The organism is Paenibacillus sp. 01T47, assembly GCF_056398245.1.
This window is the reverse complement of record NZ_JBFTPA010000006.1, coordinates 346029-403699: the sequence shown is the minus strand read 5'-3', so window position 1 is coordinate 403699 and position 57671 is coordinate 346029. Positions and strand designations below refer to the sequence as shown.

Below are 57671 nucleotides of genomic sequence, written 5' to 3'. Positions count from 1 at the left end.
TCCGGAAACAACGGTTATTGAGAGATAATTTTTCTGAAAGATGACGCTACATGTGGGATCGTCTCTGCGTTTATGGAGTTGAAGATTTTACCATATTATATCACAAAGCCCAATACTTCATTTCTATTTCTCCCTTCTTCCAAGCTGCTGATTATCCCAACCCTTTCTAAAAGCATAAGCTCCGGAAGGATCACGCTGTCAGTTTATTTCCCTACTTCTCTCATTCCGGCTGTTCACTCTTGTATAGAAAGGTAGATGATGATTTCAGGGTTTTCAAATCCAAGCTTAAGGAAACAAAATCGGGGTTACTTCTATGTATTATCATACTTAACACGAAAAAAGGCGCTCCCGGCAGTAGTCCAGGAGCGCCTGCTTTATATTCAATTGTATATGGCCAGAACTTTCTACTGGCCTTTATTTACATCCTCCATAAAGCTCCTATAGTTTTCCACGATTTCTTTGGACCTTGTATGGTGTAGATAATGCGTGCCTTCAAATGTCATCAATTTTCCATGAACTAGATCTTTTATCTGTTCTTCATGCAATTGTTCCCAGCCTTCAACATCCGTATTATTCGCTTCTAAAAAGAAAATAACAGGAAGCTCTTTCGGGAATTTCGAATTCTCAACAGCGGCAAAATTAGGCTTGAAATTTTCCCCTTCACTAATGATATTGGGATTCATCATATTTTTGAGAGAGATTATTCTAATCTGTTCTCTCATTTCATCATTAACTTCTGGTGCAATAAGCTGATCGTCGGTTAGTTTCGATAACAATCGCAAGAAACCAGTCTTTTTGAGTATTTTATACACATCTGATGGAAATGGTTCATCTAAACCGCCTTGTGTTGGAACACTGCTGTCTATCCCAACAAATGCTGTAACTTCATTCTCATATTTGTTCACATAATCTAGACCGTAAATACCAGCTATAGAGTGGCCCATTAACGTGTAGCGGTTAATATTTAGCTGTTGCAGCGCTTCATGAATTTCTTTCACTATATTTTCAGTAGTACGTTCTTTTTCTGTAACATCACTTAAGCCATACCCAAATGGCTCAATCACGACTACTTTGTAAAATGGTGCCAACTCATCAATTAGTGGTTTGAAATCAAGCGCTGGCGCTCCTGTTCCGTAACCAGGCAGCAGCACAACCGTTTCTTTACCATCGCCTTGAATCAAAACATTCATATTTTTCCCGTCTACAGGTACAAGCTGACCATAAGATACGATTTTATCTTTGTCCGTTTTATTGCTGATGATATTAACGATAAAAACGACGGCTAGAAAAACTACAATAGCTATAATAATGACAATTACAGCTTTAAGTAAAAATCTAAGTATTTTTTTCATCATTCATTTTCTCCCCTTATTCTACATTCTTTGTTTTAACCAATTCAGTTGAATTCCGATAAATCACCTGCTTATTTATATAGCTTTGCTTTTGTCTTCCTCATTCTAACAAACCACTCTTAGATCTTGTGTAACTCAGCTTTAACTAGACCTTAACTCTTATTCGTTATTGGAGCCAACAATTAAGCTTCCATTAAGATTACAGCTAAGATTACAGCAGTTAGGCTCGTCCTTCTTCATATTCGGCAAAATGGATACCTGTCTAAACATGGAAAGACCGCCTTTAATCAAGGGCGGTCTCATCAAGAGCTACAACGCTATTTGGTTTATTTTCAACATGAATCATTCTTTTGGAGAAGAGCTGCTTAAATCCTTAAACGCTTCTATAAAAGACGCTGGATCTGTGGATAGCATATACGAGAAAACACCCTGCAGCGTGTGCAAATAGAAAATACCGCCATCCCCGCCAATCGGTTTATACGATAAATCGAATACTTCCGATATCGGAAATTCATGGTACTTAGTAACAATTTTCTCTTTGTATAAATACATAACACGTTCATCCACTACTGTTTTTTGTTCTACACTTGTGATTTCTCTCTTCACTTTATAATAATGCTGGATAGCAATACAATTCATATTTACTCCTCAGTGCTTCGTCATTAACGACAACTATACCAAATAGTCTCTACACTTTACAAAAAAATGACCGGAAAGAGACACTCTCTTCCGATCTTTAATTATGAATTAGGATGATTTTGTCAAACCCATTGTTCTAATCGTTCATATTCATTTAATGAAGCTTGATAAAGTCCCAGCCCAGTTAACTTTTCAATTTCCGATTTCTTCTATCGAGCACATACTGATACAAACCGATCGATACAGCAAGCCATGTCCCACTAGCCAAATATCCACCTACAATATCACTTGGAAAATGGACCCCTAAATAAATCCGGCTAATTCCTATCCCCAGTATCATAACTGAACCAACTAAGATCAAAATGACACGCCAATACGCTTTCGGAATATGCTTCCATAATAGAAAAATGATAATCCCGTAAAAAGTGAAAGCGGCCATGGAATGTCCACTCGGAAAACTATAGCCATTTTCTTCAATAATGCGGTAAATCGTTGGCCTGACACGTTGAAAACTCAATTTTAGCACACTATTTAAAATGGTTGATCCAATTAAGATTCCTGCAAAGAAGTACAGTTCTCTTCTATATTGCAATTTTGCTAATACGACTAACATGATGATGGCTAAAATAGAAACCATAACTCCTGATCCAATAAACGAAAAAAACTTCATTATCGCTGTAAGAGTATCAGATTCCGCTCCTTGAATTTTACTGATGATGCTCTGATCAAAATTTGCAATTCGCTGATCGCCAATCCAAATGGATATCCATATGAACCCGATTGCACCCAATAAACTTAACAAAAATGCACGTGTAAAAATGAAAGTAAAATTCATCCTGCAGCACTCTCCATACTCTGAATAATTAGACTGAAAAAATGTTGTACATACACTACTACGTCTAATTGGACAAACAGGCTCCAATTCACCGATTTTTTGTGGGTATGAAATGGACAGATCTTGCTCACCCTATAATGCTGGAGGTGATGACATTGACAGGAAGAAACAATAAACCTGATAATGATGGACCAGCTTCAAGTCCATCCAGGCTCGATCAATTTGGTGATAAGCAAAGCAGAAACGACGAAGCAATACCGAAGAAAAAGGACAAAAGCTGCTAATCTAATGTTTAGGCAGCTCCGATAAAAAGAGCTGCCTTTACTATCTGAGCGCTAAAATATAAAAGGGAACAAGTGTTCCCTACCAGCAAAATGAGCATATTGGGGATAAAAACCATTAATTTTAGTCAATTCACCCAATTTTTAATTCAATATCTATCAGGTCGGCATTTAAGTCAATTTTGCCCAAGATGATGAAAAATATCATCTAATTAGGCTAAATCATATGAGAACATTTGTTCCGCACCCGTATTTCGGATCATTTTTATACATAAATCGATACAAATACGCTGCATTTTCTCTCATTCCCCACAAAAAACAGCAATTTCATCAAAAAAAAAAGACCACGACAGCAATTTTTATGCTGACGCAGTCTTTTGAGAAATCAAAAGTTAATCCCAAGGATAAGTAACCGTCAAAAATCCAGCAAACTTTTTGCTTTCATCTCTTCTCACCTTGCGCATGTCCGCTCGGTGCTCAGCTGTCTCGAACAATTTTATTTCCTCTTCCGATTCCGGTACAACGATTGGTACAGGAACGGGCTTCCGATTCTCATCCAGTGCAACAAAGGTTAAAAAAGAGGTTGCTGCAATTTTACGTTCGCCGCTTAATAAATCCTCTTTGATTACCTTCACAAAAACCTCTACTGAGGTTCGGCCTGTCCACGTTACGAATGCTTCTAAGCATACCGAATCTGAAGGCCTGATGGGATGCAAAAAATCAACAGAGTCTGTGGAGGCGGTCACGACTGAACGCCGGCAATGCTTGGTTGCTGCAATCGAAGCAATATCGTCGATGTAAGCCATTAGTTTCCCGCCAAACAATGTATTGTGATTGTTGACGTCCGGCGGAAATACTCTTGCCGTTTTGTAACATCTGGACTCGCGTGAATGCCTCTGCTCCATTGATGATTATTCCCCTTTTTTAAATACGGATAATAGCTGGGAGATCGCTCTCTCCTGCTCAACTTCCAAACAGAAATCAACAGGACGGCCTACAACCGAACGTACTCTGCGATCCGTAATGATCATCCCTGCCGTTAAACCTTCACCGCAGTCAATAACCGCATTCATCGTTTCTATTTTCACGAGAGAAGGATTAATAGCTACAATAACAGCTAACGGATCATGCATTGCGCATTCGCCGTCAAAGTGATTGGAAAATGCATAAAATTCAAAATAACGCTCTAAAGCGACATTTAGGAAATCAAGGATTTCATGTTTATCATCAGCAATCTCGCGTGATAATTGCTCCATATGTGTTTTTGTAAGACGAGTCTTCTGTGTTACATCCAAGCCGACAATTGTAATTGGAAGCTCTGATTCGAATACTAGCGCTGCTGCCTCTGGATCACCGTACAGATTTGCTTCGCTCACGGGTGTAATGTTGCCTGGTGCGAATACTGTTCCACCCATAATAACGACCTTTTTGAATTTCGTTACAATGGAAGGATCTAGCTGTAGAGCGAGAGCTAGATTCGTTTGTCTGCCTACAGTTACAAGAATAAGCTCTCCTGGGCTCTCATTCACTTTCTGAACGATGAATTCCGCAGCAGATATACCCTCCAGAGGCTTCTGATGAGTTGGCGGCAATTCTGCATCGCCGATGCCATTATGTCCATGAATATGAGCGACAGCGCCTGGGAACACTCGCTTGAGCGGACCTGATGCACCCTTCGCAACGGGAACCTCATAACCGCAATTTGCAACTTGAATGACACGCAGCGTATTTTCCGTAGCTTGTTCAACGTCGATATTCCCAAATCCCGTCGTAATACCCTCTACCTTAATCTCTGGTGAAAGCAGTGCATATAAGATAGCTAAAGCATCATCAATGCCTGTATCAACGTCAAGCAACATCCTGTTTATCTTCGACATATTATGATACCTCCCTTTTCTATCGTTCATTGTAAACGAATAAAGATTGAAAAACCAATTAAAATATAAAGTTTGTGCTTCCCGTCAAAATTACATCTTGATTTTGGAATGATTAACCAAAGAAATGACTAATATACACCATCACAAGCAGCCCTATGATAAAGGAATAGGTTGCAGAACGTTCATAACCATGTCCATGTGTCTCAGGAATTAGCTCCTTATAGACGATGAACAACATAGCACCAGATGCAAACGCAAGTCCATAGCCAATAAGCCCAGCCACATAGCTTGCCGCAAAATAACCGACTATCGCAGAGACAACCTCCATTAGACCCGTCAAGGTTACGATTAGCATAAGCTTCAGCTTGCTCACCTTGGAATGAATAAGGAAGATGGCAAGGACGAGCCCTTCCGGCATGTTCTGAGCCCCGATTGCAATAGCTACCATTGGTCCAAGTCCGCCATTCGTACTTGCATAACTAAAGCCGGTGCTTAAGCCCTCCGGAATGTTATGGATGATTAATGCAAATATGACGAGCAGAGACTTGCTGTCAAAGGATGAGATCCCTCTTTTTTGCTCAATATCGATATGGGGTAGATTTTTTTCAATGAGGTCAAGCGCAATCACGCCAATTAAAAGTCCTAACGTCAGTGGGATTAGCCCAGATTCCTTGAGAGCTTGCGGCAGCAAGCCAAAGGTAGACGCAGAAACCATGATTCCAGCTGTAAAAGCAATCAATATGTCCTTCCATTTTTCCGAAAGACTTTTGACGAAGAGCAGCGGAACCGCGCCTAGCACGGTAGCCATTGCAGAAATAAAGCTTCCTATGAGTGCTTCTACCATGTTGTCTCTCCTTAGCGGGTCGATCACTACCCAAAAACTGTTTCCTTATTTTATACGAATAAAGCGATTTCCATCCTTTTCTTACGTTGACAGTCCTTGTTTAACAAGGTTCATAAAATACGTCTGGTGATCAGGGTGACATGCAATTAAATAAGGCTCTTCATTTACGCCTTTAAAAGGATTGCCATCGTAATCAATGACAACGCCGCCCGCTTCCTGAACCATTACAATACCTGAATATAGATCCTCGCCCTCCGAGTTGTAAACGATGATTGCATCCAAATCCCCTCTGGCAAGCATCGTCCATTGCAGCGTTGGCGCCCACAGCCGCATCATCCGCTTCGTGTTAACGTCTATGTAATGCCTAAGCGTTACGGCACGCTGTTCATTTTGCACCGCATGACCTTGTATCCAGCCAACTCTCGCTTTTGCAAAAGCCTTTGGTTGTTTCATATGTATTGGCCTAGCATTGCATAAGGTGCCTTCGCCTGAGCTTGCCACGTACAAACGATCTGTCATCGGCTCATAAATGACCGCCAACACCGGTTTAAAGTTATAAGAGAGCGTGATCGAGATGCCGAACAACGGCAATCCAACCGCAAAATTATTAGTTCCATCAAGGGGATCGACCAACCACAGCCATTCGCTAGTCAGATCATTCTCGCCATATTCCTCTGAGCGAATGCGATGATCGGGGAATACGCTTCTAATTTTATTTAGTATGATGCTCTCTGCCAAATAATCGACTTCCGTAACGATATCGCCATGGTCGCCTTTCTCTTCATAATGATCCAATGTTCCAAACTTCTCACGTGTTAGCCGGCCCGCTTCATAAGCAGCAGCAATAGCAACCTCTCTAGCCATATTTAAAATCAATTGATCCAATATTTCAGCCCCTTCACATGTCTCTAATTCAACCGTATCTAACTAATTTCCTCAGACTTAGCAGAATAAAAGTGCAGACGATTTCCAAATGGATCTGTAATGCTCACTTGATTCCATTCTTCATCAAAGCCAGGTCTAGCGAAATTATATTTTTTGGCTAACAAATGCTCTTGAAGCGCCTTGGCATTGTCTACTTCAATGCGGATTGCTGAACCAGGCGTACTATCGCCATAATGCTCCGATAAATGGATGACACAATCGCCATTAGAGATTTGCATATAGAGCGGCAAGTCTGGCTCAAAACGATGCTCCCAATCGCATATAAATTCCAAGAAATTGAAATAAAAGTCTCGTGCTTTCGCCTCATCAAAAATGCGAAGAATCGGTACGGTTGATTTCATATGAAAAGTCATCATTATACAACTCCTTGTCCAGTGTCCTATCTTCCATGATTATACATGGATTTCAAAAGGTACGGAAGGCTTGCCACAGAGAAAAGGACTGTACCCCAATGCACAATTCGCACGGAGGTACAGCCCTTTGTTCAACTCTACTGCTATTATTTCACAATGCTTTCCAATACATCATCAATGACTTGTGAATAAGCAATCGTACCTGCGTACAACCAGCTTGATGTGCTTGGGTACTCATAAATTTTACCGTTTTTCACAGCAGGGATGTTTTTCCAGATTGGATCGCTTAATGCTTGGGAATCCGCATCTGTGCCGCTGTTAATGAGGAACAAATGGTCGGCATCAAGTTCAGCTAGTTTTTCTAGCGAAATGGCGTTCCAGTTGCCCGTTCCTGTTGCAGAAACTTCTTTTACAACCTCTGGAACAGTCAAACCTAATTGATTGTAAAGAAGATCACCACTCGATAGCTTTTCACTTACGATATAAAAGTTGCCTTGTACAAACCAAAGAGCTGCAGCTGATTCTCCTGGGATTGCGCTTTGCAGTTTTTCTTTAGCAGCTTTCGCTTTTGCATCATACTCATCCAAAGCTTTTTGCGCTTCTGCACTCTTTCCAAAAACCTCTCCGACTTTCAGCAAAGTAGCACGCCAGTCAGCAATCAATTTATCGCCAATGGTGAAGGTTGGAGCAATTTTGGAGTATTGCGCAAATTTATCGCCCTCCACATTCGCATCATATGCCATAAGAATAAGGTCTGGTTCAAAGCTTGTTACGGCTTCGAATGGAAGATCATACGGTATAGTTGGAACGTCAGCAAGCGAATCATGCAAGTAATCTTGAATACCGTTAGGAACGGACCACTGAGCAACTGGCTTAATGCCTATAGCTACTAAGTGATCTTCTAAATAAGAAGCGATGACGCGCTGAGGATTAGCTGGAATGGTAACCTCGTTACCTAATGCATCTGTTAGTTTTCTTTCTTTTGGCGCATCTGTTGGAGCCACTGTAGCAGCAGGTGTATTATTTGTTTTATTACCTCCGCAAGCTGCTAGACAAATGGATAGGACAATCAAACTCATAAATACAAGTACAAATCTCTTGTTGCGGTTAATCACGATAGTTCCCCCTGTAAGACGATATATGGCTGTGAGGTAACAATAGTTTCACCTCAAAAGTCACCTAATGATAACAATTATCATTTTCATTGTCAACTGGGTTTTCAAGTTGAACCGCATCCGTACTACTTTTTCTAACGATGCTTGATAAACTGCTCGATTGTTTGATAGAGCTCTACCCTTTCGGTACCGCGAATATTATGAGCAGACTCAAAAAACTCTTTAACCGTTATATTGCTGAACAACTGCTTGTAATGAGTTAGTTCCGCATCGCTAAGCAGAGATCCCTCTAGCATCCCTCTCATAACAAGAACAGGCAGCTTAAGCTTCACATCCAGCTGCAGCTGTGAAGAGTCCCGCTCAATTCCGATAACCGCTTGTTCTCTTATTTTCTCTTCCCGCTTCATCGGCTTCAAATAATTAAAAATATAATCGTGACGCCATTCAGCCGACATTTGTTTATGCTCTGCAGGATAATCTTCTAAAATAAGTGATTCTAAGTGATGCTCGTTCGTTTGAGCATAACCAAGCGCATAAGATACACCCCGAGAGTATCCCATCAGATGAAAGCGATCCACGGCTGCAGCTTCAACAACAGCTGAAAGATCTTCTATGTGATCTTTTAGATCGTAATGATTAAACGGCGTATCGCTTTGCCCTCTCCCGCGGAACGAGAGAACGATTGCTCTTCGAGGCAATAAATATAACAATAAATCCTCATATTCTTCAGCTGTTTCCGATAACCCTGGGCATATGATTAATGGGGTTAATTTTTGGTCTGCATCTGGTTTTGAATCTAAGTAATGAATATGAACATCTTGATTAATAGCTATTTTCGACTCGATCACTGACTTTCCCCCTCTCTACGTTTCTAAATAAACTTAACGTTCTCTTGCTATTACAAAGCCTTTATCCGTAGAGGTAAATCCAATTCTCGGGTAATAGTCGACAGCTGAAGGTGCAGACAACAAGACAAGTGACACTTGCGCACCAAGTGTTTGCCTAAGTCGCTCTACCAGCTCCTTGCCGATACCTAATCTTTGGTAGTCGTGATCAATTGCCAAATCAGACAGATAGCAGCAATAGGAATAGTCTGTAATCGCCCGCGCTATTCCGACCAGTTTATTGCCGTCCCATGCACTAATAATGATATCTGCATGATCGATCATTTTTTGCAAGCGTTCTAAATCTTGATAAGGTCTTTTAATCCCAGAGCTCGCAAATACTTGCGACAAGTCTTGCGCGGACAAGTTTTTATCGTTCTGATAATGTATCATAACTATTCCTCTCTCCTTTGCTTATTGATTCCCATGATTATACATCTTAAGTTGATTATAGGGTAGATTGTTTTTATAATCCCTTTTACCATTCAAATCATTTTTGAAAACTATGAAAATACGTCTATCTATCCTCTTCACTAGCATAATTGGGGTAATCCCTAGTCCCTTTTCTGGCAAAAAGAAATACATATATAGGAGCAATAGCTTTATAGGAGGGATTATATTTTGATAGCTTCTGCAAATTCACCCACAGTGCAGCTTCAGACTGTGAGCAAGAAACGGAAAAAAATAGTGAGTAAAAAGAGAAATGTCGTTATTCATGGCAAGCTGCACTTACATCATAGCAATGGCAGTCTGAGCAATACGGAATGTAAACCTAAAGTTGTGCGGAAACACAAAAAAAGAAAGACCGATCGCTGCCACCTTAAAGTACAGAAAAAGGGAAGTCCAAGTGGGCAAAGAGGTTTGCAAGGCCCTGCCGGTCCAACCGGTCTTACAGGTCCTCAAGGCGCAGCAGGAGCACAAGGAGCGGCTGGAGCTGTTGGTCCTCAAGGCATTCAAGGACCACAAGGCGTCCCCGGTTCATTAGGACCGCAGGGTCTTCAGGGTCTTCAAGGCGTTCAGGGTCCCCCGGGACCGTCAAGCGGGTTTGACTTTACAGAGCTCATTACATTGCTTAACGGCTACCTTATTGTTGGTACTCTCATTAATGTCATGACACCGGGACAGCCGACCGGGTTCACTGGAACAGTAATCAGCGTACAATCAACACTTGTCCAATTAAACACGGTCGCAGGTACTTTGATGTTTATCCCGTTTTCCTTCATCACGAACATTGAAACAATTTCATAACTCCCTATGAGAAGAGGTTTGTGCTCATGTCAACAACGCTTTCGGGCGATTTGATCGCTTTACTCGGCAAAGAAGTGTTTGTCATGACGAATGGCTTTGGTCAGCTTGCTGTAATCGGAAGACTCGATCAGGTAGGTAACGACTTTATACTCGTTTCCTTCGATCAAGATAGTTTTCTTTACGAGCTGCGAATCTTTTATGCAAACATTATTTATGTCCACGAGAATCCAGCAGTTTCATAAACAAGATTCTAAGGAGAGTAGGCTTGCGATGTCTATTATTTCAAATGGAAATCAGATTCTTCCAGGTACTGCTATTTATAGTTTACTCAAGCGCCATATTGGCAGCATTATTTATATAACGACCTCAACAGGAAATGAAGAAGGCCAGTTGATGGCATTTAACGCTAACTTTTTGACCATTACGACAACTGCCTTAGAAACCAAATATGTACTAACAGCAGAGCTGGTCTCTTTCACATTTCGTTCTTAATAAAAAAGCAGGCTGGATCTAAAGGTTTTTGACCATTAGGTACAGCCTGCTTTATATTAAAGAGCCCCATTCTCTAGTTCAACAGCATGTCTAGCAATCGCTCTTAAAATATCATCGAACATTTCTTCTTGTTCCCAAATGACTTTGAAGCCTTGCACTAACAAGTCACCCAATCCCTGCTCCAAAGGTCTATGCAGCCACTCGGTATCTGCAACACCAAAGTCAGCTTCGATTCCACTTGCATACTCTATTTTTAGAGAGGTTAGCAAAGCATATTCCTCTTTCGTCGCTTGCTCTATAGCCTCGTATTGGAACTGATATAAAATGGCATCTACTGTTTTTTGCTTCTTATCGGTAACGAGAAGAAAGCTTAAATTCGAATCCTCTTCACTCTCATCGTCCGCACAAGGCCCAACCAACGCAATTCCAGTAATATGCGAATGTCCGCCTGCCCATTTTACAAATTCGTACATAAGCTTATAATGATCCGGTCTCATATTCTTGAACCTCCAAATACCATCGTGGAACTATGCTGTCAAAATAATGATGATCCTCTAATACTCGCTCCAGCTTCTCTACCATAATAGGCAGCTCAACTTGCCGCACCTTCAATATCCAAACGATTGAGGAGATAATCGTCATCGCAAGATAAAGAGAATATAAGGTCCAGAACTTCTCATCAGGCTCTAGTTCGCCATGATATCCTTTAATCGTACCCATCGTAAATGGAATGCTGATTTCACTGCTGAACATCCCGGCCTTCAGAAATTCATGTACCGGATCTCCCCAGTCCCATCGATTAAAATCAATGACGCCGGCTAATCTGCCTTCTTTTACAATTAAATTGCCCACATGAAAATCATCGTGCTGAAAAACGTTAGGCCGATCCTTCATCAGATGCAGATTTTGTTCAATAAAGGATAGAATCTGCGCATCGTCTTTCATTCGAGCCCCACTAGCCATATATTGCTCGATATAGCTTTTATGCTTTGCAAGCTTACGGTCATGCCATGACAAGACTGAAGCAGGAGCATGCCACTTATGCATCTTAGCAAGCTCTTGTCCCGCTTCCAATCCAATTGTAAATATAACCTTTATTTATTTTTGATATTCGACTGCTGCCACGAAGTATGTCTATACCTTTGATAATGTTGTCGATGAGCTCCTGCTCATTCATAATCTCACCTCGCAAATCCAAATAAAAACGAGCTAATCATCACGTATTTCTTAACCAGACGTTTTTATAATCGATTTTACCCCATGCGTTTAACGAAATTCCTTGCAGCGTTTGATGATGTCCTACAATCTGCAGGCTATGATATAAGAACAATAAGCTGAAATTTCGTTTGAGCTCCTCTTGTATGCTTATCAAATAACCCATTCTAATATCTGAATTCTCATACCGCAAACAATTTGAAATTTGTTGATTGATATTCATCTTGTCAACCGCACCCAGATGGTTCGTAATAAAACTGTTCTTTGACATATACATCTCAATAAGCGAAATATCAGGCTGCTCTCCGAGTACTTCCCCACTAAGGATCATATCCGCTTTCATTATGATTTCGGGATTAGCAAGCTCTTCGAGCGAAAGCTTTACGATTTCCAGTGAAATGCCTAAATACTTGTAAACCCTTTGCAGCCATTTCGAAGTTTGATCATTCGCAGGCATTTCATAAGTATATAACGTAATGGTCTCGCCCTTATATCCTGACTCTTCAAGCAATGTTGCCGCTAGTTGCGTATCATAATCGTTATAGAAAGCCTTATCCGTATCCTCTAAATTAAAGCCGGTTGAAGGCTGGTGCCTAATGCCGCCTAATTCGTGGATCATTTGCTGCCGATCTATTCCGTAGTGCAAAGCCTGGCGGAACTTCATTTGCTGCGTGATGCCTTTTTTCGCTGTATTGATGGTAATAAAAGTGCTGCCTTTCTCCAATTGTGCCAGCGCTGGTCTTAAACTCTCCTTGATTTGCGCTTCAAAATAAACCAGTTGATCTTCACCGTCTGACTGCAGCTGCTCTTGATTTTCCTCATAATTTGGCCACACCCACATTTCAATGCGATCCAGATGAGGACAACCTTCCAAATAAAACTCATTGGCTTCTGCAACGAGCATAGACTCATTGTTTTTGGTAATCTTGAACGGCCCAGTCCCAATAGGCATGATGGCAAACTGCTCATCAGAACCAGTACCATCGAGCATTTCAGGTACAATCGAATAACGTTCCGTACAAAGGAAATGAAGAAACAGCGCATTAGGCTCATTTAGCTCAAAGGTAATGCTGTACTTGCTCGTTTCTCTTATTTCCTTAATCTTGGACGTTAACCACTCCGCAGGCGAGCTTGTGAGCAGTCTTTGAAAAGTAAATGCGACATCTCGCGAGGTCATTATCTTATCATTGTGAAAACGAACGCCCTTGCGCAAAAAAAACGTCCAGCTCGTTTTCATCACGTTGCTTTCCCAGTAATGAGCGAGCTGAGGGTGGAATTTACCATCCTGATTTGAATATCTGACCAATGTATTAAAAACCTGCTCTATCCAGTGCGTCTCCATGCGGCGACAGACGAAAGCAGGATCTAAGCGCAAGAGAGGACGATAAAAGGGAAATCTCAGTACATCCTTCTCCTCCATATCCCTCTTCACGCCAAATAATTCAGACAACCATGTCATAATTTCGGATTTCACAGCTGGATCCTGAAGCATCTCGAGCATGCTCCAAGCCTCGTTGATCTTCCCTCTCTCGACTAGCCCCTTCGCTTTGCCGAGAACGATATCACGGTATGAAACAAGAAATACGATTTGCGAGAGATTGCCGCGGCCACGACCGGGCAACCATTCGATATAGCTCTTTTCCATCATTTTTGTCAAAAGTATTTGTACATTTCTGCGTGTACAAGACAATATGTCGCAGATCCGTTCCATGGATAAAAAAATAGGCTCGCGTTCTGGGTTTGCTGGAAAAGTGTTTCTTAACCTGCAATAATATTCTTCCACATCCATCCTTAACACCACCTAGGAAACGAAGTCTCAGTTAGCCAGCTTCGTTGCTGTTTTCTCTCTAAGCCTTGTTACTGTAGGCAACAACTTCCTCATAGGATAATTGCCCGCCAAAAATATCAAGCGCACTGCCGATTGTAATATCCAGCTTGCCATTTGAAAGCTCATTAAATTGATCCATATCCGCAATCGACCTTGCCCCGCCGGCATAGGTTGTCGGAATCGTTACCCAATCAGCTAATGAACGAACGAGGCTTTGCTGAATGCCGCTCTGCTTGCCTTCCACATCAACAGCATGAACAAGAAACTCATTGCAATATTGCTCAAGGAATGAGATGTTTTGTTGGTTAACAACGAACTCGCTGAATTGCTTCCATTGATTCGTCACAACAAACCATTGCCCGTCCTTCTCCTTGCAGCTTAGATCGATTACTAAACGGTCCTTCCCCACTTCAGCGACGATCTTCGCAAGATGATCCTCATTCAGCTGACCATCTTTAAAAATATATGAGGTCACAATAATATGCGAAGCGCCCTTCTCCAAATAAAAAGCAGCGTTATCCGCAGTAATACCACCGCCAATTTGCAAGCCGCCAGGATATGCCGCAAGAGCCCGAACTGCCGCTTCCTCGTTTCCGCCGCCGAGCATAATCACGTGACCGCCCGTAAGCGCGTCTTTCTTGAACAATTCTGCATAATAAGCTGAATCTTGTTTGGATACAAAGTTTTCTATGATTTCGGCATTCAAAGTTTCACCGACAATTTGTTTCACTTTATCGTCATGCAAATCGATACAAGGTCTAAATTTCAATTTTCATTCCTCAATTCTGTATGTTGTAAGTATGAATATTCTCTATATGAAAAATAACCTAATCCTCTATGTAAATCAACAATGCTGTGAAATCTTGATGGTTTTATTACTTAACGCTTCTCCCCTATACGTGGTGCCTTTAATTCTCTCGTTTCAATAAGATCAGACAAGCTTCTATCTGCCATTGAAGGAATCAGTAAATCATAATCCATAAAAGCAAAATCCTTCGTCAGCTCGTTTGGAACGATCACTGTATGTAGTCCCGCTGCTTTAGCTGCTAAAAACCCGTTTAGAGAATCCTCAAATGAAATCGCTTCACTCGCTTCAACTCCAAGCTTCTGCAGCGCCAGCAAATACAGCTCCGGATCAGGTTTGACCCGTTCGACCTCATCAGCTGTACTGAAGCTGTCAAAATAATGATCCAATTGATGTTTAACCAAATATGGCTTTATCCAAGAAAGCTGAGAGCTGGATGCGAGACCAACTTTGAGATTCATACGCTTCGCCTCATTCAAGTAGTCCATCACGCCTGGGCGAATATCAGCTGACTTAAGAAGCTCTGCATAGACTTCTTTAAATTTTGCTTTAACAGCTGCTAAATCTATCGTTTCAGTTACACAATCGGCAATATAAGTATAAGGGTTAAATTGATCCAGCGACGTCCCTACACATTTGGCATACAGCGTCACAGGCAGCTCTACTCCATACTCCTCATAAACTTGACGAAAAGCATAATAGGATGGCGTTTCCGTATCAATAATAAGACCGTCAAAATCAAAGACCAACGCTTTAATCAATCGACTCATCCTCTCTACTGTACATTCATTAACTATGCGATTCTTGTTTAATCGCGTAACCGCTTAAATATAGCTCTCTACTAGAAGTATCTGATTCGATGCTGGAAGAAATCTCTTTATGTTTAATATCGATTAAATTCTCGTTTTTATAGACGCAATGATGATCGTAACTATGGGCTTCATTCAGCATCATAGGCAGTGTGATTGGAATATTGGACACGATGCCGACATTGTTTTTATCCATAATCCATTCGAATGTTTTCCAGTCCAAAATCCCTTCATCTGTTTTCTTAGGTGTCGCATATCCAAAGGAAGCCGGCACTTCTGCTATATACGCATACATGCCGCCAAAATCAAAATTATCGCCAGACCAGGTAACTAATCCTTTAAAATGCAAATCGTAATGACGAATACCCGTTTCTTCTTCAATCTCTCTAATCATCGCTTCCCTCGGAGACTCCTGCGGTTCAAGCTTGCCGCCAATCCCATTCCAGCAGCCCATCCAGCTGGATTTCTCACGATTTAGCAACAATATTTCATTGGCGCGTTTAATAAAACAAATATTATATTTCAGCATCATCGTTCTCCTATGTTCGTGTTCTTATATAAAATTTGTACTTAAAGCAAAGAGCAGCATGCCAATTACAGCTGCGATAAAAAGGTAGCCTAGCACTCTTATTCCTTTTGGCAATGTACTCCAAATGACTTTCTGCGGGGATTGACCGCCCTCAATCCTTCTTGCATCATCAAATAAGGGATTGAAGGAGCTGTTTTTTGTTTCTACCTTCATTGTTGTCTGAGTTTCATGCAGGTTGTTAGGTTTGCTATCATTTTTCATTTCACAACCTCCTCATTCGTTCCTACCTATCATCATAGCTATACTTTACCACATTGCTGTTTTAGAAGAGAACCTGTCCACAAAATTAAGAAGATTTCCCAAAAAACATGAAATCACTTTTTAGAAAATCTTCATTATCATCATATCTGCTTACTTCGGTTTATAGGAGAAGTTCGGATATTTTACAACAGGCCATTTCTCTTTGCGCAGGGCATCCATCAGCTCCGGACCGACATGCAAATTACTTTCAACCAGTTCACACGGAGTTAGCGCCATCCACTGGTTCAATGACACATCAACAAAGCGATCACTTTTGAACATCTCCAAAAACCAAAGTGATTGGCTGCCCGTATTTTGGATATAATGTCCATAAGCAAATGGTACGTATCCAACGTCACCTGCACGGTAATCAAAGGTTCGAGCGACACCGTTTCCAGCAAACACGGTCATACGGCCCTGTCCAGCAAGATAATATTGCCACTCATCGTTGTTTGGATGCCAGTGAAGCTCACGCATTCCTCCCGGCAGTATCTCTACGAGGGCGGCAGCAATCGTTTTCGAGATAGGAAAGTTCGAGGAATCCACAATCCGCACACTTCCGCCAGGAATTTTAAGTGGTGGCTGCGCCAACAAGCGATGTGTAAATGGAGAGGGAACCTCACCATATGGAGATTGCACCTTTTGGCTTTCAATTGACCCTGGCACCTTATCTTGATAAATATAAACCTGATCGGAAGGAATATGTTGAAAAGCGCTTTCGGGAACGCCAAAATTTGCAGACAACACGTCTTTTGGCGTATGTGCAAACCAATCGGATATGGATAATGTATTCAGATCAGAGAAGGTGCCATCATCAAAAACAAGCAAAAATTCGCAGCCTCCCTCAAGCCCTTGAATGGAATGAGGGATGCCTGCCGGAAAATACCAAAGATCTCCTTCACTGATGTCAGCGATCATATTGCGTCCAGCTTGATCAACTGAAGTAATTCGTGCTTTACCAAGCAGCATATAAGCCCATTCGGCTTGCTGATGCCAGTGCATCTCTCGAACGCCGCCTGCTGTGAGACTCATATTGACTGCCGCGAGAGTTGTTGCGATCGGCAAGTCTCGAACGGTTACCTCGCGTGACCAGCCGCCTTTGTTTAATTGCATATGTGTATCCGAGAATGAAAATTTCAAATTAGGAAGCAAACCCGAATCGGTAACGGGAGGGACGAGCATGTTCGGGTTTTCAATATCACGCATAATATCACGCGGACCTTGGTCTATATTTCCCGTTCCATCACTTGCTCGAATGGGCTGAGGGATAACTGAGCCGCTATTTGGATCTTGGGGATGATCCTCCATCATAGTCCTCCTCGACTTTAAAATATGTGTAGTAGCTTTCATAACCTATACAGCTTATGATGGGAAAATGAGCAATATTCAAATTGTCAGCAGGCATAAGTCGTGCCAATAAAGGTGATCATGCAACGAGGGAGGAATTTATGATGATAAAAAAAGCAGTTACACTACTAACCCTTTTAATCCTTTGTTCAAGTTGCAGTACGGGTAACACTTCAACATCTCCATCACCAACAATAAGTCCAAGTGACCAGCCAACGATTATGCCTAGCCCGAAACCGACTGACAAATCGACTGACAAGCCAGCGGAACAAAATGATCCGCTCAAACAAAAAATCGCCAACATGACTTTAGATGAGAAAATCGGCCAAATGGTCATCGTAGGTCTTGAAGGTACTTCAATGGATAAGCAGGCAAAAGAGCTGATTGAAAAATACCGGGTTGGCGGATTTATTTTGTATAAGGACAATATGAACGATGCAGCACAAATATTAAAACTGCTTAATCAGCTAAAAGAAACCAATCAAAAAAATCAAACACCTCTATGGCTAAGTGTCGATCAAGAGGGCGGGAAAGTGAATCGTATGCCCGAAGAGTACATTAAGCTTCCTCCCCCCGCTGAGGTTGGTAAAGCTGGCAATACCGATTACACATTTCAAATTGGACAAGCGCTTGGTGAAGAAGTTCGCTCCATCGGATTTAACATGGATTTTGCGCCTGTATTAGATATTAACAGCAACCCAAAAAATCCTGTCATCGGCAATCGATCCTACGGGACCAACGCAGAAACAGTCATTACACATGGCCTGGAAACGATGAAAGCCATTCAATCTAAGCAAGTGGCTGCAGTCGTCAAGCATTTTCCAGGACACGGCGATACTTCAGTAGATTCTCATCTCGATCTGCCTGTCGTGAATAAATCCTTGGCAGAGCTTAAGGCATTTGAGCTGCTTCCATTCGTCGAAGCGATCCAGCAGGATACCGATGCGATTATGATTGCCCATTTGTTAATTCCGAAGATCGATAAAGACTACCCTGCTTCCCTTTCCAAAAAGATGATTTCGAAATTATTGCGCGAGGAACTCGGTTATGAAGGAGTCGTTATGACTGATGATATGACGATGGGCGGCATAACGGAGCATTTTGATGTTGGGAAAGCTGCAGTCACATCGATTTTGGCTGGAAGTGATATCATCCTCATCGGACATGATTACAAAACGCAGCTATCCGTCCTCCAATCGCTCAAAAAAAATGCACGCGACGGCGTTATTTCGAGGGATATGCTGGATAAAAGCGTTTATCGCATTTTAAGCTTAAAAGAAAAGTATAAGCTTGAAGATAAAACACTACCTTCTATTGATGTAAAAGCTGTCAATCTTCAAATCAAAGCCGCTATTCAATCAAAATAAAGTGAATTGCAGGAGACAGATCTACCCTATCGTTCGAATCGACTCTACCGCATAGGTTAAAACATCCATAAAAAAAGCTCAGACCTCGTTATGAGATCTGAGCCATTTTTTATTTGAACGAATTACAAAGCAAGAATGTGATAACCGGCATCCACGTGAAGAACTTCCCCTGTGATGCCTCTCGACAACTGGCTAAGCAAGAACATCGTTGCATCTCCAACTTCATCCTGATCTATATTGCGACGAAGCGGCGCTCTTTCTTCGATCGTGGACATAATGTCATTAAAGCCTGAAACGCCTTTTGCAGCAAGCGTCCGAATTGGACCTGCAGATACCGCATTAACACGAATTCCATATTTGCCCAAATCCTCAGCAAGGTACATTACACTGGCTTCAAGCGCAGCTTTCGCAACGCCCATAACATTATAGTTTTTTACCACTCGTTCTGCGCCGATATACGTTTGCGTAACGATGCTTCCGCCTTCGGTCATAAGCTTCTTCGCTTCACGCGCAACGGCAACTAACGAGTAGGAGCTGGAGTTTTGCGCAAGCAAATAACCTTCTCTTGTTGTGTCTACATATTCCCCTTGCAACTCATCCTTCTCAGCAAACGCGACGGAATGAACTACGCCATGAATAACGCCAACCTTCTGCTCCAATTGCTTAAATGCCTCAATAACACTATTGTCATCAAGCACATCGCAGGAAACGGCTTCCAACGCTTCTATTTGATGCTGCTCGAGCAGTTTTTTGAGTTTTTCCAATGATCTTTCCTTACGGTAAGTGAAAACCAGCTTAGCACCTTGATTATGCAGTGATTTAGCTACTCCCCAAGCTATGCTGCGTTCATTGGCTACACCCATAATTACGATTACCTTGTTGTTCATTAAGTTAGACATGATGTTCCTCCCAGTTTCCTAATTTCTTTTTCTTAAAATCGAATGTACTTCACCTGCGTGATCACGCGATCAAACGATCTTTTTAACGAGCTTCTTTGGTCCGGCAGCAATTGAATATTCGAAAGCGAAGCGATATGCTCCACATTATCCATGATGGACGAATGATCCGTTTGCAGATGGTGACCAAACCTTTCATCCGAAAGAGCTGCCACACATCTCTTTATTTGCTGTATCGGCCAAGAGTTTTTCCGCTCGCCTCTGCCCCGAAGTCGTTTCATTAAAGTCTCTTCCGTTGCACACAGAGCATAGTGAATAATTTCCACTCCATCTCCCCGTAAGCGACCAATGATCTCCTCAAAATATTGCGGATTAACGACTGTCATCGGTACGATTATGATGCCATCATAGGTTTCATCGAGATGCTTCAGCATCGCATAATTAAAGTCACGCCACATCGGATTTTGTTGAAAATCACTCGTATGAGTTGAACGCGGTGTATTTTTACGAATAAAATAACCAACATTCTCTGGATCGTATACAAATGAATGTTCCGCTCTTTTATGCAGTTCATACGCAGTTTGTGTCTTCCCAGCGCCAAACGCGCCATTAATCCATATAATCATGACTGTCACCTCGACATCATTGTCATATCATTGTTCTATACTAACGATTCGCTTCGTCATATTCAACTTCTATTTCGAAATTGGCATACTTTTTTCTATTAAAGCTGCCTGTCGCTCATAGATAATATAATCTGTAAGTATCGGTTCTGCTCCAGCTTGCCTAAGCAATAAAGCGATTTGCCCGCGGTGGTAGCTGCCATGCAAAACAACCTGCGTAAGGATATCGCTTATTTTTGTAGTAAACGGATTTCCTTTACTGTCTGAGTAATCACTTTCATTCCCATAGTCCGATTCAACCAGCTTGGAGAACAAAATTTCATAGTCCGCTTTATTTTGCTCAGCGAAACGTTCACATTGCTCTAAGGTGTGCGTCGGCCAAATCGCCATCCCCGCACTATCTTCTCCATTAATACGGGTTAGCCATACCTTCTCGGCAGCAAGGACATGACTAAGCAAGCTTAATGGCTTCTCCATAGGAAGGTCACTCGATTTCAACGCCATAATAACTTGAGCATTCGCCCACGCGATATGTTGGAAACACTTCACAAAATGATTATGTAAATGTCCTTCATTAGATTTGCCAACTGTAACAATATGAAGCGGTATTGATAGAGTCGATGACAATGTAATTTCGAGCTGCTGCCCAGGAACTAACTCATTTAAAATTTCAGGATAGATGACTCTAATTCGTTTCACTTTGCCGTTTTCGTTTAAAACATAAATAATATTTTTATGCTTGCTAACCATTTTGGCATGGATGATTTGGTAGTTTTTGTTGAATACATCCACGACGTATACTATAAAAAAAACAATCATTACAAAACCCATAAAGAAGAAAAAGAAACCTATAGCTTCAGGACCATCATTCATATAAATGTTTATAAATTGAATAACGGCATTCATGCCTAGTACAAAGCTTGTCAGAAGCCCCATATAGAAAGATTTCATCGGTTTAAGATTCATTTGATCAACCTCCTCAATGTTGTTGTCAACGTACAATTTATCCTATCTTTCGGACGACAAAAGTGATGCAATCACTGCTCAGCAAAATATCCCTTTCATTTCTAACGATTGCAAATTCCAGCTGTTTGACGTGGTGGTCAATAACTTCCCAGCTCATATATGCTTTGCTTAACAAATGCTCCATCGCTTGTGTTTCCATATTTACTTCAATAAGAACTTCTAGACTTTCACCGCTTCTTATATCTGTTTCGCGAATATTGGTGTTTATGATGATACAATTGATTCCATTATCTTTTGTACCCGCAGTCATATGATGCAGTGTATGACGCAACATCGCTTCAGTATTCACATGCTCCAGCGAGGATACTGCTACAATATAATCATATTCTTTCTCTGAAATTGTAAAATTGCCTATATCGCTTGCAACAGGCTTTAGTAAATGATGCACTCCAAATTGCTCGCCATAACTCATTAGCTTACTGAGGGCTGACTCCAAGAGATCCACGCATACCACTTGTCCATGAATATGATGTTCTTGCAATACCTTTGCTATCGGTATGCTATTTCTACCTACTCCGCAGCCTAAATCAAGAACAGATAGCGGGCCTGATTTATCAAGTAAGTCAAGATTTTTCATAACCGTCAGCACAGGCTTATGCAGCCACGAGCCTTCCTCAAACAATTTATAATCATCATAGCAGACTTCGTGATATTTTTTCTCTTCCTCTCTAATTCTCGCTACCCTCTCATCCATAAAATAACCCTCTCTCTTTTTATGTGGCGTACTGGGTAATATTGATAGGTCTACTTAAATCCTGACATAACGGTGAGGTCGAAGCAACAAAATTTTACATCGATATCGCATAATTAATGGGTAAATAAAAAAAAGGAATTGCTGACTCGCGCCGAGCAATCCCTTTAGATTTATTATGGCTCAATGGAAACGAGCGTAGGTCTTTCCCATTTTCGGTGTTCATATTTAATATAATAATCATGATCCACTTCAATTAGTTTATAGATGCCTTTAGGAATTTGAATCATGTCTTGATGCCCGCTCAAATCCTGAATTTTGATGGCTGTTTCATGAACCTCAATCACTTTCACCTGTGCTCCTGTTACATTCGAGTAAGAATTCCATATCGCTAATGCAAACAAGAGCAATAGGACCATTCCGATGGCAGCGAGCCTGTTAGTCTTTTTCATATCTACCTCCAAAATTAAGCTTGTTGATCCTCAGCAAGCATTTCTTTTATCATCTCAATATTTATTGCTGCTCTATGATTCAAGGACTTTTTGTCCTTTAGGTTTAACGATTTTAAATCATGACCCGGATCGATGATCAACGCACTCGACATAACGTCATCCAGAAGCTGAGCGGCTGATTTATACGCTTGATGAAGCAGCTCGGTACTCGCTTTACTTCTAACTAGTTTAATTATTTCGATCATATTTTCAGCATACATCAGCTTTACGATACTATCGGACGACTTGACGTGACGATTAGCGAAAGCCATAACATGCTCTACTATTATTGGATCTGGATTGTTTTTGGCGATCGACAGCAGCTCAAGAACAGCGTCCCAGTTTCTAATCGACAGCTCACTGGCATTTTTGGCAATCATAACATCGTACCATGCCGTTTCCGTTTCTTTTGCAATCTCGTAGGACTTGTACTCCTCTAGCTCTCCCGCGCGATGCATTTGAAAATAATTGCCGTAGTAGGCAGTGAATAACTCTTGTGCACGACTATTCGTGTCTACCATTCTATCTCCACCTTCAAATTATACCTATAAACAAATGTCCAACTAGTATAGCAACTATACGATGATTTCGATACCTCATTCTTGCTTCTTATCATTTATTGTTTTCTTCGTTTGTCCAAGCATGCGAAATTGAGACGGCGTAAGACCCGTTACTTCCTTAAATTGATGACTGAAATAATGAATGCTTTTGAATCCGAGCCTTATCGAAAGCGACTCCATCTTCTCCCCTAGAAGAAGAGCCTGCTTCGCTCTCTTAATCCGTTCTCTAATAATAAAATGCTTCGGTGTAAGTCCCGCTTCTTCCTTGAACAATTTAGAGAAATGGATAGGATGATAACCGCATAATGCAGCAAGCTCCGCTACCGACCAGTTGTAATCGGGCTGCAGCTGCATCGCTTGAATAGCAGGTTCTATTTTATGATTGGCATTAGCCGACAAACTGCCTTCCAGCATATGCCGATACATAACCGTGATTGCTTGTATCATTAAGGCACGCAGTGCCATGGTATACCCCGGCTGCTCCCCTTTATACTCCTTAACCATACGCGTCCATATCGCTTCCAGCCCAGGCACTTCAAACAATGTGGGCATAAGAAGCTGGCTTGCCGTCCCGCACACAAGTACCGGATTGTTAGAAACACCCTGTGGCGGCCATGAATTGAAAAACCGAATGCCAAGTCCAGGATGCACAGGCTCTGGAGAATCATGCTGCCAACTGAAATGAATGCTGTAAAAGTCCGTTTTCTCCGTTGCTTTCAAATAGGACTGACAATCAGGACCGTAGTATACGCATTCTCCAGGTCCGATCGTATAGGTCTGATTATTGATATATAGCTCGGCACAGCCCGTAATGACGTTCATGATTTGGCAGTCGGGAATGACTCGAACTCCCCAATTCTCGCCTGCTTCCGCCGTTTGTCTAACGGCGAAGTTGACTGTTGGCGCTATTTTCTCAAGCTCGATAGTAGACATATGCGCTCCTTTTCTCCACATGATAAGAAAAACACAAATGATTCATTGATTTAGGAAAATACAATGCTTCACGCTTTCATTATGATTAGGTTATCAACAATCATAATCAAGCTTGAGGAGAGGTGCAAGAGTATGTTGAATGCTGCACAGTTAGCTGAATTCGAGAAAAATGGTTTTTTGAAAGGCGATGTGGTCTTAAACGATGCTGAGGTTGAACGTTTACGCGAGGAACTAGATTTGGTTATGGAAGGAAAAGCGGTCAAGAAACCCATTCTTAACCACAATATGCGTGAGGAAGAAGCTGACTCCTTATACAAAGGCATGAAGATGAGCGTCAGTGAAAAGGTAGTCCAAATCGTAAATATATGGATGGCTAGTGATGCTTATTTGCAGCATGCCGGACATTCGGTTATTTGCGAAGAAATCGCACAATTATGCAAAACCGATACCCTTCGTGTCTGGCATGATCAGATCCAGTATAAACCACCGGTAACGGGTGGACCGACGCCATGGCATCAGGATCATCCGCTGTGGCCGGTTATTCAGCCAGCTGACCTCGTCAGTGCATGGGTTGCCCTTGACGATGCAGTCATCGAAAACGGCTGCATGTGGATGGTACCCGGCAGTCATAGATGGGGCGATCACCAAAAATATCTAGCAAGTACGCCTGACTTTATGCCTTTTCATCGCAAGCCAGAATTGCTGCCTGAAGGCGCAGTCGTTGAAGCTGTACCGTTCGAGATAAAGAAAGGACAGGTCGGCTACCATCACAGCCTCACTTGGCATGGCAGCCCGCACAACCGCTCCGAGCTTAAACGTAGAGCAATCGCTGTTCATTACATGCCTGGCCACACCATCTATTCGCCAACAAGCAATCATCCCATGGTGCCTTATGTAACGGTTAATGAGGGAGATATTTTATCAGGCGAGCACTTCCCTGTAGTTTACAGCGCAGCTGCTGCAATGAAATAATCTATTCATATTTTAAAAATATATCTAAATTGATAAAGGCGAATTTCCATTCTATTAGGAATGAAAATTCGCCTTTTTTTATGTTTTTCTATATGTCTGCTGTTTCAATCGGATTCATAGTCAAATCACTTTTTTTGCAATTTGGCTGTCTTTGCTGGATTTTTCAGTAAAAAGAGATTTTTCTCCTATCCAAAGTCCTAGAATATCTTCCAAAATCCATGTAAAAATGATAATAATACCTTTCACCATTCATCGAAAAAGCCTTTATCCATGCGGCATAAGCGTCATTTTATAATCGTTTTAATCCTTTATTTGTGATATTCAATCAAAAGTTTGATTAAATGCTCCAAAATACACTCATAATTGTCGCGAAAATATAGTACACTGAGTTCAGCGACAAACACATTATACATTTGTCCCCCCTAAACACCCGTAATGACCTCCTAAAATGATTTAGCCATTCATCAATCTAGAGCCAATTGCCCTTTTGAACAGCGCAGAATACACAAACTAAACTGGATATGAACTCTTTGGAGTTTATATATACAATCTCTATGAACAGGAGGTTTGTTCCTGCACGTTTGCTCAAATGCAACACGAAACGAATAAGCGTTGGTCATTCCAGCTCTTAGACGTGACGGCAATTCCATCTTCCCCAAATTTGAAGGAGGCTACTGCATTGTCAACTATTCGTTCATCACATTTTAAGGTAAAACATCTTCGTACTTACATTGGCATTCTGCTTATTACTGCTCTAGGATTGACGCTATTCTCCCAACAGCTTTTTGCACATGGTTATGTTGAAGGGCCTGCCAGCCGTGCTGCACTTTGTAAATCTGGTCAAAATACCGATTGTGGTCCAATCGTTTATGAGCCTCAAAGCCTTGAAGCACCAAAGGGTTTCCCCGCAGCAGGTCCTGCTGACGGTAAAATAGCTAGCGCTAATGGCGCTTTCCCTAAACTTGATGAGCAATCCGCTACTCGCTGGTCGAAAGTGAATATGTCTTCCGGTCCAAATACATTTACTTGGAAGCTGACTGCTAATCATGCAACAGCTAGCTGGAAATACTATATAACAAAACCAAATTGGAATCCAAATGCTGCGCTAACTCGGGACTCCTTTGATTTAACGCCATTCTGTTCTGTAAATTATGGCGGCACGCAGCCTCCATTCTCCTATTCGAACAGCTGCAACGTACCTGAACGCAGCGGATATCATATCATTTTGGCGGTTTGGGAAGTCGCTGACACACCGAACGCTTTCTACAATGTCATTGACGCAAACTTCAGCGGCAGCAATCCTGTTGATACGCAAGCACCTACAGCACCCTCCGCTTTAACGACTACAGCGAAAACAACGAACAGCGTGTCCTTGGCATGGAATGCTTCGACGGACAATGTAAGCGTTACCGGATACCGGATATATAACGGCAGCACTTTAACTGGTTCCGTTTCTGGAACAACTCTTGCTTACAATGTAACGGGATTAGCTGCGAATACAGCTTACACATTCAGCGTCAAGGCCATCGACAATGCTGGCAATGAATCCAGTGCAAGCAACTCGCTGTCAGTTACAACGAACGCTCCAGTCGGCAATGATACACAAGCGCCAACTGCACCAGGCGCCCTTCATGTAATGGGTGCGCCAACATCCAGCAGCTTAATGCTTATGTGGAACCCATCAACTGATAATGTAGGAGTATCAGGCTACCGCATTTATAACGGAACAACGTTAGTTACAACAGTAGCCGGCACTGCAACCTTCTACACGGTTACAGGACTTAGCGCAAGCACAGCTTATACATTTAATGTTCAAGCGATCGATGCTGCCGGTAATGTTTCCGCTGCAAGCACGGTTACTGGAACAACGGCTGCCGCTTCAACGGCTGCACCTTGGGCTGCCAATACAGCATACACAACAGGTACACTTGTTTCGTACAATGGCTCCACATACGAGTGTCGTCAATCTCATACCTCGCTTGTAGGCTGGGAACCTTCTAATGTTCCTTCGCTATGGCTTTTGAAATAATTCAGGCACTCTGAGCCAATTGGGTTTCAAACCTCGAATGAGTACAAAAATGCCTCGTAACAAAAAAGGCTGTCCCTCAAGGTCAATGTAGATCTAGACCTTGAAAGGCAGCCTCTTCTATTGTTCTTTATTGCGCCAATCCTGTCATCTCTTCAGGCTTCATTGCCTTCAATTGCTGTTCATACAATTTGCGATAAAGTCCGCCTTCTCGAAGCAGCGTGCGATGACTTCCTCTTTGTACAATTTCTCCATCATCGATAACCAATATCTGATTGGCGCGAACAACAGTAGCTAAACGATGCGCAATGACAAATGTTGTCCTTCCAACCATGAGGCGTTCAAGCGCCTCTGTGACCATAGCTTCCGACTCGGAATCAAGAGCAGATGTCGCTTCATCCAAAATTAATATTTTGGGATCCTTCAAAATCGCTCTCGCAATGGCCAGCCTTTGCTTTTGTCCGCCCGACAATCGCATGCCTCGTTCGCCGATGACAGCTTCATAACCGTCCTTAAACGCGATAATGAAATCATGGGCATTTGCTGCTTTTGCAGCTGCGACAACCTCGTCATCCGTAGCATCGGGTCGACCATAAACCAGATTATCCCTAATCGTGCCCGAGAAAAGTATGTTTTCCTGTAAAACCAATGCAATATGCTTTCGCAAATCATCCAGATTGTAATCACGCACATCGACGCCGTCAATAAATACCGTACCCTCTACAGGCTCATAAAATCGCGGAATAAGGTTGATTAAAGTCGATTTGCCTGCGCCGCTTGGCCCCACAAGCGCAATCACTTCGCCGGAGCGCGCTTCAAACGTAATGTCCTTTATGCCCTGTCTTTCTTCAATCGTGACTTCCGGCGGGAATGGATGTACATTCGTTGGTTTCCAATAAAACCGTTTCGTCGCCTTCTCACGTTCGATGATATCCGTGTCTTCAGTTCCGTTAACGGTTTGTGGAGGTATTATATTTCGTGTTTTATAGTTATAGGTAACATTAACGAAAACGACATGCCCATCACACCTTGGCATAGGAAGCGCATCTTCTGACTCCTTAATCGAAGGTTTCTCATCAAGCATCTCAAACACTCGTTCGATATTTGTAATCGAGTTTTGAATGGTGACATTAACATCTGCGAATCGCTGTATCGGTCCATAAAGATTGCCCAGCAGCAATTGAAAAGCGATGATTTCACCTGCTGTCATTTTACCTGCAAGCACTAAGCTGCCTCCGCCGAGCCAAATGATAATGCCGCCGATATGGGCAAACGATTCACTAAGCCTGCCAAGCACATTTGAGAATAAATGAGCGTACACCGTATGATTATAATGCTGCTTTGTCTGCTTGCCAAACCGGGCCCGCTCCTGTCTTTCACCGTTGAATGCTTGCACGATCCGTATCCCCGCCATACGCTCGACAAGAGTGCCTGAGATACGCTCCATCTGCCGATGAACCGAACGCCATGCAAGCCGAATATGCACATTCATGTTCGTAAATGACAAGTAATAGAAAGGCAAAATAATAAGTGAAAGCGATGCTAAGTACACATTCATCCGAAATAACAGAAACCCCGCAAAAAGCACCATAAACAAATCGAGAACAAGGTTAATGATGCCCCCGCCAATCAAGTTTTGTGCTCCTCCGATGTCATGAATGACTCTAGAGGATATTCCTCCTACTTGCCTCTGATCATAGAAGCTGACAGGCATTTTTTGCAGATGATGATACAGCTGCTCGCGAAGATCCTTCATCATCCGATTGCCAAGCATAGCTGAGAAATAATTTCTTAAAAAGCTGACAATAACACCAAAAAATAAAATAATAGCCATGATGCCTACAATTTGATAAAGCCCCCAGTCCCCTTTGCCTGCAAGTACATCGTCGAGCAAAATTTGCGTGTAGATGGGTGTTGATAGAGGTGCAACGAATTGAACCATACCTAACAAAATGATAAGTCCTATCGACCACCAATAAGGTTTTGCCCATAGTAAATATCGTTTAACTGGACTAATGTGAATCCCTCCCGAAACACAATTAATAACTTTTTCCATCTTAGTTCATGATGTAAGGGATTACAAAGCCCAAGGTGCACAGGATATAGCAGAAAATGGTTGCGATTGGGAGTAATGTCTATCTGTCAAAGCTCAGATGAAACATTTTCAAAAAATTCAAGGATTTAGGGGCAAAAACAAAGGCTTCACGTCAAAATCTGACGTGAAGCCTTTTACCTTATATTTTGTTAAACCTTAAATCCTTTTGCTGCCCATTCATTTTCCAGCTTAGCAATCAATAATTGTTTCTCTGCTTCCTCTAAGAAAGCAGCCTTTGCGCCGTTTAGCACGATTTTGGCGATATCATTCATCGTTAAGCCGCAATGCTCAGCCAGCTGCTCATATTCCTTCTGAATCGTCGTATTCGAAACCGTTCGGTTGTCTGTATTTACTGTAACAATGATCCCTTCCTCCAAATAACGGCGGATCGGATACGCGTCCCAGCTTGGAACAGCTTTTGTCTGGATGTTGCTGAGCGGGCACATCTCCAAAGGTATTTGCCGTTCCCTCACGAGAGCAACGACCTCCGGGTCTTCCTGCATTCGAATGCCGTGGCCGATACGTACAGCACCTAAGCCTGTGACAGCGACTCGCACGTTTTCCGCACCTGCCGCTTCTCCCGCGTGGATCGTAATCGGCAGCCCCAGCTGCTGTGCCTCTTCAAAGAGCTGAAGGAACAGCTTGGCGGGAAATCCTGCCTCGTCACCAGCCAAATCGACGGCAACGACTCCTTTATTATAAAATCGCGCTGCTTCTTCAACAACGTCCTTATTGAGCGCATAGGAATGATGCCTCATACAAATAATGATTGCTCTAGCTACCGTGCCAAATGCTTGCTCACCGCGCTTTAAGCCATTTATCACATGCTGGATGACATCCTGAATGGTTAAGCCTTGTGTGCGATGCAGCTGAGGAGCAAAGCGCACTTCAATATAGCTTACCTTATCGTTTGCAGCCTGCTCAACAAGCTCATATGCAACTCTCTCTAACGCTGATCCCGTTTGCAAGTACGGCAAGACAAAACCAAACTTGTCCAAATACTCCTTTAAGCTCTCGCAAGTTTCTCCAACCTGCATATGAGACAGAAGCTCTGTTTCCGAATCTATTTGTAAAGGATTCCCTTGCTCTATAGCGAGCTCCCTAATGGTCTCCGGCTTTACGCTCCCATCTAAATGCACATGCAAATCAACCTTTGGCAGCTGCGACAATAACGTTGTCATAGCTGCAGTTTTTTCATTCATTAACGCCATCGTCAAATCTCCTTTCGGTATATTCATACACTATCCTGATATTTTGTATACATGAACGCAAAATGAGCTAGCTTCCGCGATAGGTGCTGTAGCCGCCAGGAGCAACTAATAATGGAACGTGATAATGCGAGTTTTTATCGCGAATTCGGAACCTAATTGGAATTTCATCAAATATGCTCTCTGCTATTGCTGACAAATGTTCCGATCGCCGAAAAAATTCTCCTGCTGCAAAAACGATCTCATAGGTTCCGCACTCCATACTTTCACCCAGAAGCAATGGCTTATCAACGCGTCCATCTTCATTCGTCTGATAAGAACCAATGAGCCTAGGCTGGTTTGCAGCTTCCGCACTCTCCTCACCCAAATACCATAGCTCTATGGTTATGCCAACAACCGGTTTGCCTCCAGCAAGATCAAGAACATGCGTCGTAACTTTCCCGTTCACACTGCATCACTCTCCCTCAATCAGGTCAGCTCTTGTAAGAGTGAATCCTTGGAAGCCATAAGGCGGACGTGGTTCAGTAAACACGCCTGCTGCTGCGGAATGCTCAGGTTCCATTACCGTTTCCCATGTCCGATTGTTCGACTCGAATCGAACCTCAGACAGCTGCGGGAAGGTTGTAAGAATGCTTTTTCCAATTTGATAGATTAAATACTGAATGGAAGGTGAGTTTGCAAGATGGAACAACGTGTGGGCTAAATCATGGATCTGCTCGGATGGAACATAATTTCCGCGCCGACTGTCCAAAGCATCCTCTGCATGCTCATAAGTCCAAAAGATATGAAGGAAAATAAATAAAGGACGATCATAGCTTTCAGGCAAAGTTGTATATTCATCGCGAACGAATCCATAAAACGAGCTGCCCCTCACCTTAATGAGCTGAATGTGGGACAAAGCACTTTCTTGCTCAGCGAGTTGCAAGCTATTGGCTGTACGTATCCATTTTTGCGAAGCGCTCGCATGCTCGTTGTGCGATCTTCGAAACACAAGCTGGCTATCGTTCCAGCTGCTGCCTTCGGCAATCGTGACGGAGTTAAAAGGCAGCCGATCCGCACGAATCTCAATCGCATCTATATGCGAATAACGCTCCATAAATCGCTCGCTTATGAAAGCTAGCAATCCCTCTGTTGTACTTCCTTCATAATGAGCAGTTTGCCGTAATATAAAATTTTTCATCGAGTCAGTAGCTACGACCTGCGCATTGTCACCCTCCGTAAAGGAGGTAAGCAGCACCTCGCTGCTCACAGAGAAGGTTATGTTATGAGCAAAAATAATATTAGGATCACCCGTATAAGTTGATTGAGGAATCGATTTAACAGAAAGCGGTATTGCGTATGTCCGGTAGCTCAGCACATCGCCTTTGCCATAATATAATGTTCGTCCGCTGCGTAATTTTAGCATAATGATCGTTCCTTTCTCTACTCCATGATGAGATCTCTTAAACGAAATCCGGAAATTTTCTCAATTTCTCGCAATGCTTGCTCTATTTCTTCAGCAGCAGAATGCCATAATCTAGCTTCCATCGCTGCGAGTATATCCTCTTTCTTTTTTCCTCTTACTGCGAAAATAAAGGGAAACCCAAAAGATTTTACATACGTTTGATTTAATCCGAGGAAGAGCTCGTATTCATCTGCCGTCAGTTGATCCAAACCAGCACCTTGCTGCTCTATCGCGGAATACTCGGCAACCGCAAGCCTTGTTCCAAGATCGGGATGGGCGCGGAACAAATCAATAATCGTCTCTACTCTTGATTCCCGCACAACGTTCATCATTGCGTCATGAAGCGCTTCGACCGAAGCAAACGGACGCGCTGCACTTGCCGAAGCAGCCACCCAAGGCGAATGCTCAAATATCGTTCCAAGCCATGTTATGAACTGCTCGCGGGTGCATGCATTGATTTGATCCATATTTATTTTCATTTCCAGTACCCCTCGTGAATCGATCTCATGCCTATCACTCATATCGCTTGACGCCTCCCTTCAATGGCACGTTTCACAGCTCTCCATATTCCGCCATATCCAGTACAGCGACACAAATTACCTGATAAGGCTTCTGCAATTTCATCGTCTGACGGTTCTGGCTGGTGGTCGAGCAGCGCTTTAACGGAAACGATCATTCCCGGTGTGCAATAACCGCATTGAAAGCCGCCTTCCTCTAGAAAGGCTTGCCCAATCGGGTCGATCCCCTCTGACGAAATACCTTCTATCGTAGTAATCCGCTTGCTAGTGCATTGATAAGCCATCGTTAAACAAGAATTGACCGCCTGGCCGTCAATCAATACCATACATGCACCGCACCTGCCGATATCACATGATCGCTTCGTCCCCGTAAGCGCCAAGTCATCACGCAATATGCTCAGCAATCTGGTGGAAGCTGCCGTTTCAATCTTAAGCTCCTGTTCATTAATGAAGCATTGGAGTGCAAACGGTGTTTGGGCTTTTGCAGTATGATCGCTCATCTCCGTTCACCCCTTCATAAGAAATAATGGCTTTTCTTGCAAAAAAGCAGGGTCTACCGGCAGTTTAGTTACCCACTTCCCGCAAGCTTGCCTAATAGCAGCTGCGATAGCTGGTGCTAGAGTAACCGATCCGACCTCGCCAATACCGCGTGGCCCATAATCATCCCCCTCAGGCAAATGCTCAATGGCTTCCACTTCTACTAACCCTTTTTGGTCTATGATCGTCGGAACAAGATACGTATCCAAATTTTGCGTAATATATTGTCCTTTTTCCATAATCGCATCTTCCATAAGTGTAAAACCAAGAGCCATACTGCTGCCTCCTTCGATTTGACCGAGGAAGCCTTGTGGATTTATGACAGGTCCAGCCGCTACCGCATGATACTGCTGCAGCACCTTAACTCGGCCTGTCAGCGTATTAATCTCAACCTTTACAACTACGGCCGAATAGGTATACATAAAATGTGCTCCTACACGTTCTGTAGGTGAGATTGGAAATGAAAAAGAAGTTTCACAGCGAATAGGGGAATCGCAAGCTTCGGCGAGCTCTTGGTAGGTAAGCAGCAGTGCGTTGCTCGACGTCTCTCTTATGCCGCCTTCACCCAATTGCAGCTCTTGAGCAGGCTGTCTTAACGCTGCTTCAGCTCGTTTTAGCAACTGCTCTGTAAATGGCTGCTTTAACTTTTGAAGTGATTTCCACATCATTGCTGTTGCACGTGAAGCCGTAGTTGAACCGCTGTTTGGCACGACATCGGTATCGCCGATAATGATCCGCAAATCATCTGCTCCTAACTTGAACTGCTCGATGAGCATCTGCTCCAGCGATGCAATGAGACCTTGCCCAAACTCCTCATAACCGAATACGGCTTCAATCTTCCCGTCTTCCGCAAGCTCTAAGCGACCGCCTGCAGGGTCAGGAATACCAACCCCAAGTCCTGCGCCATGCATCGTAAAAGCGGCTCCGATGCCCGTTTTCACCCAAGGTTCTGCGCCATCTTTGCTTCGTGACTTGGTTTGCAGCTTCTCCTGCATTAATGGGCTCTTTGCTATAGCGCTCCATACTCGCTCGGCACCTTCGGTCATCACGATCGGTTGATCAAATGGGCCAAGATCGTCCATTTGGCGCATATTTAATTGGCGAAATGCCCAAGGCTCTAAGCCAAGCTGCTCAGCCAGTCGATCCAATTGTCCCTCAAGTGCGAAGATAGCTTGATTGCCGCCAAAACCTCGGAATTCACCCGACATGCCGTTGTTCGTAAATACCGATACGCCTTCAACGTCCAAATGCTCGTATTGATAAGGACCTATAACATGCTCTACAGCAAAATTAAGCACCTCGGCTCCAAGCGTTGAATAGGGACCCGTATCAGAAATAAGTCTGACTTGGTGAGCAATTAATTTCCCTGCTGCGTCAGTGCCCGTTTTCATCGTAATTTTCATCGGATGCCGCTTTAAGCCAGCACGAACCGATTCCTGCCTCGAATTATGCATCTTGACTGGTTTTCCTGTGTAAGTGGCGAGCAGTGCCCCATAAGGCTGCACATTCAACTCGTCCTTTCCGCCAAAAGAACCTCCAATGGGGCTGGATACGATCCGAATATCCTCTTGTGGTACAGCTAAAATACGTGATAATTGCATACGATCCATAAAGCCGTGCTGCGTTGGTGAATATACCGTTAACCGATGATTCGCCTCCGGCACGAACAAGCCGCCTTCCGTTTCCATATAGGTGTGCATTTGGCGCGGCGTGTAATAGGTTTCCTCTATGATACAAGCACATTGCTCGAATCCAGCCTCAGCGTTCCCTCTATGAAAGGATGCCCGGTGCATCGCATTGCCTTTTGGATGAAGCAGAGGTGCATCATCCCGCAGCGCGTGCTCAGGATCATCCACTACCTGCAAAACTTCATATTCAACTTCGATAAGTGCAATAGCTCTTTGTGCAATGGCAAGGGATTCAGCTGCTACTGTCGCTATTGCATCACCCACATATCTCACTCGCTCCTCACATAAAACAGGCTGGTCAGGATGCGCAATGCCAAAAGCATTTAATCCAGGGATATCTTCAAAGGTAAGCACGGCGTGGACACCGGTTAGTTGCTTGGCTTTATCTGTATGAATGGACAGAATACGCGCATGAGGATATTCGCTTCGTAGAACAAGGCCATAAAGCATATGCTCCCTAGTCATATCGGTTAAATAAGCCAGACTGCCTGTTACTTTACCTGGACCATCAGGACGGATTCGCCATCTACCTCCGCTGCTTGTGCGGTTTAAGAGCATACGCTCACTCCTTCCTGTCATTCCTCAATCTCTAGCTGCCTTCCAAAGCTCCGCTGCGATGACGTTAGCTGCTGTAATCTTCCGATACGACGATGATGCGAATAAATCTTCCCTAGGTTCGTATTCTTGCAAAATACAATCATAGGCTTGCTGAAGAAGCTGATGATCCACAGCCGCTCCTACGATTTCTGCTTCTAATCGTTCTAGTCTTTGCGGAAGCGTTTGTCCTCCTCCAAGCGCGATTCTTAGTTCCATGAGCACGCCAGCGGACGAAATCGCGCCTAATATGGCTGCAGTTACAATAGAAGGAGTAAATGCTTCACGACGTCCTACTTTATGGTAGGCGCCAAAATGCTTGATTTTCGAAATGGTATTTTCCTCTTCATCCCCACACGCCGTGCTCTCTTCCTTTAATCGTGTAAAAGGCAGGACGATGCTGAGGAGCAATCTCTCACATCCTTGGGCCCGATCGTTTGCTAGAAGCAAATAGCTGGATAGAGGAGCGCGCTGCTCTATTACACCGTTGTACCAAATCACTTCAGCATCATAGGCAAGGAGAGCGGGAATAGCGTCACCAATTAAGGAGGAAACATTGCCGCCAATCGTTGCTAAATGCCTTATGGACGGCGCTGCTATTGCGCGTACAGCATCGCTGACTAGTGGGAAATTACGCTGCAGGAATGCATTCGTCCGACAAGCCTGCAAAGTCACTTGGCCGCCAATAATGACGCCTGATTCGCCGATTTTAACTTCATTTAATCCACGAATAGCACTCAAATTGATCAAATGTTTCGGGATAGCGGAAACACCAGATTCCCACTGCGTTCGAAGCAAGGTTCCACCTGAAATATATAATCCATCAAACCCATAGCTTTGTTTAAGCAGCCATGCCTCTGCGGCCGTCTGAGGATGCCATACAAGAGGAGATGACATGATCTCCTGAGCATTCATGTTCACATTACTCCCCCGATCCGTTTGCATCTAAATAAGTGCGTACCCTCGCTCCAAACATGGTCATTGCAAGCCTGCGTACCATTTGTTTGGCCCGAAGTGATCTGCTAAAAAAGGTAGCACTAGCACTCTTTAGTCAAACCCAAATATCGTTTTTTAGCTAAAGCAAAATCTGCTGGCGTATCTACGTCAAATAATGTCTCACGATCTAACGCCAGCAGCCCATAGCCTTGAAATTCAGTTGATTCGAACAACTTACGAGCTCCAGCATCGCCCTTTAATTGAAATAAAGGATCGAACATGGAGCGGGATAATATCGCCGGAGGCATTAGAACAATTTCCCCTTCATTCGCTTCATGCACTGCGGTTGCGACAAAATCGAGAGCCGGACGCTCGCTCCAGCAACGGATAAGCCTATTAATCATTCCGGAAGTAATAAAGGGTTGATCAGCGAGTACAACCACAACTGCATCAAGCGCAGCTCCCTCTCTCAGAAGCGTTTCAAGGCCGCAGCGGATCGAATAGGACAATCCCTTCTGCGCTTCCGCACATTCAATCACAGTGACGCCGCTTGACCGAAAATGATGAGCAGCACTTACAGCACTATCCTCTGCTCCTATCCAATCATTTGAATCTTCGGGATTAACAACAACCTTGATTTCATGAAGATCGCTGGATAACAGAGCCAGCAGCCCCATCCGTGCCAGCGGCTTGTTCTTCGACAGCTCGAGCGATTGCTTTCGAACTCCCATACGTCTGCTCTGTCCTGCTGCTAAATAAAGGGCTGATATTCGCATGTTTGCTCCCCTCCTGTCGCAGGCTGCCTTTCCTTGCTGCACGTATGGCAATTAATTCAGCCGCAACACTGACAGCTATTTCATACGGTCCATCTGCATGAATGGAGAGGCCTATCGGAGCGTGTACATTGGATGGAATGAGAAAGGTCTCAAACAGCATCCTTATCCGCTTCTTTGAACCAAGAACGCCGATGTAAACAAGCTTTAGAGGCAGTGCAAGCCTAATCATGTCCTTATCCTGAGACAAATTATGGCTGCATACGATTAAATAATCATCTGGACGGAGTTGCACCTGCTCCATAATTTGTACGGGAGATCCAATCACACATTCGGCGTGTGGAAACCTTTCCTTCGTACATAACGCCAGCCGCCAATCAGCTGCTATAACACGAAAGCCAATTTGTATCGCTAACGAATAGATAGCTTCCGCGTCTTTTCCTAGCCCGAATAACACCAAACGAGGTCTAGGCGTAATTACGATCGTCATTTGATTGGAATTGTTGTTCAGTTCATCTTCATAGTCCACCAGTGAGTGATCACCAAGGTTATCAATAAGAGCGTAGCTGATTTCTTTTTCATCCCAGCTTCGCATTAGCTTAACGGAAATACCGGCATCATTTTTTGTTTTCGCTTCAAGCAAAATCGCCCGCAATCGTCCTTCCACAGGCTCCAGCAACATGCGAATCTCGCCGCCGCAGCCCACACTCTCACCCCATATAGCATCCTCTTCAGGCTTCATATTATAATCGACACAAATGAATTGACCGGAATCCCATACCCCCGCCGCCCTTTCCAACAGATCTTGCTCCAAGCAGCCAGGGCTAACTGATCCAATCTGATCACCGCTGAAGCTGAACAACATCGACGCTCCGGTCTTACGATAGGAATGACCCTCAACACATACAATGGTAGTGAGCACACTCGGCTCGTCGCTTGCCTTCAACGATTCCAATACATCATGCATATCCATCCGCTATCCCTCCATTAGCATTAGCACATTTAGCCCTCGCAGCGTAATCATTAGCTTAGCCTTCAACCTATCAGCTACAATCGAGCGATCAATTTTTTGAGCGAGCGATCCGCTTCCTTTAAGACAACTTTTTTATCAACCGTCCTCACGATCTTGTTTTCCATGACCACTTGCCCATCAATAAGAACGGTATCAACATCGCCTCTTGTCGCCGCATAAACAACTCTTGAATACCAATCAGCATCAAATGATGGATACACATGGAAATCCTCCAAATCAAGCAGCTGCAAATCTGCGAGTTTACCAGTCTCAATACTGCCAATCTCATTTTCTAAGCCAAGCACCTTCGCTCCGCCCATCGTCGCCATCCGCAGCACCGTTTTTGCATTCATAATCGTAGGACCATGCTTCACCTTTTGCATATAAGCGGTTAAGCGCATCTCCTGAAACATATCCAAATTATTGTTGCAAGGCGCGCCATCCGCACCAATGCCAATATCAATCCCTTGCTCAAGAAGATGCGGAATTTCTGCAACGCCTGACGCAAGCTTCATATTAGAGCCCGGACAATGAGTAATCTTGACTCCCCTCTCCCGTATAATTCTTTTTTCCTCCTCATCTAACCAAATGCTATGTGCCAAAATGAGATTCGGCTTCGCAAGTCCAATATGATCGAGATAGACGACATTTCTCATTCCGCGTTCCGCCTCAACCATTGCAATTTCACCCTGGTTTTCTGATGCATGCGTGTGCACCATTACGCCATACTTAGCAGACAAGTCACGTACGCCAATAAGCAATTCCTCGGTGCATGAAACAACAAAACGCGGGCAAAAGGCGTATTGAATTCTCCCATTTTCAGCACCATGCCATTTTTCGAGAAGATCCACACTGTCCTGCAGCGATTTTTGAGTATTTTCCTGCAGAGCAAGCGGCACCTCCGTACCATGATCCATCATCACTTTTCCAGAGAGAGCTCGAATGCCGCTTTCTTTAATAGCTTGGAAAGCCGATTCTGTATAATGAACCGTCTCCATATCCAGAATTGTCGTTGTACCGCTGCGAATCAGTTCGCCAATTCCGAGCATGGCTGAGTAGTAAACAGAATCCTCACTATGAGCAGCCTCAAGCGGCCAGATTTTTTCCTTCAACCATTCAATGAGCGATAAATCATCAGCCCTCCCTCGAAACAGCGTTTGGCATAAATGGATATGCGTTTGTACAAACCCGGGCAGCAGCACTTTTCCGCCTGCTTCAATAACACGTTCAACATTCTGTGTGTCCAACCGTTCGCCCATTTGGGCAATTCGGCTTCCCTCTATTAAGACATCACCTGTGAAAATCTGATTGTCGTGGTTCATAGTCATAACTACTGCGTTCCGAATAAGTATAGTTGTCATTCAAAAATTCCCCCTCATGCCTCAAGTGCTAGTATGTTAAATTCACCAAATATTCTGCCTTTATTAATTACAGCATCACCGTCATCCTACAAACGGAAAGACAATGGAGGCATTTACTTTCTTTGTGTAAGGTTATCTAACATAATAATGCAGATTCGATCGTTAGGCAATACGTTTCTTTAAATATTTATATGCTTTACTACGAATTCGTGGAACTACTTAACATTAATGCGACATTAATGTTCCATCGAAAAAATTCAATTCAGCAAAAAGAACAAAAAACCGCTCCAAGCACGAAAAAATCGCGTTTGGAGCGGCTTTTGATTTATTCACATACCGTTTATTGTTTATTTGTTCCTAAACAAGACGGAATAATATGTTCAAATATAAGGCGTCTTGACCATATTGCCTCATTTCGTTTCGTTATTTGTTTTCGAACGACGATCACAAGCTCATGCTCTGGCGCGATGAGCAAATATTGACCGCCATGGCCAAAAGCAAAATAACAATCGCATTGGCCGTTGTGACTCTCCGGCGAATACCACCAATGATAGCCATAGCCGCCATATATCGGCGGTTCATACTGCATCAATCCGCGATGATGGAGCTGAGTCGATTCTGTTATCCATGAAGCTGACAGCAGCGGCTCGTTGTCAAAATGTCCACTACCTACAAATAAACTGCCAATCTTCGCAAGATCTCTGCCATACAATTGAAGCCCGGTTCCGCCTTCATTAATACCTGCCCGTTCCATCCATCTCGCACTGCGAAAACCAAGCGGACCAAACAAATAATCTTTGGAAAACGAAAGAGCCGGCATCCCAGTCGCTGAAGTCAATATCGCAGACAACAGATGAGATCCTCCCGAATTGTAAGCAAAAGCCGTTCCAGGTTCAGAAATCAGCGGCTGATTAAATACAAATTGTATGGGATCTTTCGCTGCTTTCAAGGCTTTATATGGCTTGTCAAAGTCAGGCCATTCAAACCCAGGCGTCATCGTCAGCAAATGCTTGATAGAGATTTGGCTGAGCGCTTCGCTTATTTCCTGCGGATGCTCCAAATAATTCGTAATGGGCTCGTCCACACTCTTAAGAAAATGTTTATCAATCGCGATTCCAATCAACGAGGATAAGACGCTTTTTGTACAAGAATAGAGCGGACCGATTGAATCCTGTCCGCTCTCATACCATTCGCCAAGCAGCTTTTGTCCTTGAAGCACGATAACAGATTTCATTTTCCATTCGGCTAACAGCTTGTTACTAGCTTCCAAATCAATTGGATTCATCTGTTTAATCGACCTTTCTAAGAAGCATTTCTTTGCTGCTGTTCAGGCTGCTTAATCTTAGGCATGCCAATGGATACAAATACAACAAAAACAGATAATACCGCTACCCATATAAATATCGTATGCAAGCTTCCTGCAAGAACCGTTGCTTCAATTCGATCAGCTTGACCGGTATGAAGCAGCAAACCAAACACAGTAATCCCAATGGTCTGGCCGAGTGTACGAATGAAATTGTTGCTGGCCACAGCAGATCCACGAAGCTCCCAGCCGACAGCTGAAGATACAGCTACCGTTATGGATGTAAGAGAAAGTCCAAACGAAAGCCCTGCCAAAAACGTATAAATGATAAATAATACAATGGATGTAGAAGCTGTCATAAAAGCGAAACCAATGCTGCTGACGAACAAGAAGCAAGAGCCCGCCACACTAATAAAGCGCAATCCTTTTTTGGCTATCCAGTTTCCTGCTAATATTGAGCCCAGCGGCCATGCTACGGATAGTGGAATCATGGCAAGTCCAGAATAGGTAGCCGGTTTGCCGTATACGCCTTGTATCCATAAAGGCAAATAAAATATTATGACGACATTGATCACACACAATAAGAAACTGCTAAGATTCGCCATGCTAATAATCGGATTCCGAAATAGCTGGAATGGAATGATCGGTTCTGGAGAACGTTTTTCGATACGAGCAAAAATGACGAAAAATAGTACAGCTATACCAAATAATACGCTAATCGTTAGTTTTCCGCCGTTGCCACCATCGGCATCGCGAATTAGCGTCATCGCATACAAGAAGCTGAACATAGCGATCGTAAAGGTAATGATGCCAGGATAATCGATATGTCTCTTTTTCTTCTCCAATGTCTCCCGCAGTGAAGTGGAGAGCAAATAAATAGCAACGATTCCAAACGGCAAATTCATATAGAAGATTGCCCGCCAGGATATGTAATCGACCAACAGACCGCCAAACAATGGGCCTGAAATACCCGCTATCCCCCATATGCTTGACATCCAGCCCTGTACCTTCGCACGCTGTTCATAGGGATATAAATCTCCAATGATCGTATAAGGTATCGTCGTGAGCGCACCTGCTCCGAGTCCTTGCAAAGCACGAAACATAATAAGCTGATTCATTGATTGCGCTACACCAGAGAGCATGGAGCCTGCAAGAAAAATCAATGCCCCGATAATAAAAATTTTCTTTCGACCGTAAAGATCGGATAGCTTGCCGTAAACAGGAGTAGTAATAACGGTTGCGAGCAAATAGATCGAAATAATCCAGCTGTACTGCTGGATTCCTTGAAGTTCTCCCGTAATGCTAGGCATGGCTGTACTAACGATCGTCCCCTCGATGGCAGCAAGAAATGTGGCTACGAATAATGCAATGGTTACTTTTTTCCGAGTCTGATTAGCGTTCATTGTTCATCCTTTCTGTGAATAACATGATAAATAAAAAAAATATTCACACGACCTTTCTATTATGGTCGCTGGAAGCATGAAATATCAACGTATTTATTTCAATCAAGACGTTCGCGATAAACGAATCTCCTTCTTTTGCATGCATAATTTAGTACAAACCCGCAATATATATTGTGATCGATCAACTTCAGCTGTACGCCAAAATTCACGATCGCCAAAAAGCTGACATAAAGCCTGTTCAGCTGTTTTATATGAAGCATGTTCTTCTATTAAGATTGTGACGCATACCGTAAAACATAGCGATTCATATCGCCGTAAAGCATCCACCTTTTTTTGGAAATCCAGCATGAGAATAGTCGCCCCTTCATACACATAAAACCTATTCCCTATTGTAACTGTTCCTGAAAAGCAATTAGTTACGAAATGGTTAAATTTGAATCCTTTCCTCTCACCAATCGTATGTATGGTATCCTTTCGGATTCGGATATGTTAACATGTTTGAAGTGGAATAATAAAAATTCTATTTTTTGGTAGGTTAGGATGTTGCTCAATGTATGATTTATTATTGAACATAATAGATGATTTTGGTTATTTCGCTTTATTCCTCGTTTTATGTCTTGGTTTAATCGGTTTGCCCATACCTAATGAAGCAGTCGTGATGACTGGCGGAGCATTAGCTGAATCCGGTGTATTATCGCCGATACCCGCTTTTATTATGACGTGTCTTGGTATTTGCTCCGCGATGACCTTTGGATACAGCATCGGTAGATTTGCAGGAAGCAAGTTGTCCAACTGGTTCAGCCAGAAGAAAAACATAAGTAAATTTGTCGCTAAATCCGAACAGTTAAGTGAAAAGTACGGCGGCTACGCCATCAGCCTTAGCCTTTGCCTTCCTTTTTTAAGACATGTCACGCCATATGTTATGGGGATGAATCGCATGCCTTACAAAAGATTCGCAATCTTCGCTTACCCATCCGCATTTGTATGGACACTCATCTACTTTATTATTGGTACGTTCGTGGGAGATCAAGTGCAAGACCTCTCTGATCATATTTACAAATACTTAATATGGGTCATTTATGCCATCATTGTTATCGTTGTTGGTTTTATCATTTATAAATATTATAAAAGCAAACAACAAAAGGATCATATCGAACGGCCAATGTAGCCGTTACAGATTTAAGAACCATCGCAAGCCGCGGTGGTTCTTTTCTATTCCTAGCCTTATGCCTGAAAATTAGATAATGCAAGATAACTGGCGAATTCACTGGATGTAACCGCTTTCTCAAGATATCGAGCCGCGTTGTTTTCACTTTATTTGTTGTATAATAATGAACAGTGTGCAACGGCCCCGACTTTTCTGCGAGAGGAAAGTCAATCAATATCCTTGTTATGTTCTTGGTGTCAGTAAAATTAGACAAATGACTGCAATTTGGGAGGTTTATTTGCTTTGCTTGAACAACTAAAAAAATCTTGGTTTTCAAATGTACGCGGTGATATTTTGGCGGGCATTACAGTTGCGTTAGCGCTCATACCGGAGTCTATCTCTTTTTCTTTAATGGTAGGTGTTGGGCCAATGGTTGGATTGTACGCCTCCTTCTGCATCGCTGTCATTATTTCCATTGTTGGCGGCAGGCCCGGAATGATTTCCGCTGCGACAGGAGCGATGGCGTTACTGATGGTCTCTCTAGTTAAAGATCATGGCATCGAGTATTTGTTCGCTGCTACGATTTTGGCGGGTGTATTGCAGTATATTATGGGCGTGCTCAAGCTAGGGCAGCTTATTCAATTCATTCCGCAATCCGTCATGCTCGGCTTTGTCAATGCATTAGGCATCCTCATCTTCACTACCCAGCTTGTTCATTTTGTGGGTGCTACTTGGATCATGTATGCTCTCGTTGCATTAACATTAGTCATTATCTATACACTGCCTAAATTCACAAAGGTTATACCTTCACCGCTGGCTGCAATTATTATCGTTTCCATTATAGCCGTTGCCATTGGCGCGGATCTCAAAACCGTTGGCGACAGAGGTTTAATCGAAAGTACATTGCCGCTGTTCCATATTCCGGATACGTTATTTTCGCTTCATACGTTGTGGATCATATTGCCGTATTCCTTCTCACTCTCTATCGTAGGAATTTTGGAGTCGCTTTTAACAGCTTCGGTCCTTGATGAAATGACAGATACCACAAGCAACAAAAACAAAGAGGTACGCGGTCAAGGCATTGCAAACATGGTGACAGGCTTCTTTGGCGGAATGGCAGGCTGTGCATTAATTGGTCAATCGGTTATCAATGTGAAATCAGGCGGCCGAACTAGGCTTTCCACCTTCGTAGCTGGCTCGTTCCTGCTCTTTCTTATTATGGTATTAAGTGATGTCGTCAATAAAATTCCGATGGCTGCTTTAGTCGGCGTCATGATTATGGTGTCTATTAGCACGTTTGATTGGAAATCAGTATTTCATATTCATAAAGTTCCACGTACCGATGCGTTAATCATGATCGTTACAGTAGTTATTGTTCTTATCACACATGACTTGTCCAAAGGCGTATTTGCTGGAGTTGTGCTAAGTGCATTTGTATTCGTTGGTAAAATGGCGAAAATCCGTGTTTCCATCGCAGGTGAACGCTCGAAGAATCTTACGTATCATGTAAGCGGACAGTTGTTTTTTGGGACAACCAGTCGTTTTGTGACTCTTTTTAATTATAAAGACGATCCAACACATGTGACTATTAACTTTAGCGGCTCGCATGTATGGGATCAATCCGCGGTGACCGCCATAGCGAAGGTTAAAAACAAATATGAGCAGCTGAACAAGAAAGTTTCATTTACGGGGCTCAATGAGGAAAGCAAATTAATTATACGTCATTTGGGCTTAACTTCATCAGGCGGTCATTAACAAACAAAGCTCATGCAAGTGCACCTGTCGGTGTGCTAACATGAGCTTTTCTAATCATTTTTTATTCCTGTTTTTCTTCCTTAACTAGCTTTTCCTTGGCTGTATCGATGAAGAAATCAAACAGCTCGTCATCTTCCTCTAACAAATCCTCAAGTGCCAGCAGTTCTTCTTCCTTGCCTGATTCATGAAGGAAAAACAAGCCATAACCCCACTCTTTGCCTCGCTTGCTGTGCAGTGCAATTTCATACTCATTCTTATGTCCTTCTACCCCGAATTGAACATTGCCTACGTAACCGTCTTCTTTCGAATACGTCATAGTGGCCTGTAATACATTGATGTTAATCACTTCTGTTCTTCCTTTCTCATCGTTCATTACGGTGCGAGCTGATTGATTTGATTTAACAGCTCGTTAATTTTGTTGATCGTATCTGGAATACCCGTCGATTCAAAAGCGGCTCTACCCTGCTCAATATTCGTTAGAGCTTGATCGATACCCTGCTGCAGCGTCGCGTTGTAATCGGCAATCGATTGATGGATATCTTTTGCGTAATCAGGTACCTGCAGTCCTTCATAATGGACAACCTGTTCCTTCAATGCAAGAAGCTTCTCCTTTAAATCCGTTCTTTTGTCCAAATCCGTCACTGCTTGCTCTGCAAGTGTATTCATATCTTGTCCGAAATCCGTTAACGTTTGTAAGTAATCCGTCGTTTCTGTTGCAAAATTTACCGTTTGACCTACTTGATCAATAATACCACACCCAGATGTCATTAGCATTATGGAGAGCAATATTATCGAAACGCCCCGTTTAATCATAAGCAACCTCCTTGTCATAATCAACCTACTACCGAGATGAACGCCTATTCGAGTTGATGCATACATTACTGTACGATTAACAGCTCATGCTGGTTTCGTGTATGTCACAAGGAGATGATCGAGATGGATATTCATTTATCGGCGATTCACTGGGTTTATTTGACCTTTATTATCGCAATCATTGGATTTATGCTGATGCGACGCGATACAACGCTTATTTGTATTGCCGGAATCTTAGGAATTGGAATACTAGCAACCACATCGGCAAGCGGTTCTGTAAGCGGTATTTTTAACAGCTTTATCTTTGCCATAAAAGAATTGCTGGGAACGATTTTAATTATATCCATCATCGTCGCCATGAGTCGTATCCTTATTCGAACCGGTATAAACGAGATTATGATATCTCCGTTTACCCGTTTTCTTAGAACACCCGCGCTCGCCTTCTGGGGAATCGGCTTAATTATGATGGTAACCTCATTTTTCTTCTGGCCTTCGCCAGCGGTTGCACTCATCGGTGCCGTCTTACTCCCTGTAGCTTTGCGTGTTGGGCTGCCTGCACTCGGAGCAGCAGTCGCGATGAATTTATTCGGACATGGCATCGCCTTGTCTGGTGATTATATCATCCAAGGCGCACCCAAGCTTACTGCGGATGCTGCTGGTATTCCTGTCAGCTCCGTCATGCAGGCCAGCATTCCGTTAGTCATTGTCATGGGGGTTGTCACAACCGTCGCTGCCTACTGGATAATGCGACGTGATCAGAAACTTGGTACATGGCGTGATGGACTTGTCCTTTCAGCCGCAGGGCCAGATCCATCAAACGACCCCAGCTTCGATGCCGACCGGAATGCGCTGTCACTGAGTACAAAGCGCTGGCTCGCAGCACTTATTCCTTTGTTATTCGCACTTGATGTGGCAGCCATGTTCGTGCTTAAGCTTCAAGGCGGTGATGCCACTGCGCTGATTGGCGGAACAGCCATACTCATTATGCTGTTCATTACAATGCTGACACACCGTGGCAAAGGGTTCGAGAAAACGACTAGTTATTTAATTGAAGGCTTCCTATTCGGCTTCAAAGTATTTGGACCGGTTATACCGATTGCGGCTTTCTTTTACTTGGGCGACTCTGGATTTCTGGCCATGTTCGGCGACAAGCTTCCTGAAGCGTCGCACGGAATAGTTAATGACCTCGGCATTGCCCTTGCTCATGTCGTGCCCGTTAATGGAGTTGTTGGCTCGATTACGTTAACAGTAGTCGGAGCAGTGACAGGCCTTGATGGCTCAGGCTTCTCTGGTATCTCGCTTGCTGGCTCGATCGCGCAGCTCTTTGGCCACGCCATAGGCTCCGGGATTGCCACTTTGACGGCTCTTGGTCAAGTTGCTGCAATCTGGGTAGGCGGCGGTACAATCATTCCTTGGGCGCTTATCCCTGCTGCAGCCATTTGCGGGGTAGATCCTTTTGAACTTGCGCGTCGCAATTTAAAACCGGTGCTCATCGGTCTTTGTGTGACAACGATCGTTGCTATGTTCTTGATTTAGATCGCTTTCGTTGACGATAAAATACGGAGATGAGTGATACTACAGCAACACCGCCAAGGCCTATGTACCAGCCTTGTGTTAATGAGCTTTCCGTTTTCTGCAAGGGGATCTCCGGCTGCGGCGGCAATGAACCAATACCCAGCAGCTTGATATGTTCATTTGCTTCACTATGCAATAAAGTTGCGCTGCAGAGTGCATGTAGCGATTTTCCAGTTGTTTTTGCGTAAACCAAATAACGTTCTCCTTCTTTAAACGTATAGCCACAGCTGTCTTTGCTTTCAGCCGTTTTCACTTCAAGCGTTGGAGCAACATGTCCTTTCCACACTTCATTGACTTGGAAGCTGGCTTTGACCGCTCTCTCAGAGGAGCGAAACAAGGATTGTGAGGATGTTTTAACGGAAGTTGCCGTTCCTTCAAACACTGCGTCACTTTTGATTTTGCTCTCCTCCACCGTACCTGGTTTTACGCAAGAACAGGCTTGGACATTCGATGGCATAATCAATAAGCTGCTAATAAAAAATATGAAAATGAATCCAACTGAAAGTCTCTGTTTTTTATTAATCATATCTACTCCCCCAACCTTTTCTCTATAGCAGGCATTTATGCCTTTAGGTTAAGACGGTTTCTTTTGGGAAAATGTTTCATTTATAGCAATGAAAAAGCTGTTTCTCCCGTAGTGGAAGCTACGATCGAAACAGCTTTTTTAGTTATTATCCTTTTGCCTTTTGCTTGGATTCCTCTACTAGCGATACTTTTGCTGGCCAGAACGCTCTCTTGCCTAGTAAAGTCGTAATAGCCGGTACGAGGAATGGACGAACGATAAAGGTATCCATTAATACCCCAATCGCTGTTATGAGGCCAAACTGGACAAGCACTTGGATAGGAAGCGTCGCAAGCACGGCAAACGTAGCTGCAAGAATAAGTCCTGCTGAAGTGATAACACCGCCCGTTTCGCTAACCCCTTCTTTGATGGCTTGCTTCAGCGGCAGCGTTTTGCTCTTTTTCCAAATGCTTGAGATCATAAATATATTGTAGTCTTCACCAAGCGCAATGAGGAAAACGAATGCATAAAGCGGAATTGCACCTTGAATGGCGTCAACGCCCATGATGTAATGCAGGATCACCCAGCCCAAGCCTAGTGCGGCTGCATACGACAGCAATACAGTGCCGATTAAGTATAATGTTGCAGTAATGGATCTTAAATAAGCAAACAGCAGAATCATGATGAGTCCGATAACTAAAGGAATAATGACATTATTATCATGATCCGTCAGCACCTTAGCATCATATTGTGTAGCTGTCTGGCCAGCGATCCATACTTTTTGATCAGCCTCAGCAACGTTTCCATTCGTAAGCGCAGCTTCTGCCGCCGCACGGAGTAACGGAATCGTCTCCATTGCTTCCTGGGAATATGGATTCGTATTCAAGATGACCGTATACGATAGTAAATTAGGGTCATTAACGCTCGGCTGCGGCTCCTGAACATGATCTACAAGCGGGACAGCAGCAAGTTTTTCTGCTAACTCAGGTACTGCACCATCCGTCGCAGCAACCACTGTAATCGGCGCTAAATCTCCTGGCGTAAATGACTTCGAAATCACTTCAAACCCTTCTCTTGAAGGCATATCCTCTGGAAAAGAAGACAGCAGATCATAAGTAAATTTAATTTGACTGGAGAAGCTTGCGAAAATTCCTAGTATCAAAACAGAGGTGATAACGACCATCCACGGCTTCGTTATTACGAGATTTCCAATTTTGGAGCCGAGCTTTTTCTCCGAATTCGGCTTACGGTACACTTTTCCTTTTTTGTCCGCATGTGCATGCCCCATCGCATCTGTACGCGGGATAAACGGGTAAAAGGAAGCTCTTCCAATAATCGAAAGCAATGCCGGAACCAGCGTCAAACTTGCGATTCCCATAATAAGGATCGATAAACTGAATGGAATTGCGAAGCGATCATAAGCACCGTACTTAGCCGCAAGCAAAGCTAGCAAAGAAAGAACTACCGTAAAGCCGCTCATTGCAATAGCACCTGAGGCGTCCTTGAACGATCGTTTTAGTGCTTTCATTTTGTCACTTTCACGAGTAAGCTCTTGACGGAAATGCGAGATGAAAAATAAACAATAATCAGTACCCGCTCCGAATAAGAGCACAGTCATAATGGATATAGCTTGACCATCCACCGTTATCCAGCCTTCACCTGCCATAAAGCCAAGCAATGGTCCTGTAACAGCATAAGCAAATCCAACACCAATTAGTGGAATGATAGCAAGAATCGGTGAGCGGTAAATGAGGAGCAGCAAGACTAGTACGATAAGTACTGTTGCGATCATCAGTGATACATCCGCTCCTTTGAACAAATCGGTTGCATCAACCGAAATACCAACTGGACCACTGACACGCACGCTTAATTCAGCATCATCATCGATAGGTATGGAAAAAGGTTCTTTACCTGATGCTTCTCCGATGATAGCTTTAATGGACTCAATATTTTCCTTCAAAACTTCAGTTTCTGTTGCTTCACCGAACTGAATCGGCTGAACGAGTGTCGTTCCGTCCTCAGAAGCAAATTTTTGCAAAGCAGGTAAAGGCATTTGATGAAGAGGTATAACCTCGCCTTGCTCTTTCAACGGATTTTCAACAATCTTCTGCGTCGTTTTTTGAATAAGCGCATAATCCGCTTCTGTTAAGCCGCCTTCTCGATGCCAGACCACCAATGCTGGAATGCCAGAGGAGCTTGGAAACTTATCTTTTATTAACTCATCAGCGACAACGGACGGGCTGTCAGCCTCTAGGTTTGGAGCATTGCTTACTTCTTTGTCGCCCACAGCTGGCAGAAATACAGTTACCAGCCCGGCTAATACAATCCACGCAACTAATGTTATCCACCTTGTACGTCGTCCAGCGACCATTCCTGCTAATCTTTCGATCATTTGACAAATCCTCCATTTCACATTACGACTAATATCGTTTAAAATTAACTCAAGCGATAATTTAATTATATATACCGAAAGGTTAATTAATCAATTCATATTTATTACAATTTGATGAATGGAGGGCATGTCGATGAGCGAGGACCAAATAAAACGCAAACCAGGCCGGCCCAAAGGCACAGGTTCAATTCAGACGATGCAGCAAATTTTGCGCACAGCAGCCTTTTTATTTATGGAGCAAGGTTTCGAAAAAGTTTCATTAGAAAGTGTAGCCCAAGCATGCGGGGTTACTAAAGCAAGCGTTTATTATTATTTTAATAATAAAAGCGTTTTGTTCACGGAATGTCTTCAATTTGTTCTAAAGATGGCTTATGATCAAACTTCAAAAATTGTTAGCAGCACCGGGTCACTGAAGGAAAGAATGCTTGTTGTTGCTGAGCGCCATATGAACAATGCTCATGTTGAGTTTGAAACGATGATGCGGGAAGCATCCAGCGGTTTGACTGAGGAGCAAATAACGAGCATTCGTACGAGTGAGCAAGCGATACACGAATTAATTGGGAGTGTATTTCAGAAGGCAATGGACGAGGGCGAAATCAAACGGGGTGATTCGATGTTGCTTGCTCATGTCTTTACAGCTATGTTAACGGTACGAAACCGTAAAGAAATCATTAATAATGAAAAAACAGTGGAACAAGCCGCGTTCGAAATCGTAGAACTATTGTGGGCAGGACTAGAGCCTCGCTCGCAATCTTATTAAATGGAGGTTTTTTAATGCTTAAAACCGCAATGGGTCGTCTGCGGGTCGTTGGTTTCATCGAAGGGTTATCTTTTCTATTACTACTTTTAATAGCAATGCCCCTCAAATACTGGGCTGATATTCCAGAACCTGTGACTATTGTAGGCGGACTTCATGGCCTCTTATTCGTTCTTTATATCCTTGCTGTCTTCCATGTTTGGATTAAACACCGCTGGTCGATTCTCAAGGCAGCAGCAGCGTTTATCGCAGCTTTCCTTCCATTTGGCACATTTATTCTTGATAAGAAGCTGCTTCGCGATCAATAAGTTAAAGAGGTTATTCCGAGCAATTGGAATAACCTCTTTTTTTATACTAATGATGGAAAAATGAAGTGAACTCGCCTACTAAGCATGATAGAATAAATGTAAAACTAAAGGAGAGTGTTTCATGATGGGTATTATTATAAATAGAGTAGGAGCAATCTTTGTTACGGTCAGCGATATTGAAAAAGCTCGTGAATGGTATTGCTCCATTCTTGAATTGGAGCCTACCTATGATATCATTGCAGGTCATTTATGCTGTATTCCTTTAGATAACAACGGCCAAAACCTTGTTTTAGACAGTAAAATCTATACAGAAGATACTTATGCAAGAACACCTATTTTTCATTTTAATACGGATGACATCCATGCTGCTTTTCAGTTCATGCGTGATAAGAATGTAGAGCTTGTAAGCGAAATTGAACATGGTCACTTTTTCAGCTTTAAAGACCCCGACGGAAACCTGCTTATGGTTTGCAAATGCTAAAAAAATAGCTAACTGCATTGATTATAGGCCTAACCAAAACCTTTTAATAATATTGCCATTTTCCTCTACGAATTCTGATTCCAACACGCCACCGTTTTTTAAAATCGTTTTTTCTGAGCCGGTATTCCCTTTATCACAAACAACTAGAACTTTTTGATGACCCCAATCTTTTAACAGCTCCAACGTATTTGATAATATGATATTGGCATACCCTTTTCTTCTCTCCGATGGACGAACGCCATATCCGATATGGCCGCCTTGATTGAGCAGTTTTTCATTCAATCGATGCCGAATATTAACCGCTCCTACAATTAAGTTGTCCTCACTTAGGAGCCAATAAGTGGTATGAGGAACACGATCACTGCTTGATATTTTGGATTCAGTATCTTCAGCATACAAAAAATCTAACATGGCATTAAAATCTTCCGGTTCTCTCTCAATGACCCACGGCACCATATCTTCACCGCTCTTTATCCAGTCCTCATAAAAGGATATATACGCTTCGCGGTATTCGATCGTTGGTTTAATTAATATCGCTGATTTCGGCATAAGCACGCTCCACTCCGATGATTTTTACCAAATTAACACATTTAATGAATAGGGTCAATCTTATTTCATCGATGATTCATCGTGCTCTTCATAACAAAGAAGACTAAGGCATAACGCCCTAGTCTTCTTTTGCTTAATTTATACTTATTAGTTATGGAATTGTTGACCATCATGAACAGCCTTTACATAACCTGCACGAATTACGAAATCTCCGAAATGCTCGCCCGTTTCCCGTTCCTTCGCATACTGATTAATAATCGGTTTTAAAGTATCGAGAATTTCGGTCTCATCAATATTTTCACGGTAAAGCTTGTTTAGTCTATCACCTGCATAGCCTGCGCCCATATACATATTGTATTTGCCGAGTGCCTTGCCGATAAATGAGATTTCTCCAAGCGCTGGTCTTGCGCAGCCGTTCGGGCATCCAGTCATCCTAATGTTGATCTCCTGGTCACGCAGTCCTGCTTCATTAATAATCGGCTCCAGCTTATCGATCAGTGTTGGAAGGTAACGTTCTGCTTCCGCCATAGCAAGACCGCAAGTCGGCAACGAAACACAAGATAATGAGCTTCGGCGCAGCGCAGAGTGCTGCGTACCGTCCGTAAGTCCGTATTGCTCTGCTAGCTCCGTAATTTTGCGTTTCTTCTGGCTGCTGACATTACCGATAATAAGATTCTGATTCGGAGTAATGCGGAAGTCGCCTGTATGAACTTTAGCGATTTCGCGTAAACCCGTCATTTGCGGGTTGCCTTCTTGATCCTCAATACGTCCGCTTTGGATAAACAACGTCAAATTCCATTTGCCGTTGCTTCCCTTTAGCCAGCCATAACGGTCTCCGTTATTTTGGAATTGATAAGGACGTACCTCTTCAAGCTGCCAGCCAAGACGGTTTTGCAGCTCGGTTTTGAACCAATCAATCCCATGACGGTCAATCGTATACTTAAACCGAGCGTTTTTGCGAACCGAACGGTTGCCATAGTCACGTTGAATCATAACGGTCTTCTCGGCAAGCTCCACAATTCGCTCTGGCGGACAGAAGCCAATCACTTTACCAAGCTGCGGATAAGTCGTTGTATCGCCGTGTGTCATCCCCATACCGCCGCCAACGGAAATGTTAAAGCCCTTCAGCTTGCCATCTTCCACGATTGCAATGTAGCCGATGTCTTGAGAGAATACATCTACATCATTAAAAGGCGGAATCGCAAATCCAATTTTGAACTTACGCGGCAAATATACAGGTCCGTAGATAGGCTCTACTTCCGCTCCATCCTCTTTACCATCGATTACTTTTTCTCCGTCCAACCAAATTTCATGATAAGCGCGAGTACGCGGTGCCAAATGATCATTCACTTGACGTGCCCAGTAGCTAACTTCCTCATGATGGTTCGATTGAAAAGGATTTGGACTGCACATAACGTTCCGATTGACGTCACCGCAGGCAGCAAGAGTAGTCATCAGCTCGCTATTGATTTTTTGAAGCGTAGGCTTCAAATTCCATTTCAAAATGCCATGCATTTGGAACGTTTGACGTGTCGTGAGACGCAAAGTCCCGTTGCCGTACTTGTGAGCTAGTTCATCCATGGCAAGCCATTGATTAGAGGTTGCTACACCGCTTGGCAGTACTACCCGGATCATGAATTGAAATGCGGGCTCCAGCTTCTGCTTTTCACGCTCGTTGCGCAAATCTCTGTCATCCTGCATATAACTTCCATGAAACTTCAACAACCGATTGTCATCCTCAGGCAAACCGCCTGTAATCGGATTTCTCATCGTTTCTACTAATGCGCCGCGCAAATAGTTGCTTTCGCTTTTGATATGCTCAACTTCACTTGGCGGTCCACCGATAGGTTTTACCAACTGCTCTTTCGCCATTGTTGCTGTCTCCTCTCGCAATCATTCAAGTACTCTTGTTGTTATCTATTTATTAATAAACATCACGTTGGTAGCGTTGTTGATCCTGCATATCATTCAAATAAGCTGCCGCTTGCTCAGCGCTTAATCCGCCCTCTTGCTCAATAACAGTTAATAGAGCCGTATGCACATCATGTGCCATATGTTTCTCATCACCGCAAATATAAACATAAGCGCCGGCTTGAAGCCATTCGAATAGTTCACGGCTCTTCTGCAGCAAACGATGCTGTACATATACCTTCTCTTCCGTATCGCGGGAGAAAGCCACATCAAGTTTGGTCAAGACGCCGTCTTTAAGCATTCTTTGCCAATCGGTCTGATATAGGAAATCCGTAACAAAGTGGCGATCTCCATAGAACAACCATGATTTTCCTTCTGCGCCAATTTCCTCGCGCTCTTCAAGGAATGCACGGAATGGAGCAACACCAGTACCTGGACCAATCATAATAATTGGAGTATTCGTATCCGCAGGCAGCTTGAAATTCGGATTTTGTTGAATATAGATCGGCAGACTGTCGCCTGGTTGTACACGCTCTGCACAATGTACGGAGCATACCCCATAACGCTCACGACCATGAGACTCATAACGAACAGCTCTCACGGTAAGATGAACCTCATCCTCATTCGCTTTAAAACTGCTGGCAATGGAATAAAGTCTTGCAGGCAGCTTACGCAAGATAGCAACAAATTGTTTTGCGCTTCCTTGCCATGGCTCAAAATCCTGCAATAAATCAAGCAGATCACGACCGTTAATGTAGCTTCTAAGCGCTTGCTCTTGCCCTTGAACTAGCAGTTCACGAAGTGCTGAGTTCGAAGTCAGTTCGGCTGCTTGCGTGATCAGCGGTTTCGTTAGAGCTGTAATTTCATAATACTTAAGTAGAGCTTCACGCAATGAGCCCTGCTCACCGCTCTTATTGATCGGAACAACTTCTTCAGCATTCCAATTCATTTGCTTAATAATTGCATCCACTAGCTCTGGATGATTTTCCGGATAAATACCAAGGCTATCTCCTGGTTCATATTGTAAATTAGAGCCTTCAAGCGACAGCTCCAAATGACGAGTTTCCCGATCAGAGCCGCGGCCATTCAAGTTAATATTCGCAAGAACTTCAGCCTTAAAAGGGTTGTTTCGCGAATAGGCGGATTGTTCTGGTGTTGTTTCGCTGCTTGTTTGCGCTATAGCTGCAGTCGTTCCCGAGGCAGCATTCAAACGATCATTTAATGAGCTGATAACCTCTGCTGACCAGCCAGCAACAGCCTCATCGTAATCGAGATCACAATCTACACGAGGAACAAGACGTTTTGCACCAAGCTCTTCAAGACGTTGATCAAAGTCTTTACCCGTTTGACAGAAAAATTCATACGACGTATCGCCAAGCGACAAGACAGAAAAGCTTACGTTTTCTAGCTGCGGAGCTCGCTTGCTGTAAAGGAACTCGTGGAAGCTCTTCGCATTATCCGGCGGTTCCCCTTCACCATGAGTACTGACAACCAAAAACAGGTTTTCGACTTTTTTCAAATTGTTCGTCTTAAACTTGTTCATTGGCGCAAGTGTTACTTGCAGACCCTGTTCTTCCAGCTTGCGCGATAAGCTGGTAGCTACCCGCTGGCAATTGCCGGTTTGAGAGCCAAACAGTACAGTAACCTCACGGGAAACCGCTGGTTGACTGATAGCCGAAATGACTTCTGCAACTGCTGCTCCTTCGGAGACAGCCTGCACATCCGCACTAATCGTTAATGGACCTGCTGATGCTTGACGAGCAAACAAATAACCTGTCAGCCAAATTTGCTGAGACTCCGTTAGTGATGGTACAAGGCGATTCAGAAGGTCAACTTGCTCTTGATTAAAAGGACTGTTCGTTACCTGAAGTTGCAACAATATCCACCTCTCATAAACATAAAATCATCATTAGTTTTCATAGTCAGACAAGCAAAACGCCATCGGCGTCCTCTAGACGCTGAAGCAGCTTTGACGGAGAAATATAAGCCCTTTATAAGCTAACAAACTTATAAATTCTTATATTTTAAAATTAGTGCTTCAGAAGTGCTTCAATAATTATTAACCTAACATAATCAGACAAATCCATCAACGATGATTTCATGCTCCTAAATTACAATTTTATGGAAAAAGATCGTTATTCATCCACAAAACAAAGAAATCAGGGCAATTTGCCCTGATTATCTCGGATTTATTAGAAAAAATGATCGATTGGATATAAATTAATGATAGTTGATCCAAGCGAATTTTTGCTACATTATATGTAGTTGAAAATCATTCTCGATAATTTTGTCGAAAATCAGTGTTTTCTCCATTTATAAAATAATAAAATAAAAAAGTGCTGCGAGCGCAAAACGATAATAGGCAAACCATGAAAGCCTAATTTTTTTCATCATGTTTATAAACGTTACGACCGCAATCATACCTACAACAAATGCAGCTATTAGCCCAATTAGAAAGAGAGGCAAATCCGACATCGTGAGAAACTCTCGGCTTTTAAGTAGGTCTATTCCACTCGCTCCAGCCATAATCGGGACGGATACTAAAAAAGTAAACTCTGCCGCAGCCTTCTGGCTTACACCAAACAGCATGCCGCCAGATATCGTCGAGCCTGAACGCGAGAACCCCGGCCATAATGCGAGTATCTGAAAACATCCAACAGCAAAGGCCTGCTTGTAGGTAATGTCATCAAGCTCCTCTGCAGTCGGCTTCTTTCGTACACGATCGGCGATAATCATCAGTATTCCGCCCGCCACAAGACCAATCAGCACCTTCTCAGCAACGAACAACTCGCCTTTTATAAATGAATGAAGCAGAACAGCACAAGCTCCCGCCGGTGCCATTGCAATAATGATGTGAAGAGCATTCAAACCCGAATTTTTGCCTACCTTGAAATTAAGTAAACTCGCAAACCGATTTCGGTATAACACAAGCACAGCCAGCACTGCGCCAAATTGAATGACCACCTCAAAGGTTTTCGCTCGATCACCTGTAAAATTCAACAGCTCCGCTGTTAAAATCAAGTGACCCGTTGATGAAACTGGTAAAAACTCAGTAAGGCCCTCCACGATACCCATAATAATCGCATTAATTAGATCGCCCAACGCCCAATCTCCTCCTAGAAATAGACTGAAAATTACTCACTCTATACAAGCCTATGCATGTCCGTAGGTTCCCATTTCATTTTCGATCAAATCAGTATGAATTTCGATTTTCCGGATTCGATTGTCGTCACGTTCACGAATAATGAAGGTCATATTCCCATAGGTCCACGGCTCTCCGATAGGAAGCTCGGGCTTCTGATTAAAGAGCCAACCGCCTACTGAAT

The 57671-nt window shown here is 43.2% G+C and carries 61 protein-coding genes (1 of these 61 only partly in view); 13 read left to right on the top strand and 48 right to left on the bottom strand.

Annotation, left to right across the window (positions count from 1 at the left end):
• Nucleotides 1-404: 404 nt before the first annotated feature.
• From AC1DOV_RS15670 to AC1DOV_RS15660, 3 genes are all read right to left on the bottom strand, one after another.
• Nucleotides 405-1355, bottom strand: a complete 951-nt coding sequence (locus AC1DOV_RS15670) for an alpha/beta fold hydrolase (RefSeq protein ID WP_477550382.1) — start codon at nt 1353-1355, stop codon at nt 405-407.
• Between the two features lie 339 nt (nt 1356-1694).
• Nucleotides 1695-1991, bottom strand: a complete 297-nt coding sequence (locus AC1DOV_RS15665; RefSeq protein ID WP_477550381.1) for a hypothetical protein — start codon at nt 1989-1991, stop codon at nt 1695-1697.
• A gap of 184 nt (nt 1992-2175) precedes the next feature.
• Entirely contained in the window at nt 2176-2826 is a 651-nt protein-coding gene (locus AC1DOV_RS15660; RefSeq protein WP_477550380.1) for a phosphatase PAP2 family protein, read from the bottom strand.
• Nucleotides 2827-2981: 155 nt separating this feature from the next.
• On the opposite strand from AC1DOV_RS15660, the gene AC1DOV_RS15655 reads away from it, so the two are divergent.
• Nucleotides 2982-3110 (top strand): hypothetical protein, encoded by a 129-nt coding sequence (locus AC1DOV_RS15655; RefSeq protein WP_256710960.1) that lies wholly within the window; start codon nt 2982-2984, stop codon nt 3108-3110.
• Nucleotides 3111-3499: 389 nt separating this feature from the next.
• Here AC1DOV_RS15655 and AC1DOV_RS15650 read toward each other — a convergent pair whose 3' ends face one another.
• The 8 genes from AC1DOV_RS15650 to AC1DOV_RS15615 form a co-directional block, all read right to left on the bottom strand.
• Entirely contained in the window at nt 3500-4012 is a 513-nt protein-coding gene (locus AC1DOV_RS15650) for an acyl-CoA thioesterase (protein WP_339209163.1), read from the bottom strand.
• A 6-nt stretch (nt 4013-4018) separates the two neighbouring features.
• Nucleotides 4019-4984 carry a nucleoside hydrolase gene (locus tag AC1DOV_RS15645; protein ID WP_477550379.1) on the bottom strand — a complete coding sequence of 322 codons (966 nt, stop codon included), beginning with the start codon at nt 4982-4984 and terminating at the stop codon, nt 4019-4021.
• Nucleotides 4985-5096: 112 nt separating this feature from the next.
• Complete coding sequence (locus AC1DOV_RS15640) at nt 5097-5828, bottom strand: ZIP family metal transporter (protein ID WP_441885718.1); 732 nt, start codon at nt 5826-5828, stop codon at nt 5097-5099.
• A gap of 81 nt (nt 5829-5909) precedes the next feature.
• Nucleotides 5910-6713: an inositol monophosphatase family protein gene (locus AC1DOV_RS15635; protein WP_477550378.1), complete on the bottom strand. Its 804-nt coding sequence runs from the start codon at nt 6711-6713 to the stop codon at nt 5910-5912.
• 38 nt (nt 6714-6751) lie between these two features.
• The gene (locus tag AC1DOV_RS15630; RefSeq protein ID WP_477550377.1) at nt 6752-7129 is read right to left on the bottom strand and encodes a glyoxalase superfamily protein; all 378 of its coding nucleotides are present in this window, start codon (nt 7127-7129) and stop codon (nt 6752-6754) included.
• Nucleotides 7130-7272: 143 nt separating this feature from the next.
• Nucleotides 7273-8241 carry an ABC transporter substrate-binding protein gene (locus tag AC1DOV_RS15625; protein WP_477550376.1) on the bottom strand — a complete coding sequence of 323 codons (969 nt, stop codon included), beginning with the start codon at nt 8239-8241 and terminating at the stop codon, nt 7273-7275.
• Nucleotides 8242-8375: 134 nt separating this feature from the next.
• The gene (locus AC1DOV_RS15620; protein ID WP_477550375.1) at nt 8376-9089 is read right to left on the bottom strand and encodes an alpha/beta fold hydrolase; all 714 of its coding nucleotides are present in this window, start codon (nt 9087-9089) and stop codon (nt 8376-8378) included.
• Nucleotides 9090-9122: 33 nt separating this feature from the next.
• Nucleotides 9123-9518, bottom strand: coding sequence for a GNAT family N-acetyltransferase (locus AC1DOV_RS15615; protein WP_441885733.1), 396 nt, complete (start codon nt 9516-9518; stop codon nt 9123-9125).
• Nucleotides 9519-9746: 228 nt separating this feature from the next.
• On the opposite strand from AC1DOV_RS15615, the gene AC1DOV_RS15610 reads away from it, so the two are divergent.
• From AC1DOV_RS15610 to AC1DOV_RS15600, 3 genes are read left to right on the top strand one after another with little or no spacing between them, the layout of a single operon-like run.
• Entirely contained in the window at nt 9747-10373 is a 627-nt protein-coding gene (locus AC1DOV_RS15610; protein ID WP_477512008.1) for a hypothetical protein, read from the top strand.
• A gap of 26 nt (nt 10374-10399) precedes the next feature.
• Entirely contained in the window at nt 10400-10615 is a 216-nt protein-coding gene (locus AC1DOV_RS15605; protein ID WP_339209148.1) for a hypothetical protein, read from the top strand.
• A 28-nt stretch (nt 10616-10643) separates the two neighbouring features.
• Nucleotides 10644-10865 carry a DUF2642 domain-containing protein gene (locus tag AC1DOV_RS15600; RefSeq protein WP_076269334.1) on the top strand — a complete coding sequence of 74 codons (222 nt, stop codon included), beginning with the start codon at nt 10644-10646 and terminating at the stop codon, nt 10863-10865.
• A gap of 56 nt (nt 10866-10921) precedes the next feature.
• On the opposite strand, the gene AC1DOV_RS15595 is transcribed toward AC1DOV_RS15600, so the two are convergent.
• From AC1DOV_RS15595 to AC1DOV_RS15560, 8 genes are all read right to left on the bottom strand, one after another.
• Nucleotides 10922-11362, bottom strand: coding sequence for a hypothetical protein (locus AC1DOV_RS15595; protein ID WP_441907754.1), 441 nt, complete (start codon nt 11360-11362; stop codon nt 10922-10924).
• The gene (locus AC1DOV_RS15590) at nt 11343-11939 is read right to left on the bottom strand and encodes an aminoglycoside phosphotransferase family protein (protein ID WP_477512007.1); all 597 of its coding nucleotides are present in this window, start codon (nt 11937-11939) and stop codon (nt 11343-11345) included. The genes AC1DOV_RS15595 and AC1DOV_RS15590 overlap by 20 nt, the downstream gene beginning before the upstream one ends.
• A 142-nt stretch (nt 11940-12081) precedes the next feature.
• Nucleotides 12082-13869, bottom strand: coding sequence for an ABC transporter substrate-binding protein (locus AC1DOV_RS15585; protein ID WP_477550374.1), 1788 nt, complete (start codon nt 13867-13869; stop codon nt 12082-12084).
• A gap of 58 nt (nt 13870-13927) precedes the next feature.
• On the bottom strand, nt 13928-14677 hold the full coding sequence (gene hisA, locus AC1DOV_RS15580) for a phosphoribosylformimino-5-aminoimidazole carboxamide ribotide isomerase (RefSeq protein ID WP_477550373.1): 750 nt from the start codon (nt 14675-14677) through the stop codon (nt 13928-13930).
• Between the two features lie 110 nt (nt 14678-14787).
• Nucleotides 14788-15474 (bottom strand): HAD family hydrolase, encoded by a 687-nt coding sequence (locus tag AC1DOV_RS15575; protein ID WP_477512004.1) that lies wholly within the window; start codon nt 15472-15474, stop codon nt 14788-14790.
• Nucleotides 15475-15502: 28 nt separating this feature from the next.
• Nucleotides 15503-16054 (bottom strand): NUDIX hydrolase, encoded by a 552-nt coding sequence (locus tag AC1DOV_RS15570; RefSeq protein ID WP_477512003.1) that lies wholly within the window; start codon nt 16052-16054, stop codon nt 15503-15505.
• Between the two features lie 21 nt (nt 16055-16075).
• Entirely contained in the window at nt 16076-16312 is a 237-nt protein-coding gene (locus AC1DOV_RS15565) for a hypothetical protein (RefSeq protein ID WP_477550372.1), read from the bottom strand.
• 150 nt (nt 16313-16462) lie between these two features.
• On the bottom strand, nt 16463-17662 hold the full coding sequence (locus AC1DOV_RS15560) for an oxalate decarboxylase family bicupin (protein WP_477550371.1): 1200 nt from the start codon (nt 17660-17662) through the stop codon (nt 16463-16465).
• A gap of 137 nt (nt 17663-17799) precedes the next feature.
• On the opposite strand from AC1DOV_RS15560, the gene nagZ reads away from it, so the two are divergent.
• Nucleotides 17800-19065 carry a beta-N-acetylhexosaminidase gene (nagZ, locus tag AC1DOV_RS15555; RefSeq protein ID WP_477550370.1) on the top strand — a complete coding sequence of 422 codons (1266 nt, stop codon included), beginning with the start codon at nt 17800-17802 and terminating at the stop codon, nt 19063-19065.
• Nucleotides 19066-19187: 122 nt separating this feature from the next.
• Here the strand turns inward: nagZ and fabI are convergent, their stop codons facing one another.
• The 7 genes from fabI to AC1DOV_RS15520 form a co-directional block, all read right to left on the bottom strand.
• Nucleotides 19188-19964 (bottom strand): enoyl-ACP reductase FabI, encoded by a 777-nt coding sequence (gene fabI / locus AC1DOV_RS15550; protein ID WP_076269326.1) that lies wholly within the window; start codon nt 19962-19964, stop codon nt 19188-19190.
• A 32-nt stretch (nt 19965-19996) separates the two neighbouring features.
• Nucleotides 19997-20587: an AAA family ATPase gene (locus AC1DOV_RS15545; protein WP_477550369.1), complete on the bottom strand. Its 591-nt coding sequence runs from the start codon at nt 20585-20587 to the stop codon at nt 19997-19999.
• Nucleotides 20588-20656: 69 nt separating this feature from the next.
• Nucleotides 20657-21550, bottom strand: coding sequence for a DinB family protein (locus AC1DOV_RS15540; protein ID WP_477550368.1), 894 nt, complete (start codon nt 21548-21550; stop codon nt 20657-20659).
• A gap of 37 nt (nt 21551-21587) precedes the next feature.
• Complete coding sequence (locus AC1DOV_RS15535; protein WP_477511997.1) at nt 21588-22304, bottom strand: class I SAM-dependent methyltransferase; 717 nt, start codon at nt 22302-22304, stop codon at nt 21588-21590.
• A 173-nt stretch (nt 22305-22477) separates the two neighbouring features.
• Nucleotides 22478-22753 carry a hypothetical protein gene (locus tag AC1DOV_RS15530; protein ID WP_477511996.1) on the bottom strand — a complete coding sequence of 92 codons (276 nt, stop codon included), beginning with the start codon at nt 22751-22753 and terminating at the stop codon, nt 22478-22480.
• Between the two features lie 14 nt (nt 22754-22767).
• Nucleotides 22768-23313 (bottom strand): hypothetical protein, encoded by a 546-nt coding sequence (locus AC1DOV_RS15525; protein ID WP_477550367.1) that lies wholly within the window; start codon nt 23311-23313, stop codon nt 22768-22770.
• 75 nt (nt 23314-23388) lie between these two features.
• Nucleotides 23389-24285, bottom strand: a complete 897-nt coding sequence (locus tag AC1DOV_RS15520; protein ID WP_477550366.1) for an AraC family transcriptional regulator — start codon at nt 24283-24285, stop codon at nt 23389-23391.
• 132 nt (nt 24286-24417) lie between these two features.
• On the opposite strand from AC1DOV_RS15520, the gene AC1DOV_RS15515 reads away from it, so the two are divergent.
• Both AC1DOV_RS15515 and AC1DOV_RS15510 read left to right on the top strand, forming a co-directional pair.
• Nucleotides 24418-25257, top strand: coding sequence for a phytanoyl-CoA dioxygenase family protein (locus AC1DOV_RS15515; protein WP_076269320.1), 840 nt, complete (start codon nt 24418-24420; stop codon nt 25255-25257).
• A gap of 679 nt (nt 25258-25936) precedes the next feature.
• The gene (locus AC1DOV_RS15510; RefSeq protein WP_477550365.1) at nt 25937-27286 is read left to right on the top strand and encodes a lytic polysaccharide monooxygenase; all 1350 of its coding nucleotides are present in this window, start codon (nt 25937-25939) and stop codon (nt 27284-27286) included.
• 127 nt (nt 27287-27413) lie between these two features.
• Here AC1DOV_RS15510 and AC1DOV_RS15505 read toward each other — a convergent pair whose 3' ends face one another.
• The 13 genes from AC1DOV_RS15505 to AC1DOV_RS15445 all read right to left on the bottom strand — a co-directional run bounded on the left by AC1DOV_RS15505 (nt 27414) and on the right by AC1DOV_RS15445 (nt 42155).
• Entirely contained in the window at nt 27414-29339 is a 1926-nt protein-coding gene (locus tag AC1DOV_RS15505; protein ID WP_477550364.1) for an ABC transporter ATP-binding protein, read from the bottom strand.
• 188 nt (nt 29340-29527) lie between these two features.
• The gene (add, locus tag AC1DOV_RS15500; RefSeq protein WP_477550363.1) at nt 29528-30589 is read right to left on the bottom strand and encodes an adenosine deaminase; all 1062 of its coding nucleotides are present in this window, start codon (nt 30587-30589) and stop codon (nt 29528-29530) included.
• 67 nt (nt 30590-30656) lie between these two features.
• The gene (uraH, locus tag AC1DOV_RS15495; RefSeq protein WP_477550362.1) at nt 30657-31034 is read right to left on the bottom strand and encodes a hydroxyisourate hydrolase; all 378 of its coding nucleotides are present in this window, start codon (nt 31032-31034) and stop codon (nt 30657-30659) included.
• A 6-nt stretch (nt 31035-31040) separates the two neighbouring features.
• A complete protein-coding gene (pucL, locus tag AC1DOV_RS15490; protein WP_477550361.1) occupies nt 31041-31991 on the bottom strand; it encodes a factor-independent urate hydroxylase in 951 nt (316 codons plus the stop codon).
• A gap of 17 nt (nt 31992-32008) precedes the next feature.
• Complete coding sequence (gene uraD / locus AC1DOV_RS15485; protein WP_477550360.1) at nt 32009-32551, bottom strand: 2-oxo-4-hydroxy-4-carboxy-5-ureidoimidazoline decarboxylase; 543 nt, start codon at nt 32549-32551, stop codon at nt 32009-32011.
• The gene (locus tag AC1DOV_RS15480; protein WP_441885807.1) at nt 32548-33048 is read right to left on the bottom strand and encodes a (2Fe-2S)-binding protein; all 501 of its coding nucleotides are present in this window, start codon (nt 33046-33048) and stop codon (nt 32548-32550) included. Before AC1DOV_RS15480 ends, uraD begins: the two co-directional genes overlap by 4 nt.
• Before the next feature lie 6 nt (nt 33049-33054).
• Nucleotides 33055-35331, bottom strand: coding sequence for a xanthine dehydrogenase subunit D (gene pucD / locus AC1DOV_RS15475; protein WP_477550359.1), 2277 nt, complete (start codon nt 35329-35331; stop codon nt 33055-33057).
• Between the two features lie 24 nt (nt 35332-35355).
• Nucleotides 35356-36282, bottom strand: a complete 927-nt coding sequence (locus tag AC1DOV_RS15470) for an FAD binding domain-containing protein (protein ID WP_477550358.1) — start codon at nt 36280-36282, stop codon at nt 35356-35358.
• Between the two features lie 122 nt (nt 36283-36404).
• Nucleotides 36405-37034 carry a nucleotidyltransferase family protein gene (locus AC1DOV_RS15465; protein ID WP_477550357.1) on the bottom strand — a complete coding sequence of 210 codons (630 nt, stop codon included), beginning with the start codon at nt 37032-37034 and terminating at the stop codon, nt 36405-36407.
• Entirely contained in the window at nt 36943-38049 is a 1107-nt protein-coding gene (locus tag AC1DOV_RS15460) for an XdhC family protein (protein ID WP_477550356.1), read from the bottom strand. The genes AC1DOV_RS15465 and AC1DOV_RS15460 overlap by 92 nt, the downstream gene beginning before the upstream one ends.
• Before the next feature lie 74 nt (nt 38050-38123).
• Nucleotides 38124-39449, bottom strand: a complete 1326-nt coding sequence (locus AC1DOV_RS15455; RefSeq protein WP_477550355.1) for a 5'-deoxyadenosine deaminase — start codon at nt 39447-39449, stop codon at nt 38124-38126.
• 340 nt (nt 39450-39789) lie between these two features.
• Complete coding sequence (locus AC1DOV_RS15450; protein ID WP_441885822.1) at nt 39790-40734, bottom strand: serine hydrolase domain-containing protein; 945 nt, start codon at nt 40732-40734, stop codon at nt 39790-39792.
• A gap of 17 nt (nt 40735-40751) precedes the next feature.
• Nucleotides 40752-42155, bottom strand: coding sequence for an MDR family MFS transporter (locus AC1DOV_RS15445; protein WP_441885825.1), 1404 nt, complete (start codon nt 42153-42155; stop codon nt 40752-40754).
• A 550-nt stretch (nt 42156-42705) separates the two neighbouring features.
• On the opposite strand from AC1DOV_RS15445, the gene AC1DOV_RS15440 reads away from it, so the two are divergent.
• Entirely contained in the window at nt 42706-43323 is a 618-nt protein-coding gene (locus tag AC1DOV_RS15440; protein WP_076269307.1) for a DedA family protein, read from the top strand.
• 282 nt (nt 43324-43605) lie between these two features.
• Entirely contained in the window at nt 43606-45057 is a 1452-nt protein-coding gene (locus AC1DOV_RS15435; protein WP_477511983.1) for a SulP family inorganic anion transporter, read from the top strand.
• A 61-nt stretch (nt 45058-45118) separates the two neighbouring features.
• On the opposite strand, the gene AC1DOV_RS15430 is transcribed toward AC1DOV_RS15435, so the two are convergent.
• The gene (locus AC1DOV_RS15430; RefSeq protein WP_430054745.1) at nt 45119-45403 is read right to left on the bottom strand and encodes a hypothetical protein; all 285 of its coding nucleotides are present in this window, start codon (nt 45401-45403) and stop codon (nt 45119-45121) included.
• A 26-nt stretch (nt 45404-45429) separates the two neighbouring features.
• Nucleotides 45430-45870, bottom strand: coding sequence for a DUF6376 family protein (locus AC1DOV_RS15425; RefSeq protein WP_076269304.1), 441 nt, complete (start codon nt 45868-45870; stop codon nt 45430-45432).
• Between the two features lie 123 nt (nt 45871-45993).
• Between AC1DOV_RS15425 and AC1DOV_RS15420 the strand changes: the two genes are divergently transcribed.
• On the top strand, nt 45994-47406 hold the full coding sequence (locus AC1DOV_RS15420; RefSeq protein WP_441885832.1) for a hypothetical protein: 1413 nt from the start codon (nt 45994-45996) through the stop codon (nt 47404-47406).
• On the opposite strand, the gene AC1DOV_RS15415 is transcribed toward AC1DOV_RS15420, so the two are convergent.
• Both AC1DOV_RS15415 and AC1DOV_RS15410 read right to left on the bottom strand, forming a co-directional pair.
• Nucleotides 47390-47971: a hypothetical protein gene (locus AC1DOV_RS15415; RefSeq protein WP_477511982.1), complete on the bottom strand. Its 582-nt coding sequence runs from the start codon at nt 47969-47971 to the stop codon at nt 47390-47392. The genes AC1DOV_RS15420 and AC1DOV_RS15415 overlap by 17 nt on opposite strands.
• A gap of 145 nt (nt 47972-48116) precedes the next feature.
• On the bottom strand, nt 48117-50339 hold the full coding sequence (locus AC1DOV_RS15410) for an MMPL family transporter (protein WP_477511981.1): 2223 nt from the start codon (nt 50337-50339) through the stop codon (nt 48117-48119).
• Between the two features lie 133 nt (nt 50340-50472).
• Here AC1DOV_RS15410 and AC1DOV_RS15405 point away from each other — a divergent pair, with 133 nt between their 5' ends.
• The 3 genes from AC1DOV_RS15405 to AC1DOV_RS15395 all read left to right on the top strand — a co-directional run bounded on the left by AC1DOV_RS15405 (nt 50473) and on the right by AC1DOV_RS15395 (nt 51885).
• The gene (locus AC1DOV_RS15405) at nt 50473-51099 is read left to right on the top strand and encodes a TetR/AcrR family transcriptional regulator (protein WP_076269300.1); all 627 of its coding nucleotides are present in this window, start codon (nt 50473-50475) and stop codon (nt 51097-51099) included.
• Nucleotides 51100-51113: 14 nt separating this feature from the next.
• Nucleotides 51114-51404, top strand: a complete 291-nt coding sequence (locus AC1DOV_RS15400; RefSeq protein ID WP_076269299.1) for a DUF3817 domain-containing protein — start codon at nt 51114-51116, stop codon at nt 51402-51404.
• Between the two features lie 121 nt (nt 51405-51525).
• Entirely contained in the window at nt 51526-51885 is a 360-nt protein-coding gene (locus tag AC1DOV_RS15395) for a VOC family protein (RefSeq protein ID WP_477511980.1), read from the top strand.
• 21 nt (nt 51886-51906) lie between these two features.
• Here the strand turns inward: AC1DOV_RS15395 and AC1DOV_RS15390 are convergent, their stop codons facing one another.
• The 5 genes from AC1DOV_RS15390 to AC1DOV_RS15370 all read right to left on the bottom strand — a co-directional run.
• Entirely contained in the window at nt 51907-52434 is a 528-nt protein-coding gene (locus AC1DOV_RS15390) for a GNAT family N-acetyltransferase (RefSeq protein WP_477550354.1), read from the bottom strand.
• 147 nt (nt 52435-52581) lie between these two features.
• On the bottom strand, nt 52582-54306 hold the full coding sequence (gene cysI / locus AC1DOV_RS15385) for an assimilatory sulfite reductase (NADPH) hemoprotein subunit (RefSeq protein WP_477550353.1): 1725 nt from the start codon (nt 54304-54306) through the stop codon (nt 52582-52584).
• Nucleotides 54307-54358: 52 nt separating this feature from the next.
• Nucleotides 54359-56221, bottom strand: coding sequence for an assimilatory sulfite reductase (NADPH) flavoprotein subunit (locus AC1DOV_RS15380; protein WP_477550389.1), 1863 nt, complete (start codon nt 56219-56221; stop codon nt 54359-54361).
• Between the two features lie 437 nt (nt 56222-56658).
• Nucleotides 56659-57447, bottom strand: a complete 789-nt coding sequence (locus tag AC1DOV_RS15375; RefSeq protein ID WP_441884629.1) for an undecaprenyl-diphosphate phosphatase — start codon at nt 57445-57447, stop codon at nt 56659-56661.
• 51 nt (nt 57448-57498) lie between these two features.
• Nucleotides 57499-57671 carry the final stretch of a hemolysin family protein gene (locus AC1DOV_RS15370; protein ID WP_477550352.1) on the bottom strand. The gene runs 1141 nt beyond the window's last position, so only the last 173 of its 1314 coding nucleotides appear in the window; the start codon falls outside the window, past its right edge — the gene reads right to left on this strand; it ends in the stop codon at nt 57499-57501.

What these genes read in the sequence shown, in the direction of transcription:
- AC1DOV_RS15670 (WP_477550382.1), bottom strand. Translation starts at nt 1,355, where the DNA reads ATGATGAAAAAAATACTTAGATTTTTACTTAAAGCTGTAATTGTCATT.
- AC1DOV_RS15665 (WP_477550381.1), bottom strand. Translation starts at nt 1,991, where the DNA reads ATGAATTGTATTGCTATCCAGCATTATTATAAAGTGAAGAGAGAAATC.
- AC1DOV_RS15660 (WP_477550380.1), bottom strand. Translation starts at nt 2,826, where the DNA reads ATGAATTTTACTTTCATTTTTACACGTGCATTTTTGTTAAGTTTATTG.
- AC1DOV_RS15650 (WP_339209163.1), bottom strand. Translation starts at nt 4,012, where the DNA reads ATGGAGCAGAGGCATTCACGCGAGTCCAGATGTTACAAAACGGCAAGA.
- AC1DOV_RS15645 (WP_477550379.1), bottom strand. Translation starts at nt 4,984, where the DNA reads ATGTCGAAGATAAACAGGATGTTGCTTGACGTTGATACAGGCATTGAT.
- AC1DOV_RS15640 (WP_441885718.1), bottom strand. Translation starts at nt 5,828, where the DNA reads ATGGTAGAAGCACTCATAGGAAGCTTTATTTCTGCAATGGCTACCGTG.
- AC1DOV_RS15630 (WP_477550377.1), bottom strand. Translation starts at nt 7,129, where the DNA reads ATGATGACTTTTCATATGAAATCAACCGTACCGATTCTTCGCATTTTT.
- AC1DOV_RS15615 (WP_441885733.1), bottom strand. Translation starts at nt 9,518, where the DNA reads ATGATACATTATCAGAACGATAAAAACTTGTCCGCGCAAGACTTGTCG.
- AC1DOV_RS15605 (WP_339209148.1), top strand. Translation starts at nt 10,400, where the DNA reads ATGTCAACAACGCTTTCGGGCGATTTGATCGCTTTACTCGGCAAAGAA.
- AC1DOV_RS15600 (WP_076269334.1), top strand. Translation starts at nt 10,644, where the DNA reads ATGTCTATTATTTCAAATGGAAATCAGATTCTTCCAGGTACTGCTATT.
- AC1DOV_RS15595 (WP_441907754.1), bottom strand. Translation starts at nt 11,362, where the DNA reads ATGAGACCGGATCATTATAAGCTTATGTACGAATTTGTAAAATGGGCA.
- AC1DOV_RS15585 (WP_477550374.1), bottom strand. Translation starts at nt 13,869, where the DNA reads ATGGATGTGGAAGAATATTATTGCAGGTTAAGAAACACTTTTCCAGCA.
- AC1DOV_RS15570 (WP_477512003.1), bottom strand. Translation starts at nt 16,054, where the DNA reads ATGATGCTGAAATATAATATTTGTTTTATTAAACGCGCCAATGAAATA.
- AC1DOV_RS15565 (WP_477550372.1), bottom strand. Translation starts at nt 16,312, where the DNA reads ATGAAAAATGATAGCAAACCTAACAACCTGCATGAAACTCAGACAACA.
- AC1DOV_RS15560 (WP_477550371.1), bottom strand. Translation starts at nt 17,662, where the DNA reads ATGATGGAGGATCATCCCCAAGATCCAAATAGCGGCTCAGTTATCCCT.
- nagZ (WP_477550370.1), top strand. Translation starts at nt 17,800, where the DNA reads ATGATGATAAAAAAAGCAGTTACACTACTAACCCTTTTAATCCTTTGT.
- fabI (WP_076269326.1), bottom strand. Translation starts at nt 19,964, where the DNA reads ATGTCTAACTTAATGAACAACAAGGTAATCGTAATTATGGGTGTAGCC.
- AC1DOV_RS15545 (WP_477550369.1), bottom strand. Translation starts at nt 20,587, where the DNA reads ATGATTATATGGATTAATGGCGCGTTTGGCGCTGGGAAGACACAAACT.
- AC1DOV_RS15540 (WP_477550368.1), bottom strand. Translation starts at nt 21,550, where the DNA reads ATGAATCTTAAACCGATGAAATCTTTCTATATGGGGCTTCTGACAAGC.
- AC1DOV_RS15535 (WP_477511997.1), bottom strand. Translation starts at nt 22,304, where the DNA reads ATGGATGAGAGGGTAGCGAGAATTAGAGAGGAAGAGAAAAAATATCAC.
- AC1DOV_RS15530 (WP_477511996.1), bottom strand. Translation starts at nt 22,753, where the DNA reads ATGAAAAAGACTAACAGGCTCGCTGCCATCGGAATGGTCCTATTGCTC.
- AC1DOV_RS15525 (WP_477550367.1), bottom strand. Translation starts at nt 23,313, where the DNA reads ATGGTAGACACGAATAGTCGTGCACAAGAGTTATTCACTGCCTACTAC.
- AC1DOV_RS15520 (WP_477550366.1), bottom strand. Translation starts at nt 24,285, where the DNA reads ATGTCTACTATCGAGCTTGAGAAAATAGCGCCAACAGTCAACTTCGCC.
- AC1DOV_RS15515 (WP_076269320.1), top strand. Translation starts at nt 24,418, where the DNA reads ATGTTGAATGCTGCACAGTTAGCTGAATTCGAGAAAAATGGTTTTTTG.
- AC1DOV_RS15505 (WP_477550364.1), bottom strand. Translation starts at nt 29,339, where the DNA reads ATGGAAAAAGTTATTAATTGTGTTTCGGGAGGGATTCACATTAGTCCA.
- add (WP_477550363.1), bottom strand. Translation starts at nt 30,589, where the DNA reads ATGGCGTTAATGAATGAAAAAACTGCAGCTATGACAACGTTATTGTCG.
- pucL (WP_477550361.1), bottom strand. Translation starts at nt 31,991, where the DNA reads ATGCTAAAATTACGCAGCGGACGAACATTATATTATGGCAAAGGCGAT.
- uraD (WP_477550360.1), bottom strand. Translation starts at nt 32,551, where the DNA reads ATGAGTGATAGGCATGAGATCGATTCACGAGGGGTACTGGAAATGAAA.
- AC1DOV_RS15480 (WP_441885807.1), bottom strand. Translation starts at nt 33,048, where the DNA reads ATGAGCGATCATACTGCAAAAGCCCAAACACCGTTTGCACTCCAATGC.
- pucD (WP_477550359.1), bottom strand. Translation starts at nt 35,331, where the DNA reads ATGCTCTTAAACCGCACAAGCAGCGGAGGTAGATGGCGAATCCGTCCT.
- AC1DOV_RS15470 (WP_477550358.1), bottom strand. Translation starts at nt 36,282, where the DNA reads ATGAATGCTCAGGAGATCATGTCATCTCCTCTTGTATGGCATCCTCAG.
- AC1DOV_RS15465 (WP_477550357.1), bottom strand. Translation starts at nt 37,034, where the DNA reads ATGGGAGTTCGAAAGCAATCGCTCGAGCTGTCGAAGAACAAGCCGCTG.
- AC1DOV_RS15460 (WP_477550356.1), bottom strand. Translation starts at nt 38,049, where the DNA reads ATGGATATGCATGATGTATTGGAATCGTTGAAGGCAAGCGACGAGCCG.
- AC1DOV_RS15455 (WP_477550355.1), bottom strand. Translation starts at nt 39,449, where the DNA reads ATGACAACTATACTTATTCGGAACGCAGTAGTTATGACTATGAACCAC.
- AC1DOV_RS15450 (WP_441885822.1), bottom strand. Translation starts at nt 40,734, where the DNA reads ATGAATCCAATTGATTTGGAAGCTAGTAACAAGCTGTTAGCCGAATGG.
- AC1DOV_RS15445 (WP_441885825.1), bottom strand. Translation starts at nt 42,155, where the DNA reads ATGAACGCTAATCAGACTCGGAAAAAAGTAACCATTGCATTATTCGTA.
- AC1DOV_RS15440 (WP_076269307.1), top strand. Translation starts at nt 42,706, where the DNA reads ATGTATGATTTATTATTGAACATAATAGATGATTTTGGTTATTTCGCT.
- AC1DOV_RS15425 (WP_076269304.1), bottom strand. Translation starts at nt 45,870, where the DNA reads ATGATTAAACGGGGCGTTTCGATAATATTGCTCTCCATAATGCTAATG.
- AC1DOV_RS15420 (WP_441885832.1), top strand. Translation starts at nt 45,994, where the DNA reads ATGGATATTCATTTATCGGCGATTCACTGGGTTTATTTGACCTTTATT.
- AC1DOV_RS15415 (WP_477511982.1), bottom strand. Translation starts at nt 47,971, where the DNA reads ATGATTAATAAAAAACAGAGACTTTCAGTTGGATTCATTTTCATATTT.
- AC1DOV_RS15410 (WP_477511981.1), bottom strand. Translation starts at nt 50,339, where the DNA reads ATGATCGAAAGATTAGCAGGAATGGTCGCTGGACGACGTACAAGGTGG.
- AC1DOV_RS15405 (WP_076269300.1), top strand. Translation starts at nt 50,473, where the DNA reads ATGAGCGAGGACCAAATAAAACGCAAACCAGGCCGGCCCAAAGGCACA.
- AC1DOV_RS15400 (WP_076269299.1), top strand. Translation starts at nt 51,114, where the DNA reads ATGCTTAAAACCGCAATGGGTCGTCTGCGGGTCGTTGGTTTCATCGAA.
- AC1DOV_RS15395 (WP_477511980.1), top strand. Translation starts at nt 51,526, where the DNA reads ATGATGGGTATTATTATAAATAGAGTAGGAGCAATCTTTGTTACGGTC.
- AC1DOV_RS15390 (WP_477550354.1), bottom strand. Translation starts at nt 52,434, where the DNA reads ATGCCGAAATCAGCGATATTAATTAAACCAACGATCGAATACCGCGAA.
- cysI (WP_477550353.1), bottom strand. Translation starts at nt 54,306, where the DNA reads ATGGCGAAAGAGCAGTTGGTAAAACCTATCGGTGGACCGCCAAGTGAA.